General features: G+C 67.7%; 54 protein-coding genes and 1 riboswitch (2 of these 55 running past the window's edge). Of the genes, 28 read left to right on the forward strand and 26 right to left on the reverse strand.

Going from position 1 to position 55,611, the window contains the following annotated elements; all coding sequences use genetic code 11:
• From dmpE to BX604_RS18075, 4 genes are all read right to left on the reverse strand, one after another.
• Window positions 1–448, reverse strand: partial view of a 2-oxopent-4-enoate hydratase gene (gene dmpE, locus BX604_RS18060; protein ID WP_098551985.1) — the 5' portion only. The gene continues 335 nt to the left of window position 1, outside the view; 448 of the gene's 783 nt are visible here — the first part of the coding sequence; its start codon is at window positions 446–448; its stop codon lies off the left edge, out of view.
• Between the two features lie 100 nt (window positions 449–548).
• Complete coding sequence (locus BX604_RS18065) at window positions 549–1,931, reverse strand: DUF1329 domain-containing protein (RefSeq protein WP_098551986.1); 1,383 nt, start codon at window positions 1,929–1,931, stop codon at window positions 549–551.
• A gap of 41 nt (window positions 1,932–1,972) precedes the next feature.
• A complete protein-coding gene (locus BX604_RS18070) occupies window positions 1,973–3,538 on the reverse strand; it encodes a DUF1302 domain-containing protein (protein WP_098551987.1) in 1,566 nt (521 codons plus the stop codon).
• A 160-nt stretch (window positions 3,539–3,698) separates the two neighbouring features.
• A complete protein-coding gene (locus BX604_RS18075; RefSeq protein ID WP_098551988.1) occupies window positions 3,699–4,478 on the reverse strand; it encodes an SDR family oxidoreductase in 780 nt (259 codons plus the stop codon).
• A gap of 138 nt (window positions 4,479–4,616) precedes the next feature.
• Between BX604_RS18075 and BX604_RS18080 the strand changes: the two genes are divergently transcribed.
• The 5 genes from BX604_RS18080 (at window position 4,617) to BX604_RS18100 (ending at window position 8,605) form a co-directional block, all read left to right on the forward strand.
• A complete protein-coding gene (locus tag BX604_RS18080; RefSeq protein ID WP_098551989.1) occupies window positions 4,617–5,453 on the forward strand; it encodes an alpha/beta fold hydrolase in 837 nt (278 codons plus the stop codon).
• Window positions 5,454–5,515: 62 nt separating this feature from the next.
• The gene (locus BX604_RS18085) at window positions 5,516–6,304 is read left to right on the forward strand and encodes an SDR family NAD(P)-dependent oxidoreductase (protein ID WP_098552950.1); all 789 of its coding nucleotides are present in this window, start codon (window positions 5,516–5,518) and stop codon (window positions 6,302–6,304) included.
• Window positions 6,305–6,342: 38 nt separating this feature from the next.
• Window positions 6,343–7,092, forward strand: coding sequence for an electron transfer flavoprotein subunit beta/FixA family protein (locus BX604_RS18090; protein WP_098551990.1), 750 nt, complete (start codon window positions 6,343–6,345; stop codon window positions 7,090–7,092).
• A 17-nt stretch (window positions 7,093–7,109) separates the two neighbouring features.
• Window positions 7,110–8,072, forward strand: coding sequence for an electron transfer flavoprotein subunit alpha/FixB family protein (locus BX604_RS18095; RefSeq protein ID WP_098551991.1), 963 nt, complete (start codon window positions 7,110–7,112; stop codon window positions 8,070–8,072).
• A 2-nt stretch (window positions 8,073–8,074) separates the two neighbouring features.
• Window positions 8,075–8,605, forward strand: a complete 531-nt coding sequence (locus BX604_RS18100) for an acyltransferase (protein ID WP_098551992.1) — start codon at window positions 8,075–8,077, stop codon at window positions 8,603–8,605.
• Window positions 8,606–8,619: 14 nt separating this feature from the next.
• Here BX604_RS18100 and BX604_RS18105 read toward each other — a convergent pair whose 3' ends face one another.
• Entirely contained in the window at window positions 8,620–9,015 is a 396-nt protein-coding gene (locus tag BX604_RS18105; RefSeq protein WP_098551993.1) for a hypothetical protein, read from the reverse strand.
• 137 nt (window positions 9,016–9,152) lie between these two features.
• Here BX604_RS18105 and BX604_RS18110 point away from each other — a divergent pair, with 137 nt between their 5' ends.
• Window positions 9,153–9,401 (forward strand): hypothetical protein, encoded by a 249-nt coding sequence (locus BX604_RS18110; protein ID WP_098551994.1) that lies wholly within the window; start codon window positions 9,153–9,155, stop codon window positions 9,399–9,401.
• Window positions 9,402–9,409: 8 nt separating this feature from the next.
• On the opposite strand, the gene BX604_RS18115 is transcribed toward BX604_RS18110, so the two are convergent.
• Window positions 9,410–10,573, reverse strand: coding sequence for an MFS transporter (locus tag BX604_RS18115; RefSeq protein ID WP_098552951.1), 1,164 nt, complete (start codon window positions 10,571–10,573; stop codon window positions 9,410–9,412).
• A gap of 274 nt (window positions 10,574–10,847) precedes the next feature.
• Between BX604_RS18115 and BX604_RS18120 the strand changes: the two genes are divergently transcribed.
• From BX604_RS18120 to BX604_RS18130, 3 genes are read left to right on the forward strand one after another with little or no spacing between them, the layout of a single operon-like run.
• Window positions 10,848–11,492, forward strand: a complete 645-nt coding sequence (locus tag BX604_RS18120) for a DUF1326 domain-containing protein (RefSeq protein WP_098551995.1) — start codon at window positions 10,848–10,850, stop codon at window positions 11,490–11,492.
• On the forward strand, window positions 11,489–12,280 hold the full coding sequence (locus tag BX604_RS18125; protein WP_098551996.1) for a DUF2182 domain-containing protein: 792 nt from the start codon (window positions 11,489–11,491) through the stop codon (window positions 12,278–12,280). Before BX604_RS18120 ends, BX604_RS18125 begins: the two co-directional genes overlap by 4 nt.
• A 57-nt stretch (window positions 12,281–12,337) precedes the next feature.
• Entirely contained in the window at window positions 12,338–12,685 is a 348-nt protein-coding gene (locus tag BX604_RS18130) for a copper-binding protein (RefSeq protein ID WP_098551997.1), read from the forward strand.
• Between the two features lie 24 nt (window positions 12,686–12,709).
• Here BX604_RS18130 and BX604_RS18135 read toward each other — a convergent pair whose 3' ends face one another.
• Window positions 12,710–15,025 (reverse strand): molybdopterin-dependent oxidoreductase, encoded by a 2,316-nt coding sequence (locus BX604_RS18135; protein WP_098551998.1) that lies wholly within the window; start codon window positions 15,023–15,025, stop codon window positions 12,710–12,712.
• 11 nt (window positions 15,026–15,036) lie between these two features.
• On the opposite strand from BX604_RS18135, the gene BX604_RS18140 reads away from it, so the two are divergent.
• Together BX604_RS18140 and BX604_RS18145 are read left to right on the forward strand one after the other, a co-directional pair.
• Window positions 15,037–16,056 (forward strand): helix-turn-helix domain-containing protein, encoded by a 1,020-nt coding sequence (locus BX604_RS18140; RefSeq protein ID WP_257146355.1) that lies wholly within the window; start codon window positions 15,037–15,039, stop codon window positions 16,054–16,056.
• 145 nt (window positions 16,057–16,201) lie between these two features.
• Window positions 16,202–17,092 carry a DMT family transporter gene (locus BX604_RS18145; RefSeq protein ID WP_098551999.1) on the forward strand — a complete coding sequence of 297 codons (891 nt, stop codon included), beginning with the start codon at window positions 16,202–16,204 and terminating at the stop codon, window positions 17,090–17,092.
• Window positions 17,093–17,124: 32 nt separating this feature from the next.
• Here BX604_RS18145 and BX604_RS18150 read toward each other — a convergent pair whose 3' ends face one another.
• Both BX604_RS18150 and BX604_RS18155 read right to left on the reverse strand, forming a co-directional pair.
• The gene (locus BX604_RS18150) at window positions 17,125–17,535 is read right to left on the reverse strand and encodes a VOC family protein (protein WP_098552000.1); all 411 of its coding nucleotides are present in this window, start codon (window positions 17,533–17,535) and stop codon (window positions 17,125–17,127) included.
• Between the two features lie 62 nt (window positions 17,536–17,597).
• Window positions 17,598–18,059, reverse strand: a complete 462-nt coding sequence (locus BX604_RS18155) for an Lrp/AsnC family transcriptional regulator (protein WP_098552001.1) — start codon at window positions 18,057–18,059, stop codon at window positions 17,598–17,600.
• Window positions 18,060–18,175: 116 nt separating this feature from the next.
• Here BX604_RS18155 and BX604_RS18160 point away from each other — a divergent pair, with 116 nt between their 5' ends.
• Window positions 18,176–18,814, forward strand: coding sequence for a LysE family translocator (locus BX604_RS18160; RefSeq protein WP_098552002.1), 639 nt, complete (start codon window positions 18,176–18,178; stop codon window positions 18,812–18,814).
• Window positions 18,815–18,911: 97 nt separating this feature from the next.
• On the opposite strand, the gene BX604_RS18165 is transcribed toward BX604_RS18160, so the two are convergent.
• Entirely contained in the window at window positions 18,912–20,840 is a 1,929-nt protein-coding gene (locus BX604_RS18165; RefSeq protein WP_098552003.1) for a TonB-dependent receptor domain-containing protein, read from the reverse strand.
• A gap of 303 nt (window positions 20,841–21,143) precedes the next feature.
• Window positions 21,144–21,336, reverse strand: a riboswitch (cobalamin riboswitch).
• Window positions 21,337–21,445: 109 nt separating this feature from the next.
• Window positions 21,446–22,489 carry a helix-turn-helix transcriptional regulator gene (locus tag BX604_RS18170; protein WP_098552004.1) on the reverse strand — a complete coding sequence of 348 codons (1,044 nt, stop codon included), beginning with the start codon at window positions 22,487–22,489 and terminating at the stop codon, window positions 21,446–21,448.
• Between the two features lie 169 nt (window positions 22,490–22,658).
• On the opposite strand from BX604_RS18170, the gene BX604_RS18175 reads away from it, so the two are divergent.
• The 5 genes from BX604_RS18175 to BX604_RS18195 are packed head-to-tail and all read left to right on the forward strand — an operon-like array spanning window position 22,659 to window position 26,422.
• Window positions 22,659–23,012 carry a hypothetical protein gene (locus BX604_RS18175; protein WP_098552005.1) on the forward strand — a complete coding sequence of 118 codons (354 nt, stop codon included), beginning with the start codon at window positions 22,659–22,661 and terminating at the stop codon, window positions 23,010–23,012.
• On the forward strand, window positions 23,002–23,634 hold the full coding sequence (locus tag BX604_RS18180) for a Dabb family protein (protein ID WP_098552006.1): 633 nt from the start codon (window positions 23,002–23,004) through the stop codon (window positions 23,632–23,634). Before BX604_RS18175 ends, BX604_RS18180 begins: the two co-directional genes overlap by 11 nt.
• A gap of 51 nt (window positions 23,635–23,685) precedes the next feature.
• The gene (locus tag BX604_RS18185) at window positions 23,686–24,678 is read left to right on the forward strand and encodes an NADP-dependent oxidoreductase (protein WP_098552007.1); all 993 of its coding nucleotides are present in this window, start codon (window positions 23,686–23,688) and stop codon (window positions 24,676–24,678) included.
• Window positions 24,679–24,720: 42 nt separating this feature from the next.
• Window positions 24,721–25,596 (forward strand): SDR family NAD(P)-dependent oxidoreductase, encoded by an 876-nt coding sequence (locus tag BX604_RS18190; RefSeq protein ID WP_098552008.1) that lies wholly within the window; start codon window positions 24,721–24,723, stop codon window positions 25,594–25,596.
• Window position 25,597: 1 nt separating this feature from the next.
• Complete coding sequence (locus tag BX604_RS18195; RefSeq protein ID WP_098552009.1) at window positions 25,598–26,422, forward strand: SDR family NAD(P)-dependent oxidoreductase; 825 nt, start codon at window positions 25,598–25,600, stop codon at window positions 26,420–26,422.
• 46 nt (window positions 26,423–26,468) lie between these two features.
• Here the strand turns inward: BX604_RS18195 and BX604_RS18200 are convergent, their stop codons facing one another.
• From BX604_RS18200 to BX604_RS18215, 4 genes are all read right to left on the reverse strand, one after another.
• Complete coding sequence (locus BX604_RS18200; RefSeq protein WP_098552010.1) at window positions 26,469–26,717, reverse strand: hypothetical protein; 249 nt, start codon at window positions 26,715–26,717, stop codon at window positions 26,469–26,471.
• A 130-nt stretch (window positions 26,718–26,847) separates the two neighbouring features.
• The gene (locus BX604_RS18205; RefSeq protein ID WP_098552011.1) at window positions 26,848–27,822 is read right to left on the reverse strand and encodes a threo-3-hydroxy-L-aspartate ammonia-lyase; all 975 of its coding nucleotides are present in this window, start codon (window positions 27,820–27,822) and stop codon (window positions 26,848–26,850) included.
• Between the two features lie 57 nt (window positions 27,823–27,879).
• The gene (locus BX604_RS18210; protein ID WP_098552012.1) at window positions 27,880–28,518 is read right to left on the reverse strand and encodes a helix-turn-helix transcriptional regulator; all 639 of its coding nucleotides are present in this window, start codon (window positions 28,516–28,518) and stop codon (window positions 27,880–27,882) included.
• Entirely contained in the window at window positions 28,515–29,036 is a 522-nt protein-coding gene (locus BX604_RS18215; protein WP_098552013.1) for a YbaK/prolyl-tRNA synthetase associated domain-containing protein, read from the reverse strand. The genes BX604_RS18210 and BX604_RS18215 overlap by 4 nt, the downstream gene beginning before the upstream one ends.
• Before the next feature lie 412 nt (window positions 29,037–29,448).
• On the opposite strand from BX604_RS18215, the gene BX604_RS18220 reads away from it, so the two are divergent.
• The gene (locus tag BX604_RS18220; protein WP_098552014.1) at window positions 29,449–31,032 is read left to right on the forward strand and encodes an isocitrate lyase; all 1,584 of its coding nucleotides are present in this window, start codon (window positions 29,449–29,451) and stop codon (window positions 31,030–31,032) included.
• Between the two features lie 263 nt (window positions 31,033–31,295).
• A complete protein-coding gene (locus BX604_RS18225) occupies window positions 31,296–31,580 on the forward strand; it encodes an antitoxin Xre/MbcA/ParS toxin-binding domain-containing protein (protein WP_098552015.1) in 285 nt (94 codons plus the stop codon).
• Window positions 31,581–31,704: 124 nt separating this feature from the next.
• Here the strand turns inward: BX604_RS18225 and BX604_RS18230 are convergent, their stop codons facing one another.
• Both BX604_RS18230 and BX604_RS18235 read right to left on the reverse strand, forming a co-directional pair.
• Window positions 31,705–32,421 (reverse strand): EthD domain-containing protein, encoded by a 717-nt coding sequence (locus tag BX604_RS18230; RefSeq protein WP_098552016.1) that lies wholly within the window; start codon window positions 32,419–32,421, stop codon window positions 31,705–31,707.
• 50 nt (window positions 32,422–32,471) lie between these two features.
• Window positions 32,472–33,011, reverse strand: coding sequence for a nuclear transport factor 2 family protein (locus BX604_RS18235; RefSeq protein ID WP_098552017.1), 540 nt, complete (start codon window positions 33,009–33,011; stop codon window positions 32,472–32,474).
• A gap of 211 nt (window positions 33,012–33,222) precedes the next feature.
• Between BX604_RS18235 and BX604_RS18240 the strand changes: the two genes are divergently transcribed.
• The 5 genes from BX604_RS18240 (at window position 33,223) to BX604_RS18265 (ending at window position 38,675) form a co-directional block, all read left to right on the forward strand.
• Window positions 33,223–33,723 carry a nuclear transport factor 2 family protein gene (locus tag BX604_RS18240; protein ID WP_098552018.1) on the forward strand — a complete coding sequence of 167 codons (501 nt, stop codon included), beginning with the start codon at window positions 33,223–33,225 and terminating at the stop codon, window positions 33,721–33,723.
• A gap of 51 nt (window positions 33,724–33,774) precedes the next feature.
• Window positions 33,775–34,641: an SDR family NAD(P)-dependent oxidoreductase gene (locus tag BX604_RS18245; protein WP_098552019.1), complete on the forward strand. Its 867-nt coding sequence runs from the start codon at window positions 33,775–33,777 to the stop codon at window positions 34,639–34,641.
• Window positions 34,642–34,650: 9 nt separating this feature from the next.
• Window positions 34,651–35,406, forward strand: coding sequence for an SDR family NAD(P)-dependent oxidoreductase (locus tag BX604_RS18250; protein WP_098552020.1), 756 nt, complete (start codon window positions 34,651–34,653; stop codon window positions 35,404–35,406).
• A 102-nt stretch (window positions 35,407–35,508) separates the two neighbouring features.
• Window positions 35,509–36,285: a glucose 1-dehydrogenase gene (locus BX604_RS18255; protein WP_098552021.1), complete on the forward strand. Its 777-nt coding sequence runs from the start codon at window positions 35,509–35,511 to the stop codon at window positions 36,283–36,285.
• 524 nt (window positions 36,286–36,809) lie between these two features.
• Complete coding sequence (locus tag BX604_RS18265) at window positions 36,810–38,675, forward strand: phosphoenolpyruvate carboxykinase (GTP) (RefSeq protein WP_098552022.1); 1,866 nt, start codon at window positions 36,810–36,812, stop codon at window positions 38,673–38,675.
• 128 nt (window positions 38,676–38,803) lie between these two features.
• On the opposite strand, the gene BX604_RS18270 is transcribed toward BX604_RS18265, so the two are convergent.
• From BX604_RS18270 to BX604_RS18290, 5 genes are read right to left on the reverse strand one after another with little or no spacing between them, the layout of a single operon-like run.
• Window positions 38,804–39,709, reverse strand: coding sequence for an NAD-dependent epimerase/dehydratase family protein (locus tag BX604_RS18270; RefSeq protein ID WP_098552023.1), 906 nt, complete (start codon window positions 39,707–39,709; stop codon window positions 38,804–38,806).
• Between the two features lie 51 nt (window positions 39,710–39,760).
• The gene (locus tag BX604_RS18275) at window positions 39,761–40,597 is read right to left on the reverse strand and encodes an SDR family NAD(P)-dependent oxidoreductase (RefSeq protein WP_098552024.1); all 837 of its coding nucleotides are present in this window, start codon (window positions 40,595–40,597) and stop codon (window positions 39,761–39,763) included.
• 43 nt (window positions 40,598–40,640) lie between these two features.
• Window positions 40,641–41,399 (reverse strand): SDR family oxidoreductase, encoded by a 759-nt coding sequence (locus BX604_RS18280; protein ID WP_098552025.1) that lies wholly within the window; start codon window positions 41,397–41,399, stop codon window positions 40,641–40,643.
• 40 nt (window positions 41,400–41,439) lie between these two features.
• On the reverse strand, window positions 41,440–42,297 hold the full coding sequence (locus BX604_RS18285; RefSeq protein WP_098552026.1) for an SDR family NAD(P)-dependent oxidoreductase: 858 nt from the start codon (window positions 42,295–42,297) through the stop codon (window positions 41,440–41,442).
• A gap of 3 nt (window positions 42,298–42,300) precedes the next feature.
• Window positions 42,301–42,717, reverse strand: a complete 417-nt coding sequence (locus BX604_RS18290; RefSeq protein ID WP_098552027.1) for a nuclear transport factor 2 family protein — start codon at window positions 42,715–42,717, stop codon at window positions 42,301–42,303.
• Window positions 42,718–43,162: 445 nt separating this feature from the next.
• Here BX604_RS18290 and BX604_RS18295 point away from each other — a divergent pair, with 445 nt between their 5' ends.
• Window positions 43,163–43,372 carry a hypothetical protein gene (locus tag BX604_RS18295; RefSeq protein WP_098552953.1) on the forward strand — a complete coding sequence of 70 codons (210 nt, stop codon included), beginning with the start codon at window positions 43,163–43,165 and terminating at the stop codon, window positions 43,370–43,372.
• Between the two features lie 280 nt (window positions 43,373–43,652).
• On the forward strand, window positions 43,653–45,149 hold the full coding sequence (locus BX604_RS18300) for an FAD-dependent oxidoreductase (protein WP_098552028.1): 1,497 nt from the start codon (window positions 43,653–43,655) through the stop codon (window positions 45,147–45,149).
• 101 nt (window positions 45,150–45,250) lie between these two features.
• On the opposite strand, the gene BX604_RS18305 is transcribed toward BX604_RS18300, so the two are convergent.
• Entirely contained in the window at window positions 45,251–46,915 is a 1,665-nt protein-coding gene (locus BX604_RS18305) for an acid phosphatase (protein ID WP_098552029.1), read from the reverse strand.
• A gap of 428 nt (window positions 46,916–47,343) precedes the next feature.
• On the opposite strand from BX604_RS18305, the gene ftsH reads away from it, so the two are divergent.
• Entirely contained in the window at window positions 47,344–49,314 is a 1,971-nt protein-coding gene (ftsH, locus tag BX604_RS18310) for an ATP-dependent zinc metalloprotease FtsH (RefSeq protein ID WP_098552030.1), read from the forward strand.
• Between the two features lie 114 nt (window positions 49,315–49,428).
• Window positions 49,429–49,896: an OsmC family protein gene (locus BX604_RS18315; RefSeq protein WP_098552031.1), complete on the forward strand. Its 468-nt coding sequence runs from the start codon at window positions 49,429–49,431 to the stop codon at window positions 49,894–49,896.
• A 22-nt stretch (window positions 49,897–49,918) separates the two neighbouring features.
• Here the strand turns inward: BX604_RS18315 and otsA are convergent, their stop codons facing one another.
• The 3 genes from otsA to BX604_RS18330 all read right to left on the reverse strand — a co-directional run.
• Window positions 49,919–51,325 carry an alpha,alpha-trehalose-phosphate synthase (UDP-forming) gene (gene otsA / locus BX604_RS18320; RefSeq protein WP_098552032.1) on the reverse strand — a complete coding sequence of 469 codons (1,407 nt, stop codon included), beginning with the start codon at window positions 51,323–51,325 and terminating at the stop codon, window positions 49,919–49,921.
• Window positions 51,326–51,914: 589 nt separating this feature from the next.
• Window positions 51,915–53,552 carry a methyl-accepting chemotaxis protein gene (locus tag BX604_RS18325; RefSeq protein ID WP_098552033.1) on the reverse strand — a complete coding sequence of 546 codons (1,638 nt, stop codon included), beginning with the start codon at window positions 53,550–53,552 and terminating at the stop codon, window positions 51,915–51,917.
• 451 nt (window positions 53,553–54,003) lie between these two features.
• Window positions 54,004–55,611, reverse strand: partial view of a TonB-dependent receptor gene (locus tag BX604_RS18330; protein WP_098552034.1) — the 3' portion only. It continues 420 nt past the right edge of the window; 1,608 of the gene's 2,028 nt are visible here — the last part of the coding sequence; its start codon lies beyond the right edge, outside the window — the gene reads right to left on this strand; its stop codon occupies window positions 54,004–54,006.

Raw genomic sequence — 55,611 nt, forward strand, 5'->3', positions numbered from 1 at the left:
GGATCGCCCAGTCGCGGATGCGCGAATCGACGATCTCGAAGCAGGGCGCGACGGCGGCGGTCGCGGCGATCACGTCGGTGCGGTCGATGCCGGGGCCGCGCAGGTCGCGCGACAGGATGAATGCGATCTCGCCTTCGGCGCGCGGCGCGATCAGCGACTCGGTGGAGATGGCCTCGCCGGCCGCGTAGTGCATGCCGGACAGCAGGATGCCGAAATCGGGCTGGCGCACGTTCAGCATGTCCTGCACGGCCTGGCTCGTCACGCCGATCTTCTTGCCGACCACCGATTCGCCGCACTCGACGCGGCGTTCGATGAAGCGTTGCTGGATCCGGTACGCATCGTCGAGGGACAGCCGGCGCGGCCGCGCCGACAGCGGCGCGACCGGCGCGCGGGAATGCCACGCGGCGTACAGCTCGTCGCCGAGCGTCGCGTGCAAGCGGTTGGACATGGTAGGGCCCTCGAATGGAAAAAGGCCGCCGTACCGGGCGGCGTCGTGCGCCGGAGCGAGGCTCCGGCGCATTGCGGCGCGGGCGTGCCGCGCCGCTCGCTTAGTTACCCGAACTGCGGATCGCGTCCGGCGAGAAGTACGCTTCGGAGAATTGCGGGCTGCTGTCGAGCTTCGGCATCGGCCCTTCGTTGGTCAGGCGGTCGGCCATGTACGCGCCGGAGATCAGGTCGTGGAAGAACACGGCGCCCGGGTAGAACGTCTTCGCGTCATACGCGTACAGCGTCGTCGCGACGTTGGTCCGCCACAGCTGGCCGCGTGCGTCGTAGTTGTCGGCGAGCAGCGTCATCCACGAGTCCTCGTCGATGTACAGCACGCGCTTCGCGTACTGGTGGCGATAGCCGCTCTTCAGCGTCGCCTGCAGCACCCACACGCGATGCAGCTCGTAGCGGATGTACGCCGGGTTCTCGTGACCCTTGGTCAGCAGGTCCGCGTACTTCACCGAGCTGTCCATCGCCTTGTAGTCGTCGTACGGCACGTAGATCTCGCGCTTGCCGACGATCTTCCAGTCGTAGCGGTCGCCGGGGCCGTTGTACAGGCGGTCGTCGTCGACGGTGCGGAAGCCGCCCGGGCCCTGCGGCTGGTCATAGCCGTATTCCGGCGCCTGGCGCACGCGCCGCGTGCCGGGGTTGTACATCCACGTGCGCGACGAGTTGTCCGCGCCGGCCTTGTCCCAGTTCGTGAAGCCGACGATCAGCGAGCCGCGGTCGGACAACGGCAGCTCGGTCGCGTTGCGATAGAACGTGCGGTTGTTCAGGTCGCTCTTCACGTCGTACTTGCCGACGTTGCGCGGCGAGTAGATGTCGTAGCGCACCTTGCCCCATGCAATGTTGCCGTCGGAGTACACGACTGCCTGGTCGTAGGTCGCCTGCTCGGCGCCGATCGCCGACGAGAAGCGCTGGTTCCACAGCAGCTCGGCGGCCGTCTTCGGAATCGGGTAGGGCACCTGCGGCGGCGCGTTGGTCAGCCCGTTCGCATCGGGCGTCATCGTCGAGTCGGGCGCGTACGTGCGGATGTCCTTGTAGACCGAATCCGCGTAGCGGAAGTCGCGATGGCTCGGGTAGACGTTGATCTTGAACGTCGCCGGATAGCGCTTGAACATCGCTTTCTGACCGTCGGTCAGGTGCTCGGCATACTGCGCCATGTTCTCCGCGGTGATCGTCGCGACCGGCTTCTCGTTCGCGAACGGATCGGGGTAGCGGCCGCCGCGCTTGTACTGCACGTCGGGCGGCGTGCCGAGCCATTTTCCCGACCACTCCGGCACGCCGCTGTCCTTGCTCGCGGCGCGCACCGCGCCCATCGGCGTGAGCGGGCCGTCGAGCGCCTTCAGGTCGTCCGGCGTGACCTTCGGGAACGCAGCCGTCGCGACGAGCGCGCATGTGGCGATCACGGTCGCGCGCAGGAGGGGGAGACGAGTTCGTTTCATGACAAATCCTCTTCTTGCTGAGTGACGAGCGGCCGGGCCGCTCAGAAGTGGTAGGTCGCCGTGGCGAGCACGTAGTCGCGATCCGACAGCGGACGCGTGACCGGGTTGGGCGAACCGAGGAACTTGGCGTAGACGAGCGACAACTGCAGGTTGCTCAGTCGCGTGAAGGTCACGCCGGCCGTCACGCGGTGATCGCCCTGACCCGTCAGCGAGCCGAGCGCGCCCGCGAGCGGCGAGGTGCCGGTCAGGTCGTGCGTGTAGGTCAGCGGCACGTCGAGATCCCAGCCGTTGAACACGTTCTTGTAGCTGAGCGTCCACGCGATCTCCATCGCGAGCGCGTTGCGCGAGTTGGCGAGCGTCGTCGAGCCGTCGAGCTCGGAGATGCTGCCCGCATGCACGTACGTCAGCTCGCCGATCAGCGACTGCGAGTTCGCGAGGAAGCTCGGCCCGATCGAGTAGATGCCGGACAGGTTGGTCTGCAGCACGTTCGCGCGCGTCGACTGCGGGCCGGTCGGCGTGTTGACCAGCACGGCCGCGCCCTGGCGGTACGACACTTCGCCCGCGACGTTCACCGGGCCGACCTGCGTCGAGAAGCTCGCGCCGGTCAGCTTGATGTTGCTGAAATAGGTTTGCTGGTACTGGAGCGTCGGGAAGTACGTCGTGACGACGCTCGGGTTCATGTCGTTGTAGTGCAGGTAGTACAGGCCGAGCTCGGTGTCGCCGAGCACGCGAAAGCGTGCGCCGATCCCCCACTGGTTGCTCGCGCTCGGCTTCTCGTCGGGGCCGCGCGGAATCAGCATGCCGCCCGGGCCGATGATGAATTGCGCACCCGGACCCGTCACGTCGGAGTAGCTCCAGTACGTGCCGGGCGCGGTCAGCCTGTTCTGCTGGAACGAGAACTGGTAGTAGCCGAGCACGCTGAAGTTCGGCGTGATCTGCCATTGCGTCGAGATCTGCGGCACCGGCAGCAGGATGTCCTTCACCTCGGCGCCCGCCATGTACGACTTGGTCGCGTCGGACGGCCCCTGCGCGCCCGCGATGTTCGGGAAGAACAGGCTCTCGCCCCATGCGACCACCTGGTCGCCGACCTTCACGTTCAGGCTCGTCGCGCCGATCCGGAAGGTGTTGTATGCATACGCGGCGAGCAGCGTCGTGTGGCCGCCCGACCAGTAGCGCGCATCGCTCGTGAAGTTGTTGTACTGGCCCGACTGGTTCACGGTGCCCGGTGCGTCGTTGTAGTTCGGGCGGTGATAGGCCTGGTCGTAGAACGTGTCCGCGCGGACGAACACGCCCCAGTCGTCGTGCTTCAGGTTCACTTCGCCGAGCAGGCTGACCTGGTTCTCGATCAGCTTGTTCTTCGCGAAGTTGCGGTCGCCGTCGTCGCCGTTGATGTTCGCGGGCGTCAGCAGATTGCCGCTCGGCGCGCGCGTGCGCATGCCGAGCCCGTAGCTGAGCGTGAACGTGTAGTCCAGCGTCGTGTCGGCGCCTAGGTCGATCGTGCTGCCGGCGTGCGCGCTGGGAACGGCGCACGTCAGCAACGCGGCGGCCAGCGTCGACAGCGTGACGGGGGCCAGCTTGTCGGTACGGCGCGAAATCCGTTGATGCATGGTGTCTCCTCTGGGGTATCGACGACGGTCGACTGTGGTTGTCGTGAGAGGCAGAGTAGGGAGATCGCGGTAGCAGGGAATCGTCAAAATGAACTAGATGACTTCCCTAGGACTGGAAACGATTCGCGTGACGTCGCTTGTGCCGCTCGCGCCGCGCGTGTTATCGCGCGTCCGTCTGCGCCGCCGACAGGAACGCGGGCCGTTCGCCGCCGCCGTCGAGCCGCAGGTTCGCGCCGGATGCGTACGACGCGTCGGGCGACGCGAGGAACAGGCACGCCGACGCGACGTCGTCGGGCGTGGCGAGCCGTCCGGCCGGAATCGTTGCGCGGATCGCATCGAGCGCATCGTCGTCGCCGTAGTGGCCTTCGGTCGCGGATTCCGTTTGCACGAGACTCGGGCTGATCGCGCACACGCGCACGCGCGGCGCCCACTCGACGGCAAGCGACGTGACCGCGTTGACGAGACCGGCCTTCGCCGCGCCGTAGGCCGCGGTGCCGGGTGACGGCCGCGATGCGCTGACGCTCGCGATGAACAGCAGCACGCCGCCTTGCGGCTGCGGCTGCATGATCGCGTTCACGCGCTGCGCAAGCTGCAGCGGCGCGATCAGGTTCAGCCGCACGATCGATTCCGTGAAGCGTGGCGACGCATCGGCCGCGAGTGCGAACGGCGAGCCGCCCGCGTTGTTGACGAGCACGTCGAGGCCGTCGGCCGCCGCGCGGATCGTCGCGAGCATCGCATCGACCTGTTCGATGTCGCGCAGGTCGGCGGCGACGAAGGTCGCCGTGCGGTCGCCGGCCGAAGGCGGCGTGGCGGGCGCGCTGCGCCCGCAGACGAACACGCGTGCGCCCGCCATGAGAAACCGTTCGGCGATGCGCCGCCCGATGCCCTTGGTGCCGCCCGTCACGAGCACCGTCTTGCCGCTGTAGTCGAATCCGTTCATCGTCTGCCTCCGTTTCGGTGGCCCGATGATAGGAAGAAGCGCGCGCGGCTTCGTAGTCTGAAAGGATGATGCCGGCCGGCGCCGGCGGCGCAATCATCGTGGCAGGCATCCATCGACCGACGAAGGAGACAATCCGCGATGACGACCCCCACGACGCCGCCGGCCGGCATCTTCACCGACGTACCGGGCGGCCTGCGCCTGCACCATTTCGAGGCGGGCGAAGGCCGCCCGGTCGTGTTCATCCACGGCAGCGGCCCGGGCGCCAGCGGCTTCAGCAATTTCAAGCACAACTACGCCGCGTTCGCGGCCGCCGGCCATCGTGCGATCGTCGTCGACCTGCCGGGTTACGGGCAGTCGTCGAAGCCGTCCGACGTCGCCTATACGCTCGATTTCTTCGTCGCCGCGCTGCACGCACAGCTCACCGCGCTCGGCATCGGGCCGGCCGTGCTGCTCGGCAACTCGCTCGGCGGCGCGATCGCGCTGAAATACGCACTCGATCATCCCGACGACGTCGACGGGCTGATCATGATGGCGCCGGGCGGCGTCGAGGATCGCGAGACGTACTTCCAGATGGAAGGGATCCAGCGGATGGTGAAGCTCTTCACCCATCGCCAGATGAATGACGACACCATGCGCGAACTGCTGACGCTGCTGGTGCACGACCCGGCGATCGTCACCGACGCGCTCGTCGCCGAACGGATGAAGGTGTGCGTCGAGCAGCCGACCGAAGTGCTGTCGACGATGAGCGTGCCGAACCTGACCGGCGCGCTCGCCGACCTGCGCTGCCCGGTGCTAGGCTTCTGGGGCACGGACGACCGCTTCAATCCGGTCGGCGGCGCACTGAAGTTCGTCGAACGCTGCCGCGACGCGCGCGTCGTGCTGATGAACCGCTGCGGCCACTGGGTCATGGTGGAGCACGCGGCCTATTTCAATCGCGAATGCGTCGATTTCCTCGCGACGAAAATCGTCCGATAACGCGAGACGCCCCTGAAGGCCGGCCCGAACGCGGCCGGCCCGTCTGAATCCACGGAGACATGATGAAACTCATCGAAGAACTGTTCGACCTGCGCGGCAAGGTGGCCGCGATCACCGGCGGCGCGCGCGGCATCGGCGCCGAAACGGCACGCACGCTGGCCGCGGCCGGCGCGAGCGTCGCGATCCTCGACGTGCTGTCGCAACCGGCGGAAACGCTCGTCGGGGAGATTCGCGCACAGGGTGGGCAGGCCGCGTTCTGGCCGCTCGACGTCACGCACGAGGCCGATGTGTCGCGCGTGTTCGGCGAGATCGTCGCGCGCTTCGGGCGCCTCGACGTGCTCGTGAACAACGCGGGTATCGAAGGACACAACGTGCCGACGCACGAGCTCACGCTCGCGCAATGGCAGCGCGTGCAGGACGTGAACGTCAACGGCGTGTTCCTGTGCACGCGCGCGGCGATTCCGCACATCGAAGCGGCCGGCGGCGGCTCGATCGTGAACCTGTCGTCGATGTACGGGATCGTCGGCGGCCCCGACGTGCCCGCGTATCACGCATCGAAAGCCGCAGTGCGAATGATGGCGAAAGTCGACGCGATGCTGTATGCGGCGAAGAACATCCGTGCGAACTCGGTGCATCCCGGCTACATCCGCACGCCGATGCTTGAGGACGCGTTCCGCCAGATGGGCCAGGATCCGGACCGCGCGTTCGAGTACATGCAGACCCACGTACCGATGGCGAAGATCGGCAGCCCGCGCGACATCGCGGCCGGCATCCTGTATCTCGTGTCGCCGGCAGGCCGCTACGTGACGGGTGCGGAACTGGTGATCGACGGCGGGTATACCGCGCGCTGACGCGGCGCGGCCGTTGCAACGAAACAGGAGACAGGCAGTTGAAAGCGCTCGTGGCAGTGAAGCGCGTGGTCGATGCGAACGTGAAGGTCGGCGTGAAATCCGACCGCACGGGCGTCGACATCGCGAACGTGAAGATGTCGATGAACCCGTTCGACGAAATCGCGGTGGAAGAGGCCGTGCGGCTGAAGGAGGCCGGCGTCGTGACGGAGGTGGTGGCCGTGTCGGTCGGTGTCGCGCAGGCGCAGGAAACGCTGCGCACGGCGCTGGCGATCGGGACGGATCGCGCGATCCTCGTCGAGTCGAACGACGGCGTGGAGCCGCTCGGCGTCGCGAAGGTGCTGAAGGCGCTGGTCGACAAGGAGCAGCCGCAACTGGTGATTCTCGGCAAGCAGGCGATCGACGACGATTCGAACCAGACCGGGCAGATGCTGGCCGCGCTGGCGGGCCTGCCGCAGGCGACGTTCGCGTCGAAAGTGACGATCGCCGACGGTAAGGCAACCGTTGCACGGGAAGTCGACGGGGGTGCGGAAACGCTGTCGCTGACGCTGCCGGCCGTGGTCACCACCGATCTGCGCCTGAACGAGCCGCGCTACGTGACGCTGCCGAACATCATGAAGGCGAAGAAGAAGCCGCTGGAAATCGTCAAACCCGATGCGCTCGGCGTGGACGTGACGCCGCGTCTGAAGGTGCTCAAGGTGAACGAGCCGCCGAAGCGCGCGGCCGGCGTGAAGGTGCCGGACGTGAAGACGCTGGTCGAGAAGCTGAAGACCGAAGCCAAGGTGCTGTAACAGGGGAGCGGAAGGACATGACGATTCTGGTAATTGCCGAGCACGACGCAGCATCGGCAGGCGGCGCTTCGCCGATCAAGGCCGCGACGTTGAACACGGTGGCGGCGGCGGCCGAAGTGGGCACATTCGGCGGCGGGGACATTCACGTGCTGGTGGCCGGCCATCACGCGCAGGCGGCAGCCGATGCGGCAGCGAAGATCGCAGGTGTCGCCAAGGTGCTGCTCGCCGATGCGCCGCAGCTCGCGGACGGCCTCGCCGAGAACGTCGAAGCGACGGTGCTGACCATCGCGGCAAACTACTCGCACATCGTTGTGCCTGCGACGGCCTACGGCAAGAACATCGCGCCGCGCATCGCCGCGAAGCTGGATGTCGCGCAGATCTCCGAGATCACGGCGGTCGTGTCGGCCGATACGTTCGAGCGCCCGATTTACGCGGGCAATGCGATCGCGACGGTGCAGTCGACCGATCCGGTCAAGGTCGTCACGGTGCGCGCGACGGGTTTCGATCCGGTTTCGGCGGACGGTGGCAGCGCCGCCGTCGAGAAGATCGAAGCGGCAGCCGATGCGCGCGTATCGCAGTTCATCAGCCGGGAAGTGACGAAGCTCGACCGCCCGGAACTCACCAGCGCGAACGTCATCGTGTCGGGCGGCCGGGGCCTCGGCAGCGGCGAGAACTACACGAAGGTGCTGGAGCCGCTGGCGGACAAGCTGTCGGCGGCACTCGGCGCCTCGCGCGCGGCAGTCGATGCGGGCTACGTGCCGAACGATTATCAGGTCGGCCAGACCGGCAAGATCGTCGCGCCGCAGCTTTACATCGCGGTCGGCATTTCAGGCGCGATTCAGCACCTGGCCGGCATGAAGGATTCGAAGGTGATCGTCGCGATCAACAAGGATCCGGACGCGCCGATCTTCAGCGTGGCCGATTATGGAGTGGTCGGCGACCTGTTCACGCTCGTGCCCGAAGCGGCCGCGGTGCTGTGACGATGCCGCTGTTCGAATTCAACGGGATGCGTCCGCGCGTCGATCCGTCCGCGTACGTTCATCCGAGCGCGGTCGTGATCGGCGACGTGACGATCGGCGCGGGCTGCTACATCGGCCCGCATGCGAGCCTGCGCGGCGATTTCGGCGCGATCGTCGTCGAGGCGGGCAGCAACGTGCAGGACGGCTGCGTGCTGCACGTCGGCATCGGCGAGACATGCCGGCTCGGCGTGAACAGCCACATCGGCCACGGCGCGATCGTGCATGGCGCGACGCTCGAACCGGACACGATGATCGGGATGAACGCGGTCGTGATGGATGGCGCGACGATCGGTGCGACGACGATCGTCGCCGCATGCGCGTTCGTGAAGGCCGGCTACGACGTGCCGGCCGGCGTGCTGCTCGCGGGTGTGCCGGGGCGCGTGGTGCGACGGCTGGGCGACGCGGAGATCGCCGCGAAGGCGAACGGCACGCGGGTGTATCAGCAACTGGCGGTGGATTGCCTGAAGACGCTCAGGCGGATCGACGAAGCGTAGGCGCCGGCGAGTCGTCACTTGCCGGCGACGAAGCCCTCGTTCGTCGGCGTGGCGACGGCAAAGCCGCATTCGACGAGCGCCGCACGAAGCCGGGCCGAAAGCGCGACGCCGTACACGTGGAGCGCCGTGTAGCCGTGCGGCTGAGTATGGCTACCGTGGTGGTCCTCGATCGCATCGAGTATCGAATCGCACCAGCTTTCCCGGTCGTTGCCGTGACGCTCGAATCTCGTGACACCGCCTTCAGCGCCGGACGTGCGCGCAATGCGCGATTCACGCCAGATCTGTGCGACGACCGCATCGTTCACGTCGCTCGTCACGACCCACGTATGCCGAGCTTCAGCGGCGATCGTGCGGATCCGCTCGCCGCATTCCGGATCGACGATCAGCGCGATCGTGCGGGGTTCGGTCATCGGTTCTCTCGGGGTTTATGCCAATGGCGATTCGATGTCGCGCATGCCGGCCGCCGCATGCGTGTGCGAACGATTGCCTGATCCGGCATCGTTGTCATAAGATCGGCGTCAGACCAGCCTACCGCCTCCGGCGCCGAATGAAAACGAATATACGCCTGCGCGTCGCCATCATCATGTCGGCTATTGCCGTCTATCACGTATTCATGCACGTCCAGTGGGTCATGAGCGGCTGCATCGAATTCCTCGGCCGTCGACATTGCAGCTTCGAGAACAGCGCGAATTTCGAAGGGATGATGAACTTCGACCTGTTGCTGACCTGCGCGTGGGTGGCGGGTGCGGTCATGGGATGGTTCACCATCGCGCGTACGCCGAAAAAAACCGGGTAACGGCGCGCCTATTGCGTCCGCACCGGCGCCGGCCTGTCATGCACGATCGCGAGCGACAGCGCCGCGAGACCGCACGCGGCGATCAGCATCAGCAGCGCGCCCTTGCCCGCGTGCACCATCACCCAGCCGCCGAGCGACGGGAAGCCGAACGCGCCGATGAAATACGACGCGACGAACCAGGTCAGCACGCCGTGCCGTTGCGCGTCCGCGCAATCGTTGACCGCCTGCGCCTGGATGACCGGGTACACGAGACCGTAGCCGGCGCCGAGCAGCACGGCCGCCGCTGACTGGAACGACGCATGCACGGACGCGCCGAACATCGCGAGCGTGCCGAGCAGCATCATCGCGAGCAAGCTCTTGATCGCGGTTTCCGGGCGCGCCATTCTGACCCACCGGCCGAGCAGCCAGCGCGCGATCACCACCGTCATCGTGTACAGGCTGAAGAACGTGCCGGGGTGCGCTTGCGTGCCTTGCACGAACGACATCTGGAACGTCATCAGCCCGGAGAACACGCAGGTGCCGAGCGCGATCATCGCGATCGGCACGGCCGCGCGCGTGCGCGAGATGGCGCCGATATCGCGCAGCCATCGGCCACCGGCCGCGGACGCGGGCGGGCATGGACACACGCGGCCGAAGATCTCCAGCATCAGCGACGCGAGCGCGCACAGCGCGCCGACCGCATAAAGCGTGTCGGCGATCGACCAGTGGAGCAGGCGCATGGCATAGGCCGCGAACGCTGGTGCCGCACCGATCCCGGTCATCTGGAAGGTCGCCGACCGAAAGAACCAGGTGCCACGGTCGGCGCCGCGGGTCCGTTCGGCCAGCGACATCGGTGCGGCGAGATGGAACGCGCCCCAGCCGAAACCGACCAGGAAGCCGGACGGCAGATCGGCGAACGGTGCATGACCGACGAGCGCGAAGCCGGCGATGCCGGCGCCGATGCACAGCGACGACAGTGCGGCGATCCGCGCGGCACCGACCTGCTGCGAGAACCAGCCGACGACCGACAGGCCGACGAAGGTGCCGACCGTCGCGGCGGCCAGCGCGGCGCCGGTATCGAGGTCGCTGCCGCCGATCGCACGAAAGCGCATCGACAACAGGAAAGTTGCCCCGTACCCGCCCGCGGTAAGCAGGGTGCCGACGAGGAACAGCAACGCACTGTGAACGCGCATGACGGGCATCCGGGCAGCGGTGACGGTCGGAGAATCGTCGATTGCGAAACAGTATGAACCAGGACCGGTGCGGGATTCCCGCATTTACGCGGCGCGGCAGGGCCATCGGCATTCGTCGGATCACGGTCGTGTCAGGCAACGCGGCCAGCGCATGCTTCGCGCGTCATGGCGAGATGCCGGCGGCCCGGTTTCGCCGCGCGCGCGCCTTGCTTTCCCCGCGCGGTGCACTAGATTCGAAGCGTGATACGTATCGCCGACCGCGCGAGGTGACGCCATGACGCCGTGGGAGATTCAGGGAGTCGAGCTGATCAATTGCAATTGCTCATACGGTTGCCCGTGTCAGTTCAATGCGCTGCCGACGAACGGCCATTGCCAGGCGATGGGGGCGATTTCGATCGACAGCGGTCACTATGGCGACGTGGTGCTCGACGGCGTCAGGATCGCGGTCTTGTTCAAGTGGCCGGGCGCGGTGCACGAGGGTCGCGGCAAGTGCCAGCCGATCGTCGACGAGCGCGCCGATCCGGCGCAGTGCGACGCCGTGCTGAAGATCATGACGGGCCAGGATACCGATCCGTTCGCGACGATGTTCTCGGTGTTCGCGTCGACGCTCGAACAGGCGTTCGACCCGATCTTCGCGCAGATCGACTTCGACGTGGATGTCGATGCGCGACGCGGCCGGATTCACGTCGACGGCGTGCTCGACGTGGTCGGCGAACCGATCGTCAATCCGGTGACGGGCGCCGAACATCGCGTGCGGATCGATCTGCCGGACGGTTTCGAATACGAGCTGGCCGAGATCGGCTCGGGCACCGGCCACTCGCACGGCCACATCGAACTGGACTTCGAGCGGACCTATGCGCAGTTCGCACGGCTGCACCTGAACAATCACGGGGTGGTCCGGCATCGCGCGATGGCATGAACCCTGTCGGCGGTTTTCTCGGACGAGAGCGCGTCGTCACGCTGCTCGGCATGGCAGCGCTCGTCGGCGCGTGCTGGGCCTATCTGTGGACGGGCGCCGGGACCGGCATGTCGGCGCTGGACATGACGACGGTCGCGCTGTTCCCGCATCGGCTCGCCGACGACATGGGCGCCATGGATCCGTCGCTGCCGACCGTGATCCTGATGTGGTGGGTGATGATGATCGCGATGATGACGCCCGGTGCCGCGCCGCTCGTGCTGCTGTACCGGCGCGTGCTGCGGCATCACGGTGCGCAGGGCGCGGGTTCGGCGCTCACGTCGACGTTTCTGCTGGCCGGCTATCTGGTCGCCTGGCTCGCGTTCTCGGTCGGCGCGGCCGTGCTTCAGATGCTGCTGCAGCCCGCCGGCCTGATCTCGGGGATGATGCTGTGGTCGAAGAGCGCCGTGCTGTCCGCGTGCGTCCTCGCGCTGGCCGGCATCTATCAGTTCTCGCCGCTGAAACAGGCGTGCCTGCGGCAATGCCGGTCGCCGGTGCGTTTTCTCACCACGTACTGGCGCCCCGGCGTATCGGGCAGTTTCCTGCTCGGCGCGCGCCACGGCGCGTATTGCGTCGGATGTTGCTGGCTGTTGATGGCGCTGCTGTTCGTCGGCGGCGTGATGAACCTCGTGTGGATCGTCGCGTTGTCGCTGTTCGTGCTCGCCGAAAAGGGGCTGCCGGGCGGCGAGCGTATCGGTCGCGCGCTGGGTGTCGTGCTGATGGCGTGGGCCGTCGCGACGCTGCTCGTGTAATGCGACGCCGGCTCCGGTAGACACGAAGGCATCCGCTGCGCGTCCGGGAGCGTGTCGATGAAGATCCGATGCGTTGCCGCCGCGACCGTTGCCGCAATGACGGTCGTTGCGATGCCGGCCTGCGCGGCCGGCAGCATGTCGGACATGAACATGGGCGACATGAAGATGTCGGCGCCGGATTCGGCGCTGACCGATGCCGAAGTGAAGCGCATCGACGCCGCGCACGGAATGGTGACGCTGAAGCACGGCGCGCTCCGGAACGTCGGGATGGCGCCGATGACGATGACGTTCAGGGCCGGCGATCCGGCGATGATCGAATCGCTGCACGTGGGCGACAAGGTCAAGGTCCGGGTCGAGCGCGTGAACGGCACGCTCACGATCGTGAAGCTCGTGAAACGGCCGTGACGCTCGCGGACTTGCACGATCCCGTCAGCCGGCGCCCGTTTCGGCGATCGCCGGCGGCTCGAATGCCGTGACGGGCGGCGGGTTGGTAAAGATCTCGACTTCCACCAGCGCCGTTTGCGCGACGGATCCCTGCGTCAGTTCCGACGTTCCCTTGTCCAGGGTGACGACATTGGGGTTGCCGTGTTTTTCGAGCGTTCCCGGCTGCCCGCCGTGCAGCGGGTCGTACCACGCACCGGTGGCGATCTGCACGACTCCTGGCACGAGGAAGTCGGCGAGCACGACACCCGCGAGGAACGCGCCGCGATCGTTGAACACGCGCACGACGTGTCCGTCCCGCAGACCGCGCGCCGCCGCATCGCGTGGATGCATGTAGAGCGGCTCGCGCCCGGCGACCTTGCTCGCCCGGCTGGCCGACGCCGGGTCGAGCTGACTGTGCAGCCGGGTCGCCGGCTGGTTGGACAGCAGATGCAGCGGATGGCGGGCAGCGTCGGCGGCGCCCAACCATTCCTGCGGCTCGAGCCACACCGGATGCGCCGGGCAATCGTCGTAGCCGAACTGTTCGATCACGCTCGAATGGATTTCGATCTTCCCGGACGCGGTCGCCAGCGCGTGAGCGATCGGATCGCGGCGGAACGCGTCCAGCAACACGGTGCGCGTGTTGGGCTGCGGAAACCGGTACTGGCCGTCGGCCCAGAACGTCGCAAAGTCAGGAAGGGCGAACCCGTTCTTCTGCGCGGTGTTTCGGGCGACGTCGTACATGTGACGCAGCCAGCCCGATTCGTCGCGCCCTTCGTCGTACGCCGACCGGAAGCCGAGCGCGTCGGCCACGTCGGCCAGGATGTCGAAATCGTTCCGAGCGAGGCCGACGGGTTCGATCACCTGTCGCATGGCGAGCCAGTACGGCGAATGCTCGTGCGCGAGGATGTCGTTGCGTTCCATCGTGGTCGTCGCCGGCAGCACGATGTCCGCGTGTCGTGCCGCGGGATTCCACCACGGTTCGTGGACGATCACGGTCTCCGGTTGCTGCCACGCGCGCAGAAAGCGATTCAGGTTCGCATTGTGGTGGAACGGATTGCCGCCGATCGAATAGACGAGCCGGATATCCGGAAACGTGATCGTCTCGCCGAAACACCGGATCTGCTGACCAGGATGCAGCAGCATGTCGGCCACGCGCCCGACCGGCACGTAGGTTTTCACGGGATTTGGCCCGAGCGGCAGCGTCGGCCGCGGCATCCCGTCGACGCGCGGCGCCAGGATGCCGTTGACCGCGCCGAAGCCGAGGCTGAAGCCGCCGCCGGGCAGGCCGATCTGGCCCAGCATCGCGGCCAGCGTCACCAGCATCCACACGGGTTGCTCGCCGTGATCGGCGCGCTGGATCGACCAGCTCAGGTTGATCAGGGTTCGATGCGCCGCCATCGACCGCGCGAGCTCGCGGATGCGCGAGCTCGGGATACCGGTGATCTCCGCCGCCCATTCGGGGCTGCGCGGCGTACCGCGGTCGCGGCCGAGCAGATACGCTTCGAACCGTTCGAACCCCTCGCAGTAGCGGGACAGAAAGCCGGTGTCGTGCAGTCCTTCGACGACGAGCGTGTGCGCGATGCCCAGCATCAACGCCGTGTCGGTATGCGGCCGGATCGGGATCCATTCCGTGCGGGGGCCGGCGGGCACGTCCGCGCGCGACGGACTGATCACGATGAACGGCGGACCCTGTTCGCCCGCCCGGGCGTACCAGTCGACGTTGTCGTGGATCACGGCGCCGCCGGCGTCGAGCTGCGTGTTCTTCGTCGCGGCCCCGCCGAACATCACCACCAGTCCGGTCGATTCGATCACGTCCGGCCAGGACGGCACGAGGTTCGTGATATCGGCCCGCCCGAGGATGTACGGCATCACGCCGAGTGCCGCGCCGAAGCTGTGATTCCCGCGCTTGTCGACGTAGCCGCCGTGCAGCCCGAGGAGCCGCTTGAGCACGCTCGGCCCGTGATGGAAGCGCCCGGCGCTGGCCCAGCCGTAGGAGCCGCCGTAAATCGCTTCGTTACCGTGCTCGGCCTTGACCCGCGCAAGCTCGTCGGCGACGAGGCGCAGCGCGTCGTCCCAGCTCACGGGCACGAAGGAGTCGCCGCCGCGGCGGCGGTCGCGGTTGCGCGAGCGCAGGTAGCCGGCGCGCACATAGGGCCGGTCGATGCGCAGTTGTCCGCGCACGATCTCCGGCAGCCCGCCGACGAAGGTCGCGGGATGGCGGTCGGCATCAAACGGGGTCATGCCCGTGATGGCGCCGTTGTCGTCGGTCAGCACGTTGTAGACACCCCAGTGCGAAGCGGTTTGGGTGGATCGTGTCGCCATGTTCGTCTTCTTTGTCGGAGCGGGACTGCGGTTGGGAGGGCTGCCGATCAGTCGTGCGTCGGCAACAATGGCAGCGGGTTCATTCGATCGCGCCGCCAGTGCTATCCTCGGCCCAAGGCCGGGAGGGCCGGCGGCACATCGTCGGTACTCGCGATATGCCGGCCCGGTGCCAATGTACTGCCGGCTTTTTTCCCGCACAGCATGGAAACAGTCAGTTTTCGATTCGAATGCGACAGATGAAATCCGTGACGGCCGGTCCGGCCGTGCGGTTGCGCGCGGCGGCGGATGGCGAGCAACTGGTGTCGGTCGTGCGCGAAGGCACGACCGCCGAAGCGCCGCGCCATGTGCATGGCTGCGGTCAGTTGCTCTATCCGGAGCGCGGCGCGGCGTTGCTGGAAACGGAGCACCACCTCGTGCGGCTCGGGCCGGGGCAGGCCGCGTGGATTCCGCCCGACGTGCCGCATTCGGTTCTGATGGGCCGGCCGTATCGTTACCACAGCGTCTATATCGGCGCGGGCCTGTATGCGGAGCCGACCTTCTCGGTGTCGCATGTGAGTCCGCTGCTGAAGGAGCTGATCCTCGACGCGGAGCGTTGGGACGATGCCGACGCATCGTCGGACCTGCGGTTCTGGAAAGCGCGGGTCATCGTCGAAGAAATCCGCCGCGCGCCGCGCGTTGCGGCCGGCATGCCGATTCCCGACGATCCGCGCATTGCCGTCATCTGTCGCGCGCTGGAAACCGATCCGGCGGATGCGCGCATGCTGGGCGACTGGGCCCGTCAGGTCGGCGCCAGCGAAAAGACGCTGCAGCGGGCCTTCGTCAGGACGACCGGGCTGTCGTTTCAGCAATGGCGCACCCATGCACGCATGACGAAGGCGCTCGAGATGCATCGCTGCGGGGGGCGGTTGATCGATGTCGCGGTCGCCGTCGGCTATTCCAGCGAAGGCGCGTATGCGCATGCGTTCCGGCAGTTCTACGGTTATTCGCCGGGGCGAATGAAGCCGCGTTCGACGGTGGACCGGTCGGATTGACCTCACGGGTTTCCGGGCAGCCGCCCCGGCCGCATCATCCACATTTCGCGCCGCACTGAAGCATCGCCCGCGCGGCACCGGGATAATCCGCGCATAGGCTCCGCCACAGCGCGGATTATCCCGACTCCATTGCGACGCAAACGAATTGGCCTCCACTTCCTCGACGCCAACCGGCGGACACGTCACCGCGTCCGACCTCGTGCTGCTGCTGACGCTGTCGACGTTGTGGGGCGCGTCCTATACGTTCATCAGAATCGGCGTCGCCACGATCCCGCCGCTGACGCTGATCGCCGCGCGAACGCTGATCGCCGGCACGGGCCTGCTGGTCTGGATGCGCATCCGCCGGATCCCGATGCCGCGCGATATCGCGGTGTGGCGCCGCTTCCTCGTCCAGGCGCTGCTCAACAGCGTCGTCCCGTTTACGCTGATCGCATGGGCCGAGCGGTCGGTCGAAGCGGGGCTTGCGACGATCCTCAATTCCGCGTCGCCCGTGCTCGCGTTTCTCGGCACGTGGCTGATCACGCGCCACGAGCGGCTGACGGCGCGCAAGCTGTTCGGCGTCGTCGCGGGGCTGGTGGGGATCGGGCTAGTGGTCGGCGTCAGCGCGCTCGACGGCCTGGGACGGCAATGGGTGCCGCAACTGGCGATCTACGGCCGGTCGTTCAACGGATTGTCGCCGGCCGCGCCGGCCGCCGGCTCGCTCGTGGTCGGCGCGATGCTGCTGGTGCCGGCAAGCATCGTGGTCGACCGGCCGTGGACGCTCGCGCCGTCGTGGCAATCGCTCGCCGCGCTCGTGGCGCTTGCCGTACTGTCGACGGCGGTCGCATTCGTCATCTATTTCCGGCTCGTCCGCACGCTTGGCCCGGTCGGCACCACGGCGCAGGCGTATCTGCGCGTGCCGATCGGCGTGGCGATCAGCATCGCGCTGCTGGGCGAATCGCTGTCCGCGTCGGCGTGGCTGGGGCTCGGATGTGTCGTGGCCGGCGTGGCCGCGATGACGCTGCCGTCACGCGGCGCGAGGAAGCAGGGCGCTTGACGACGGGCGCACGAACGGCGCGGTCGGCCGCGCTAACCCGCAGCGTTGCCGGCCATGTCGTCCGGTTGCGCGAAGTTCAATTCGACGCCGTTGCCGGCCGGATCGCTGAAAAAGATCTGGAGCTGGCGTGTGAGCGGCACGTACCGGCGCGCGTACCGGACCTGCGCGTCGGTGAGGCGCCGTTCCATGTCGGCGGCGTTCGCGCAGGAAAACGCCATATGGTCGAACGTATTGACGACGTGCGCCGGCCGCACTTCGCCGGGCCGTGCTTCCGACAGGTGGAGAATCGCTTGCGCTCCCGCGTAGAGCCAGTAGCCGTCGCTCTGGAACGGCGGCCGATAGCCGGGTTCGAGTCCCACGACGCTCACGTAGAAATCGCGCAGCGTGTCGAGCGTTGCCCGATCGGCGCGCAGGTTGTAATGATCGAGTCCGATGACTGGCATGGCAGGTTGTCCGGTTCGTGCAAGGGGCGATTGCACAGCATCGCGCAGCGCGGGGTGTCCTGTCACGCCCGAATCCCTTTGATCCCTGCAGCCGGGCGGGCGAGCCCGCGGGCCGGTAGCGGCGTCGACATCACGATCGACGTGCGGGTTTCGCCATACAGGTTGATGCGTTCGATCAGCTGTTCGAGGTGCGCCATGCTCGTGGCCACGAACCGAATCACGTAGGAATCCGCGCCGGTCACGTGATGGCACTCGATCACTTCGGGAATCGTCTCCAGCAGCTTCAGGAATTTCGCCTTCGCCGGCTGTTGCACCGTGATGCCGATCAGCGCGCTCACCGGGTAGCCGGCCGCGGCCGGATTGACCCGCGCCGTGTAGCCGTCGATCACGCCGGCCGATTCGAGGCGCTTCACGCGCTCCGTCACCGCCGGCACCGACAGGTGAACCTGGCGGGCCAGCTCCGTGTAGCTGATGCGGCCGTTGGCCTGCAGCAGCGTGAGTACTTTCCAGTCGAGATCGTCCATCGCGGCGGCGTTTTTAAGGTGGAACAGCCATTTTTCCTTAAAAACCGCCTTCAGCGGCGACCGGACTTTCCCTACGATGCCGAGACATCCCCACTGCCTGACGCGAGGCGCCGGCCATGCTGTTCATCAAATCCGTCGTGATCGGCTTGTCGATCGCGGTGCCGGTCGGCCCGATCGGCATGCTGTGCATCCAGCGCAGCCTGACCCGTGGTTTTCGGGCGGGGTTCGCCACCGGCATCGGAGCCGCGTGCGCGGATGCGATCTACGGGCTGCTCGGCGCGCTGGGCGTCGCGGGCATCGCCACGGCGTTCCCGATGCTGACCGTCGCGCTGAAGATCGGCGGCGGCGCGTTCCTCGTGTGGCTGGCGTGGTCGATCGCGCGTCAGGCGCCGGCCGCGGCGGCCGTGCAGCGCGACGGGCCGCGTACGACCGTCCTGCGCGACTTCCTGACGACGTTCGGCCTGACGCTGTCGAACCCGATGACGATCGTGTCGTTCATCGGGATTTTCGCGGCGCTGGGGCCGCTGTCGGCGGCGCAGGACGGCGCGATGCGGATGACCGTCGCGCCGATGGTCGCGGGTGTGTTCGCGGGGTCCGCGGTGTGGTGGCTGTGCCTGAGCGGTGCGACCGCCGCGTTGCGCACGAAGATGTCCGGCGCGTTCATGCACGGGCTGTCGCGCGTGTCGGCCGTCGTGATCGCGGGGTTCGGCGCGATCCAGTTGATCGCGGGTGTGCGCGGCGTCGTTTGGTCGTGACGAGGCGCTGCGGTTTGCTGCCGACGCATGCGATCCATGCGAACGGATCCGCGTCGACGCCCGCGGTCGCGGGCGCCGACGCGGGAGCAGCCGGGCGTCAGAACGTGTAGCTGACCTTGCCGAACGCGGTGCGGCCGAGCGTGTTGTAGCCGTACGCGGTCATGTACTGGCGGTCGAACAGGTTCGACAGCGTCGCCGACACCGTCAGGTGCGCGTTGATCTTGTACGACGCGCGCAGGTTTACCGTCAGGTACGACGGCAGGTAGGTCGTGTTCGCCGGGTCGTCGAACGTCGTGCCGCCGTAGTTCAGCGACGCGCCGGTGCTCAGCGCGTGCAGGTGCAGCTCGTCCCACGTGTGATCGACGTTCACGCTGACCGTCTGGCGCGGCCGGCGGTTGAGCCAGCTGTCGTTGGTCTCGTCCTGCGGATCCAGCAGCCCGATCGCGACGCTGACCGGCGTGTAGCGGCCAATCGTCCCCTTGTACGACAGGTCGATCCCGCGGATATGCGCGCGGCCGATGTTCATCGGCGAGAACGTCGCGGGGTTGTACGCGATCAGGTTGCTCACCCGCGTGTCGTAGATCGCGGCCGTGAACGTGCCGTACGACGTGTTCGCGTCGAGCGCGGCTTCGATCGAATCGCTGCGCTCCGGACGCAGGTCCGGATTGCCGTAGCCGGGGTAGTACAGGTCGTTGAAGCTCGGCAGGCGGAACGCGTTGCCGTACGACACACGCGCCGTGTACACCGGCGTGATCGCCCACGACAGCGCCGCGTTGCCGGTGTTCACCGCTTGGCCGGCGATGATTTCATGACGGCCCGCGACGAACATCGTCACGCTGCCGAGCGTCGCCGACTGATGCAGCGAGAACGCGGAATCGTTGCGCGTCGGCACGCCGTCCGGAACGTCGACCGGCAGGAACGCCTGTTCGCGCGTGAAGTCGTACGCGAGCTTCGTTTCGCCCGACAGCGGCAGGCCGAACAGGCGGAACCCGTGTTCCTGATGGGTGAGCGACGTCGACGAACTGATGCGCTGCGAGTTGATCTGGTCGGTCGGGATGGCCGGATCGCTCGCATACAGGAACTGGCGGTCGTTCGCATAACCGAACGACTGGTCGAACTGCGTATCGGGCGTGATGTCGAGATGGAACGCGAGGCCGGTCGTCAGTTGATGATCGAGCTGGCGGTTCGCATAACCGGCGTTGTCATAGGACAGATCGGAGCGGTGATACAGCGCGAACGTCGAGATCGACCAGTTGTCGCGCGCGTAGCCGAGGCGCGCATCGAGGTCCTGCGCGTGATACGGATTGCGGCCGTCCTCGTGGTACGGCAACACGGGCCGCGTCGCGTCGATGCCGGCCGTGTTGTAGTCGTGCAGCCCGAGCGAGTAGGTGAGGCCGCCGAGCGCGGCGAGCGGGCCGGTCGACGGCACGGTGCCCGACGTGCGCAACTGCGTGTCGAACGTCTTGTTCGAGCCGCCGCCGACCGACACGGTGGTCTGGTTCGGCTGGTTGGCGGCACGGCGCGTGAACAGCTGCACGACGCCCCCCATCGCGTTCGCGCCGAACGACGCCGCCGCCGGCCCCGAAATCACTTCGACACGCTCGAACGCTTCGGTCGGCAGGTCCGCCCACGGCGCGATGCCGGTGGTCGGCGAGCCGATCCGGATCCCGTCGATGAACACCGCGACCTGGCTGGCCGACGAGCCGCGGATGCTGACCGACGCGGACGAGCCCGGGCCGCCGTTCTGCGAGACGGTGACGCCGGGCAGCGTCGCGAGCGCCTGCGTGATGCTCGGATCGCTCGGCGACAGCCGGTCGAGGTCGGTGCGCGTGAGCACCTGCGTCGACGCGTAGCGCTGGTCGAACGACTCGGGCAGGTGCCGCGTGTCGGTCACGGTGATCGTCGGCAGGTCGGCGCCGTCCGTGGCCTGCGGCGGCTGCGTGATCGCCGTGTCGCCGGCGGCGTGGGCGATCGGGGAGAGCAGCGCCGTGGCGGCGGACGTGGCAAGGAGGTGGCGAAGGTTCATAAGGCAGCGAGCGTGAGGGTGTTGCGTACGGCGAGCATCAGCGGGGCGCGGTGAATACCGCGTTCGTTCTTGTGGGTTTATCGCGCGACCGGACAGCGTGGCTGGTCGTCGCGCAGGGCGGCGCGGCAGACGTGCGCGGACACGCCGCGCATGCCGGCGGCATGTCGGCGCGACGCTTCCGGCGTGGAAGCGGCTTCGGAAAGATGGGACATCGGATGGGTCCTGAGGTCGGGCCGTCCATGCAACGGGCGACCGCCAAAGGCGGTGCCTGGCGCATCGGGACACCCCGCCCGGTGCGGCTGCTTGGACCTCGGGTCGATGGCAGGTCTCCTGGCTCGCGGGTCGTGATTCGCGCCGGCCTTCCCGGTTTCCCAGTGGCATGCGGTAGCGCGGATTCGCCGCTTACAGTTGCGGGGGCAGCCGCAGATTCGAGGCGCTGCCTCTCCTGCGTTCCCTTTTGATCCCGTCTCCGGGAACCATCAGCGCGCAAGCGTAATGGCGAGCGCTCCGGCGCGTCAATTGCCGGTGCGAACGGGATGCGAAAAAACGTCACTCTCCGCCGGATTCTTTCGAAATTCTTGCTTTACGAGCGTTCGAAGCGGGCTTCACGTCTGATGAAACGGCATGCCGGCGGCCGTGCAAGTGCGCCGGAACCGGCTCGGCGCCATACCCGTCCACCGCACGAATGCACGCCGGAACGCTTCCTCGCCGCCGAAACCGAGATGCGCCGCAATCCGCGTGATCGGCCAGTCCGACTCGCGCAGGCAGCGTCGCGCGACCTCAGCCAGGCATTGCTCGCGCAACACGTGGTAGCCGCTGCCTTCGGCCGCCAGCCGCCGTCGTAACGTGGCGTCGCTGACGCCGAGCCATGCCGCCAGCTCCGCGAGCGCCGGCAGCGCCTGCTCGCGCGCGAGGGCCGCGTCGAGAAAGCCGCGCACCTGCTGCGCCCATGACACGACGGCCGGTGCAGCATCGATCAGACGAAACGGAAAGTCGACGAGAAACGCGTCGAGCTCGCCCGGCTGCCGGATCACGCGCGCATCGAGCCGTGCTGCGTCGAACGCGAAGCCGTAGGTTTTGCGACCGACGTCGACCGGCGCATTGAACAGCCCGAGCAGCGGCATCGCATCGTCGCGGCGCGGATGGCCGAGCCACACTTCGTCCGGCCGCAGCGGCTGCCCGGTGAGCCAGCCGAACAGCTGCAGGTAGCAGAACAGGCCGGTCAGGTCGACGAGACACGCGGCCGGGCTGCGGGTGCGACGCAGCGAATCCATCCGGAACGTCGCGCGGCCGTCGCGCACCGCGAGCGACAGCACGCCGGCACGCGGCGTCAGCATCTCGCAGAACTCGGCCGCGCAGCGGATCGCATCGGCGAGCGTCGCGCAGCTGAGCAGGCATCGGCACATCAGGTCGACTTCCTGCTTGCGCATCGGCGGATGACCGTTGCCGCGCGCGACCTGCGCCTCGAGCCGTTCGATCGCGTCGCGATACAGCGCGACGAAGCCGCCGGGTGTCGTCGCGCCAATCGCGACGGCCGGCATCGCGTGCGGTTGCGCCGACGGCGCGCCGCTGCGCGTCAGTTCGTCGAGCAGGCGTGCGCCGAGGCCCGGCAGCACGCGGCCGCTTGCCGGCAATGCGCGCTGTTTCATGTGTCTCCCGTTCTGATCGCGACGATAGGGGCCGGTGATCGGCCCGGTAGGGGTTCATCCAACGTCGCCACGCAAGAATGCTATCCACGCCGGCCGCTTCCGGCCTCGCCGGAACGGCGTAGGCGGCCGGCATCGCATCCCGCCACGAACTTCCCGAGACGACACGCGAATGATCCAGATCGTAGACGAAATCACGCTCGCGCCCGAGCGCATTCCCGACGTGCTTGCACTGCTGCGCGACCGCTATTTGCCAGGCCACGCGGCGCGTGGGCTGACGGCGGCCGGCCGCTGGGTGTCGCCGCCCGTCGCGGTGCCGGGGCAGCCGAGCACGCTGTGGCTGACCTGGCAGGTTGCCGATGCGCCCGCGTACTACCGGATGCGCGCGCTGACCGATGTCGACGTGGTCGGATTCTGGATGGCCGTCGATGCGCTGTGCGACGCCCGCCGCCGCCATGTGATGACGGACGCCGACGCACCGTTGGCGATGCTGCCCACGCTGACGGAGGTCGACCATGCGGCATGACACGGCCCAGGTATTCGTGTCGGCGACCGCCGATGCCGGCGCAACCGAACGTGCGCTGAGCGATGCGGCGCGCGCGCTGCCCGGCGCCACCCGCGTGACGCTCGAGCGCAATCTCGACGGATGCTGGGGCGCGGGCGACTACACGCTCGACGTGCTGCGCGACGAACGCGCAACCGGTCACGCGACGGATTTCACCGCACTGGCCGGGCTGCCGGGTGTCGTGCGGGTCGACGGCGCCGTGTGCCAGGCGATCGGCGGCGGCCTGCGCGCACCGGCGCTGCGCGACGGCGTGTGGCGCACGCTGATGCTGCGCGTGCGGCCGCAGGCCGACGCCACGCAGGTTGCCGCGCTCGAACGCGAACTGCTGCGCATGCCCGCGTTCATGCCCGGCATTCGCAACTGGCGGCTGAGCCGGATCGCAACGCCGGGCGCGTGGACGCACGTGTGGCAACAGGAATTCGCGCGCGTCGACGACCTGCTCTGCGAATACCTGCTGCATCCATACCACTGGGGCTGGGTCGATCGCCGGTTCGACGCGGAAAGCCCCGACTGGACCGTCGATGCGATCTCGCACGCGTTCTGTCCGCTCGCGTCGAGCTTGCTGGCCGACACGGCGGCGTGACGCGGCGGCCGATCCCGATCCATACGACATATCAATAGAGGAGACACCACCATGCGAGCCTTGCTGATCGACCGCGTCGGCCATTCCGACGCGTTGCGGCTGGCCGACGTTCCCGCACCGACGCCGGGCCCCGGCGACGTGCTGATCCGCGTCGCGTACGCGGGCGTCAATCCCGCCGACTGGAAATGCCGCGAAGGCTATCTCGGCGCGTTCATGCAGATCGCGTTCCCGTTCGTGATCGGCTTCGATGCCGCCGGCGTGGTCGAGGCGGTCGGCGACGGCGTCGAAGGCTTCGCCCCCGGGATGCGCGTGTTCGCGCAGACCGACGTCGGCGCCGGGCGCTGGGGTGCCTATGCGGAATACGTCGCGGTGCGCCACGACTCGGTCGTGCGCCTGCCCGACACGGTCGGCTTCGCGGAAGCGGCCGCCACGCCGACGCCCGCGCTGGCCGCGTGGGCCGGCCTGTTCGACGACGGCGGGCTGCGCGCCGGGCAGACGGTGCTCGTGCATGGCGGCGCGGGCGCGGTCGGCACGTTCGCGATCCAGCTTGCCGCCCAGGCCGGCGCGCGCGTCGCGGCGACGTGCTCGGCGCGCAATCGCGAGACGGTCGAATCGCTCGGCGCGGCGTTGAGCATCGACTATCGCGCCGAGGACATCGCCGCGGCCGTGCGGGCGTGGGCGCCGGGCGGCGTCGACCTCGTGCTCGACGCGGTCGGTGGCGACACGCTGCCCGCCGCGCTCGACCTGCTCGCGCCGGGCGGCACGCTCGTCAACATCATGACGCTCGCGGCCGGCGATGCGGAACGGCTCGCCGCGACGGCGGCCGAGGCCGGCCAGCGCGGCCTGCGCACCGCGATGACCTACAGCCGGATGCCGAGCGGCGCGACGCTCGGCCTGATCGCCGAACGGCTCGGCCGGCGCGCGTTGCGCGTGCCGCGCTTCGACCGTTTTCCGCTCGAACAGGCCGCGCGGGCGCTCGACCTCGTTCAAACGGGCGACGCGAAAACCAAGTTCGTGCTGCACGTTGCGGATATCGCGGGCTGAAACCGGACGCCTCGCGCCGAATCCCCCTTCACCGGAGACACCATGACCGACACCAGAACCGCCCGACTCGCGGGCAAATGCGCACTCGTGACGGGCGCGAGCCGCGGCATCGGCCGCGCGATCGCGCAGCGCCTCGCATCCGAAGGCGCGACCGTCGTCGTGACGGCGCGCAGCCTCACGCAATCCGCAACGACCGCCGGCACGCTCGCCGAAACGATTGCGCTGATCGAACAGGCGGGCGGCCGCGCGATCGCGCTGGCCGCCGACCTGTCGAACGCCGCCGAGCGCGACGCGCTCGTCGCGCGCGCGGCCCAGGCAGCCGGCGGCCTCGACATCCTCGTGAACAACGCGGGCGTGGCCGACTACGCGTGCGTCGACGCGATGCCGATGGCGATGTTCGACACGACGATCGAACACTATCTGCGCATCCCGTTCGCGCTGGCCCAGGCCGCGATTCCGCTGATGCGCGCACGCGGCGCCGGCTGGATCGTCAACGTCGGGTCGGTCACGGCGCTCCCGCCGCTGCGGCCGTTCGACGATTTCTCGCGCGTGGGCGGCGCGACCGTCTATGCGGCGGTCAAGGCCGCGCTGTCGCGCTTCACGCAGGGGCTCGCGGCCGAGCTCGAAGCCGACGGCATCGCGGTGAACCTGGTCGCGCCGAGCACCGCGATCCGCACGCCGGGCGCGGCGCGCTATATCCCCGAAGGCTATCCGACCGAGGACGTCGCGTATCTCGCGGAAACCGCGCTGGCGCTGTGCAGCCTGCCGGCGCGCGAACGCACGGGCCTCGTCACGCACAGCCTGCATTTCCCGCTGTCGCAGGGGCTCGCGGTGCGTTCGCTCGACGGCCGCACGCCGTTGCCCCCGCCCGCGATTCCCGCGTATGCCCATCCCCACATCGACCCGACAGGACTCTGACATGACGCATTCGATTCGCTTCGACGGCGGCACCGCCGTGATCACCGGCGCGGCCAGCGGCATCGGCAGCGGGCTCGCGCGTCACGCGGCCGCGCTCGGCATGCGTGTCGTGCTGGCCGACCTCGATCCGGAGAAGCTCGACGCCTTTGCCGCGACGCTCGACACCGACGTGCTGTGCGTGCCGACCGACGTCAGCCGGCCGCAAGCCGTCGACGCGCTGGCCGACGCCGCGTGGCGGCGCTTCGGCGGCGTCGACCTGCTGTTCAACAACGCGGGCGTGATGGCGACCGGCTTCAGTTGGGAAATCACGCCGGAACGGTTCGAGCGCAGCTTCGCGATCAACGTGCACGGCGTGATGAACGGAATCCGCAGCTTCGTGCCGCGGATGCTGGCGCGCAACGTGCCGGCGCGCATCGTGAATACCGCGTCGGTGGGCGGCTTCCTGCCGAGCCCGCTGATGTCGCCGTACTCGGCGACGAAGTTCGCGGTGGTCGCGCTGACCGAATCGCTGTACGGCGAGCTGAAGATGCTCGGCGCGCCGGTCGGCGTGTCGCTGCTCGCGCCGGGGCCGGTGCAGACCGGCATCTTCAACGACCCGTTCGGCGCCGCGCACGACCGGCCGGAAGTGCAGGGTTTCGTCGATACGATGCGCTCAATGCTGAACGCGCACGGGATCACGCCCGACGCGTTTGCGGCGCGGGTGTTCGACGGCATTCGCGACGGGCGCTACTGGCTGATTCCGCAGCCGGAGACGATCGACGACGCGCTGCAGCGGCGCACCGACGACATCCTCGCGGCCCGCGATCCGTCGCTGCCGTCGTTGTGATGGCGTGACGCGGGCCGGCCGCCCGATGCGGCCGGCTCGTGCGGCATTACATATGCGAGCCGGCGTGCGTGCGGCCGGATGGATCGCTGCCGCGGTCGGGCGGCGTATTGTTCTGATCGATCTTCGCGAGCACGAAGCCGGCGCGCGGCAGCGCGGCGGGTGCACGGTGGACGGGCTGCGCGACGTCGTCGCGCGGCGGGACAGCGGGAAAACCGGATGACGTAACGCCCGGTTGAGCGAACGCCGAGAGGGATGCGGCCGCAAGGGCGGCAGCGACGATCGCGTGCGTGTTCATGGTGACTCCTTCTTCACGACTGACTGCGGGACCACGCAATGAGTCTAGGTCGCGAAACTTAACGCGACGTGAAGGAGCGGCGGCGCACGGATGACGGATGCTTCATGGCGTCATCCGTGCGCCGCGGCCGTCATGCGGCTGCGGATACCAGCGCGCAGAATGTCTCGAGATCGACGTTGCCGCCGCTGATCACGATGCCCACGCGTTTGCCTTGCAGTTCGTCCTTCATCCGGCGTGCGGCCGCGAACGACAGGCAGCCGGTCGGCTCCACGACAATCTTCATACGGGTCGCGAAAAAGCGCATGCAGTCGACCAGTTCCGCATCGGTCGCGGTCAGGATGTCGTCGACGTCGCGCCGCAGGATCGGGAACGTCAGGTTGCCGAGATGCTGCGTCTGCGCGCCGTCGGCGATCGTGCGCGGCGTGTCGATATGCACGATCGACCCGGCGCGGAACGACTGCTGGCCGTCGTTGCCGGCTTCCGGCTCGACGCCGTACAGCTTCGCGTGCGGCGACAGCGCGCGCGTCGCGAGCGCCGTGCCCGACAGCAGGCCGCCGCCGCCGAGCGGCGTGAACACCGCATCGAGCGGCCCGACCTCGTCGAACAGTTCCTTCGCCGCCGTGCCCTGGCCCGCGATGACGTCCGCGTGGTCGTAGGGCGGGATCAGCGTGAGCCCGTGCCGCTCCGCGAGTTCGCGGCCGATCTGCTCGCGGTCCTCGGTGTAGCGATCGTAGGTCACGACGTTGCCGCCGTAGCCGCGCGTGGCGGCCATCTTCGCCGCCGGCGCGTCCTGCGGCATCACGATCGTCGCCGGAATGCCGAGCATGCGCGCCGACAGCGCAATCGCCTGCGCATGGTTGCCCGACGAGAACGCGACGACGCCGTTGCGGCGCTGCGTCGCGTCGAAGCGCGACAGCGCGTTGAACGCGCCGCGGAACTTGAACGCACCCATGCGCTGCAGGTTCTCGCACTTGAAGAACACCTGCGCGCCGAGCGCTTCGTCGATCGTGCGCGACGTCATCACGGGCGTGCGGTGCGCGTGGCCTTCGAGCCGCGTCGCGGCGGCCGCGACGTCGTCGTAGGTGGGGAGGGTCGGAGTGGTCATGAGTCGCTCGTCGGAAGGGTCGGTCAACAGGTAAGCGGGGCGCGCATGCGCATCGCGTCATTTCGCATCGTTGTAGACGGTGGCGCGCGAGACGCCGAGATGCTGCGACACGATTTCCATCGCGCGGCGCACCTCGAGGAAACCGTCGGTCTTCAGCGCCTGCATCAGCTCGCGGCGCTGGTCGGTCTTCAGTTCGCGCGGCGTGGTCGCGAGGCGCGTCGCGAACGCGTCGATGCGCTGCCGGATCGCGTCCGCGCCGGCCGGGTCGAGCGTTTCGGCGACCGGTTCGCCTTCCGTGCTGCAGAACTGGTTCAGCATTCCCTGGAAACCGCGGAACAGCGTGACGTCGGCGTTCAGGCACAGCGCAGCGACGTAGCGGCCGCGCGAATCCTTGATCCCGATCGACGTGCTCTTCGCGGTGCGGCCGTCGGCGAAACGGTTCGCGTAGTTCGCGAGCACCTGCGGGAAGTCGTCGTCGGCGATGCGCGCCAGGCCGAGCTCGGTCGCCGGATCGCCGACCGCGCGGCCGGACAGGTTGTTGTGGATCGCGAGAATCGCGTGCTCGGGCGTGCGCAGGTCGTGCACGACCACCTCGGTGAACGGCGCGAACATCGCGCCGAGCCCTTCGGCGATGCGCTGCACCTGTTCGATCAGGGACGCCTGTTCCGACTGCGGTGTGGTGCGGGGCGTGGTCATGCGCTGGCCTGGAGCGTGGGCGCGTCGGCGGTTTCCGGGCGCGTGATGTCGGCCAGCAGCGGGCGCGCGATGCGCACGTAGTCGGACGCGTCGAGCACGATGGAGCGGTCGAGGCGGCCCGCGTTGAATGCAATCTCGTCGTTGCGCTCGATCAGCGCGGGATCGACGACGAGCGTCACGTTCGCGTCGAACACGAACGGCGGCACCGCGCCCATCACGCAGCGCGTGACGGTGGCCGCGAGTTCGGGCGGCGCCAGCGTCGCCTTGCGACGGCCGAGCGCGTCGGCGACTTTCCGGAAATCAATCTTCAGATGGCCGGGGATCACGGCGAGCGCGGTGGCGTCGCCGCCGTCCTTGAACGTGCAGAGCATCGCCTTCGCGCCCTGTTCGGGGCGTGTGCCGCGAATCGCGGCGATCACGTCGGATTTGCCTTCGGCCGGATGCGCCAGCACGCGGAACCGCGCGTCGGACGTATTCAGCAGGTCGCACAGGGCATCGAAAACGGGGGAGTCGCTCATGTCGTTGCGGGCAGGAGGGTGCGCATTGCGGTACGCGGGGACGGCGCATCGTGTTGCGCCGTCGATGGATTGTCCAAGTATAGACGTTTTGTCATGTCGATGGCAAAAGCCGCAAGCATGGATCGCGATACGTGTCCTCCCACCAACTGCCGAAAGATCGTTTCATATCGCGAAATGCGCGTCGAATTCCCGCCGCGCGGCCTTCCCGCCGCTTGAAAACCTGTTTTGCATCGCAAAATGTCGTTCTTATCTCATTGAAAAACAAGCGAAATTTATATCTTATGTCTTATATAAGAGTTGGTGGACGGCGCGCCGGGCGGCGTTACTATTGAGTCCATGCAGTTCGCTTCGTCACACGGGGCGGGCAAGCTGAACCCTTTACTCAAATGCGCTTCGTTCCCAGGAGATAGACATGTCCCAATATCAAGACGACATCAAGGCAGTGGCTGGTTTGAAGGAGAAGCAAGGCAGCGCGTGGAATGCCATCAATCCGGAATCCGCTGCCCGCATGCGCGCCCAGAACAAGTTCAAGACGGGCCTGGACATCGCCAGGTACACCGCGAAGATCATGCGCGCCGACATGGCTGCGTACGATGCCGACCCGGCCAAGTACACGCAGTCGCTGGGTTGCTGGCACGGTTTCATCGGCCAGCAGAAGATGATCTCCATCAAGAAGCACTTCAACAGCACCGACCGCCGCTACCTGTACCTGTCGGGCTGGATGGTCGCTGCGCTGCGCTCGGAGTTCGGCCCGCTGCCGGACCAGTCGATGCACGAAAAGACCTCGGTCAGCGCGCTGATCCGCGAGCTGTACACGTTCCTGCGCCAGGCCGACGCCCGTGAACTGGGCGGCCTGTTCCGCGAGCTGGATGCCGCCAAGGATGCCGCTGCCAAGGCCGCGATCCAGGAAAAGATCGACAACCACGTGACGCACGTCGTGCCGATCATCGCCGACATCGACGCCGGCTTCGGCAACGCGGAAGCGACGTACCTGCTGGCCAAGCAGTTCATCGAAGCAGGCGCATGCTGCATCCAGATCGAGAACCAGGTGTCGGACGAGAAGCAGTGCGGCCACCAGGACGGCAAGGTCACGGTGCCGCACGAGGACTTCCTCGCGAAGATCCGCGCGATCCGCTACGCGTTCCTCGAACTGGGCGTGGACGACGGCATCATCGTCGCCCGTACCGACTCGCTCGGCGCCGGCCTGACCAAGCAGATCGCCGTGACCAGCACGCCGGGCGACCTGGGCGACCAGTACAACGCGTTCCTCGACTGCGAAGAACTGTCGGCCGACCAACTGGGCAACGGTGACGTCGTCATCAAGCGCGACGGCAAGCTGCTGCGTCCGAAGCGCCTGGCGAGCAACCTGTTCCAGTTCCGCTCGGGCACGGGTGAAGCGCGTTGCGTGCTGGATTGCATCACGTCGCTGCAGAACGGCGCCGACCTGCTGTGGATCGAAACCGAAAAACCGCACATCGCGCAGATCGGCGGCATGGTCAACGAGATCCGCAAGGTGATCCCGAACGCGAAGCTGGTGTACAACAACAGCCCGTCGTTCAACTGGACGCTGAACTTCCGTCAGCAGGCTTACGATGCGCTGAAGGCCGAAGGCAAGGACGTGTCGGCGTACGACCGTGCGCGCCTGATGAGCGTGGAATACGACGAAACCGAACTGGCCAGGATCGCCGACGAGAAGATCCGCACGTTCCAGGCCGATGCAGCGCGTGAAGCAGGCATCTTCCACCACCTGATCACGCTGCCGACGTACCACACGGCTGCGCTGTCGACCGACAACCTGGCCAAGGAATACTTCGGCGACCAGGGCATGCTCGGCTACGTGGCCGGCGTGCAGCGCAAGGAAATCCGTCAGGGCATCGCGTGCGTCAAGCACCAGAACATGTCCGGCTCGGATATCGGCGACGACCACAAGGAATACTTCAGCGGCGAAGCAGCGCTGAAGGCGGCGGGCAAGGACAACACGATGAACCAGTTCTGAGCGTCGTCGGACCCGAAGCAAAAAAAGCCAACCCGTTGCGTGACTCCGCAGACTATGGGTACATAGCCAGGGTTGGATAGGTTGGTTCCTTCGCAACACCCCTCGCAGAGGGGTGTTTTTTTTCGTCCGCGCCCGTACTGGAACACCGGTGACGCACCCGCAAGCGGGGGATAGGGCCGGTGAGAACGACTATGATGGAATCTCGATACCGTCGGCGCGACATCCGGCCGGCGTCCATCCGGTTTCGTCAGGAGGGTGCAGACTTGCATCGGCTCGAACAGTACTACGCGGGAGACGATAGCTGGAACGCGTTCTCGGCTCTCTTCGCGAAATACCAGGATTTACCGGAAGTTCAGCGCCTCGCCAGGGATCTCGACGGGCAACTCGATCTTGCTTGTACGATCTACTGGGTTGCCGGTCCGGAGTCTGCCCGGAAATGGATCAACTCGCGTGTCCCGGCACTCGACGATATTCGCCCCGTCGATTGTGTTGGCAACCCGGACGGGGTCAAGCGCCTGCGCGTATGCCTCATGCGCATGCCGTCGTAACGACGAGCGCTGGCGAGCCGTGATCGAGCCAGGGGTTTTGCGCACGATTTGCCGGGCGCCACGCGACTGACCACGTCGACAAAGAAACGCCGGCATGGCTGCCGGCGTCGGTGACGGACGCCTTTTACCCCCGCACCGCCTTCACGACATACTGGCTCGTCGGCACCACGTCGATCTTGTCGAAATCGATGAAGCGTCCGCAGCTGTCCATCATCTCCGCCACGTTGCGCTGGAATTTCTCCTCGTCGCCGACCGCATCGAAGAACGCGTGCGGGTCGGTCATCGCCGCAGCCGGAAAGCATTCCTCTACGATCGCATCGTAGCCGGGCGCCGCATGCGTGAGCGCACGCACGACCACGTTCTGCACGTACAGGAAATTGTCCTGCGTGTCGATCGCGACGCGCGTGTGATGACCGTGCCACACGTCGAGCCACGCTTCGTGCGTGAGCCGCGGCGGGCGCTTCAGAAAGGCGAGCTGCGAGAAGCCGCTCGTGCGCTCGCCCGGCCGCGCGGGAAAGCGCGTGTTCGGAATCGGTTGCGATTCGGTGACGAGATACGCGGCCATGTGCGGGACGACCGCACGTACCGCGTCGTCGAATGGCTGGCGGAACATCGGGTTCGCGCTGTCGAGCCACACCGCGACGATGCCGTCGATGCCCGGGTGCGTATTGGTCTGCTTCAGCGCGGCGGCCGGCGCGACGTCGGCATCGGCGACGTTCGCCTGCACGCCGTGCGCGCCGAGCGACAACAGCTTGTCCGCGAGTTGCGCGCGCACGCTGCGGCTCCACTGATCGGGCGCGACCTGCGCATCGCGCCACAACACGTAAATGACTTTCTCCATTGCTCCGGCTCCAGAGGGAATGACGGGATCGGCGGCGCTGCCGCCGGGTTTCAGGAAGCGTTGAGGGTGGAATCGGCCGATTCGGCCGAAGCCGTTGAAGCGGCCGCGTCGCGCGCACCGGGTGCGAAGCGGTTCGCGGTCAGCGTGAACGACGGCGGAATCGGCGACGTGACGGTTTCGAACAGCCGCTCGTGGCGCGTCGCGTGAATGCGCCACACACCGTCGCGCTTCACGTACTGGTCGTCGTAGAACGCGGTGCCGTGCACCAGGTAGTTGTCCTCGAGATTGATCGCGTGATCCTCGAGAAACCACACGCCGCACGCGTGATCGGCGGACACCAGCGTGAGCTCCGGGTGATGGCCGTGATGCATCGTCAGGAAGGTCGGCTTGCCGATCAGCGCGCGCAGGCTCGACACGAACGCGTCGCGGCCGTCGTATGCATAGCGGCCGCCTTGCAGCCGCACTTCGCAGTCCTCGGTCACGCATTGTTCGAGCAGCGACCAGTCGTGCGTGTCGATCGCGCGGAAATACCGGTACTTCAACTGTCGGATCTGCTCGTATTCGAAGAGCGTGCGGGTCGTGTCGTCCATCGCCGTATCTCGTGGTGGTGTCGTTCGATGGTAGGAACGAAGCCGCCCGCGTCACATCGTCTGTTCGGACGAACGTCGTGACAGCGTCGTCGGCGCCCGCGGATGCGAACCGCCGGATTCATCCAAACAGGTGATGGCCGCGCTTTCGTGCGCCTGTAACGTGGCGTCGACGCGGCTTCGATCCGCGCACACGAGACCAAGGAGAGACGGCATGACCCCGATCGAACGAATGGAAGTGCGCGTGCGCAGGCTCGAGGACGCCGATGCGATACGCCGCCTGAAGGCCCGCTACTTCACGTGCTGCGACCGGAAGGATCCGCAGGGCATGCGCGATTGTTTCGCGCCCGGCGCCGTGCACATCGACTACGGCCGGATCGGCACGTTCGAGCACCGCGACGCGCTGGTCGACGTGTTCGAGCGGCTCGGCTGCCACCCGCACATCGTCGAGATGCACCACGGCGTGAACCCCGACATCACCGTGCTCGACGACACGCATGCACGCGGCACGTGGGGGCTGCATTACCAGATGCTCGATACGAACGCGCACACGCTCACGCAGCTCGGCGCGACCTACGACGACGAATACCGGAAGATCGACGGCGAATGGAAGATCGCGGCCACACGCTGCGTCGTCACGTCGACGCTGTCGGCCCGCTACGAAGGCGATGCGCCCGGCGTGCTGTTCGCCGGCGCGCAGCCGCCTTCGATGTGACGACGCGCACCGCTCGCGCCGGTTGAGAACATTTCCCAGGAGACATCGAACATGACACAGAACCACGCGGCGCCGGTCGCCGTCGTGACGGGCGCGTCACGCGGCGCGGGCAAGGGCATCGCGCTCGCGCTCGGCGCGGCCGGCATGACCGTCTACGTGACGGGCCGCTCGCAACACGAAGGCGATGCGCCACTGCCCGGCACGATCCACGAGACGGCGCGCGAGATCGACGCGCTCGGCGGCCGCGGGATCGCGGTCGCGTGCGACCACGCGGACGACGCGCAAGTGAAGGCGCTGTTCGAGCGTGTCGAACGCGAAAGCGGGCGGCTCGACATCCTCGTCAACAACGCGACCTATCTGCACGATCAGCTGATCCTGCCGGGCCCGTTCTGGGAGAAGTCGCTCGACCTCGTGAACATCCTCGACGTCGGGCTGCGCTCGGCCTACGTCGCGAGCTGGCACGCGGCGCCGCTGATGGCGAAGCGCCGCAGCGGACTGATCGCGTTCACGTCGTCGTTCGGCGCGAGCTGCTACATGCACGGCGCGGCATACGGCGCGCAGAAGTCCGGCGTCGACAAGTTCGCGAAGGACATGGCGGTCGACCTGAAGCCGTTCGACGTCGCGGCCGTGTCGATCTGGATGGGCCCGCTGCGCACCGAGCGCACGACGCGCGTGTGGGACGAGCATCCCGATCTGTACAAGGAATTCTCGCTCGTCGCCGAAAGCCCGGAGTTCACCGGCCGCGTGATTCAGGCGATCCACGCCGATCCGCAACGCATGGCGCTGTCGGGGCAAGTGCTGGTCGGCGCGGAAGCCGCGCTCAAGTACGGCATTGCGGATCTCGACGGCAAGCAGCCGCCGTCGTATCGCGACATGCTCGGCGGCCCGGTGCAGGCGCATCCGGCGATCGTGGCCTAAGGCGCGCGCATGGGCATTCTCGAAGGCAAGGTCGCGCTCGTGACGGGCGCGGGGCAGGGTGTCGGGCAAGGCGTCGCGCAAGCGCTCGCGGCCGAAGGCGCGGCGGTGGCCGTGGTCGGCCGCACGCGCGACAAGCTGGTCGCGACATGCGAGGCGATCCGCGCACGCGGCGGGGTTGCGGAGCCGTTCGTCTGCGACGTGATGGATGCCGAACAGATCGTGCAGTGCGTCGATGCCGTCGTCGAGCGTTTTCGCGGCGTGCAGATCCTGATCAACAACGCGCAAGTCGTGCCGCTCGGCCGCCTGCTCGACGTGACGGACGCGGATTTTCACGCGGGCCTCGAATCGGGACCGATCGCGACGCTGCGGATGATGCGCGCCTGTCATCCGCATCTGAAGGGCGATGGCGTGATCGTCAATTTCGCGTCGTCGGCCGCGGTGCGCTGGGATACGTCCGGTTACGGCGCATACGCGGCGACCAAGGAAGCGATTCGCGCGCTCACGCGTGCGGCCGCCTGCGAATGGGGCGCCGACGGCATCCGCGTGAACGCGGTCGCGCCGCATGCGCTGTCGCCGGGCCTGAAGGGCTGGGTCGATGCGAACCCCGACGAAGCCGCCGCGTTCTTCCGCACGATCCCGCTCGGCCGCGTCGGCGACTGCGAGCAGGACATCGGGCGCGCGATCGTGTTTCTCGCGAGCCGCGACGCCGCGTATCTGACGGGTGCGACGTTGCCGCTCGACGGCGGGCAGGCGTACTGGGGCTGACCGCGAGCGCGGCGCAGCCGCATCGCCAGGCATGGACCGGCCCGCGTGCGCAGGTGAGCGCGCCGCGGCCGGCAAACCGGAATGAATCAGGCAGAGGACGACATGGGTCGACTGGAAGGGAAGGTAGCGATCGTCACGGGCGGTGCGCGTGGCATGGGCGCGGCGACGTGCCGGCTGTTCGTCGAGGAAGGCGCGCGCGTCGTGATCGGCGACGTGCTCGATGCGGAAGGCGAAGCGCTCGCGCGCGAACTCGGCGACGCGGCGCGCTTCATGCGGCTCGACGTGGCCGACGAAGCGAACTGGCAACGCGTGGCCGACGCGACCGTCGAGCAGTTCGGCCGCATCGACGTGCTCGTCAACAACGCGGCGGTGCTGATGTTCGGCGCGATCACCGAACTGTCGAAACGCGATTTCGAGCGCGCGGTGTCGATCAATCTCGTCGGCACGTTCGTCGGCATTCACACGATCGCACCGCGGATGATCGCGCAGAAGCACGGGTCGATCGTCAACATCTCGTCGGTGGACGGGCTGCGCGGCGTGAACGCGCTGGCCGCGTACGTATCGAGCAAGTGGGGCGTGCGCGGGTTGACGAAGGTCGCGGCGCTCGAACTCGGGCACCAGGGCGTGCGCGTGAATTCGATCCATCCGGGCGGCGTGAACACCGCGATGTCGAATCCGACCGGCGCGCCGCTCGACGAGGTCAACAAGCATTACACGCACGTGCCGCTGCAGCGCGTCGGCCTGCCCGACGAAATCGCACGCGCGACGCTGTTTCTCGCGAGTGACGAAGCGTCGTACTGCAACGGCGCCGAACTGTCCGTCGACGGCGGGATGGCGGCGGGCGCGTATTACCCCGGATTGCCCGGCGCGCCGTTTTGAGCGGTAGCGTACACAACGCCTTCGCGACGGATGTTTGTGTACGCAACCTAATTCAGGGTTTGCCTGAGTAGCGAAAACGCTAACTCGGGTCGCACGGGTTCGCGTGCGCGCGCGCGAATGCGTCGCGCCGTTTTTTCCGTCCTCGCGAAACCCTTGCCGGACGGACGTTCCAACGGTTTCGTCCCCAAAGCGACCGCGTGTGCGCAGTAAAAAGGACCTGCCGGCAAGCGTCATGCCGGCAGGTCGTCACAGTTGTTTCTTGTTGCAACGCAACGCCCGCCCAATAACGGCGATGGTATGCTGGCCGGCATGGAGTTGTACGGCAGGTTGCTTGCATGGCGAAACTCGCGTTCGCACGCTCATACGAGACATCACATTCTCTCGCCCGCATCGCGGCATCGACACGCGCTCCGCTCGCGTGTTCCGCCTTGCGCGTCGCTGCATCCTGCGCTCCGATCGCATTCCTCATCTCGCGGGCTCGTCCCGCACCCCCCATCCCCGCCCAATAATCTGGAGACATCCCCATGTCGCAAAACACCATGGCCGAAGCAACACACGGCTCGCTGATCGCTCCCCCGGCATTCGTCAAACATCGCAAGCTGATCGACTGGGTATCGCGCATCGCCGCGCTCACGGAACCGGACCGCGTCGTGTGGTGCGACGGTTCGCAGGAAGAAAACGACGCGTTCTGCCAGGCAATGGTCGACCAGGGCACGCTCACGCGCCTGAACCCGGCGAAGCGCCCGAACTCGTATCTCGCGCAATCCGATCCGTCGGACGTCGCGCGCGTCGAGGACCGCACCTTCATCTGCACGCAATCGGCCGACGACGTCGGTCCGACCAACAACTGGATTGCGCCGGAAGAAATGCGCGAGACGCTGAACGGGCTGTTCCGCGGCTCGATGCGCGGCCGCACGCTGTACGTCGTGCCGTTCTCGATGGGCCCGCTCGGCTCGCCGATCGCGCACGTCGGCGTCGAGCTGTCCGACAGCCCGTACGTGGCCGTGAACATGCGGATCATGACGCGCATGGGCCGCGAGGTGTACGACGTGCTCGGCGAAGACGGCGAGTTCGTGCCGTGCGTGCACAGCGTCGGCCATCCGCTCGAAGCAGGGCAGAAGGACGTGCCGTGGCCGTGCAACCCGGTGAAGTACATCGTGCACTTCCCCGAGACGCGCGAGATCTGGAGCTTCGGCTCGGGCTACGGCGGCAACGCGCTGCTCGGCAAGAAGTGCTTCGCGCTGCGCATCGCATCGACGATGGGCCGCGACCAGGGCTGGCTCGCCGAACACATGCTGATCCTCGGCGTGACGTCGCCGGCCGGCAAGAAGTATCACGTCGCGGCGGCGTTCCCGTCCGCGTGCGGCAAGACCAACTTCGCGATGCTGATCCCGCCGCAGGGTTTCGACGGCTGGAAGGTCACGACGATCGGCGACGACATCGCATGGCTGAAGCCGGGCCGCGACGGCCGCCTGTACGCGATCAACCCGGAAGCCGGCTTCTTCGGCGTCGCGCCGGGCACCGGCGTGAAGACCAACCCGAACGCGATCTCGACGCTGAAGGAAAACGTGATCTTCACGAACGTCGCGCTGACGGAAGACGGCGACGTGTGGTGGGAAGGCCTGACCGACACGCCGCCCGCGAAGCTGACCGACTGGCAGGGCAACCCGTGGACGCCGGAAATAGCCAAGGAAACCGGCCGCAAGGCCGCGCATCCGAACTCGCGCTTCACCGCGCCGGCGTCGCAATGCCCGTCGATCGACGGTGACTGGGAGAACCCGGCCGGCGTGCCGATCGACGCATTCATCTTCGGCGGCCGCCGCTCGACGACCGTGCCGCTCGTGACCGAAGCGCGCGACTGGGTCGAAGGCGTGTACATGGCCGCGACGATGGGCTCGGAGACGACCGCCGCGGCCGTCGGCCAGCAAGGCATCGTGCGCCGCGACCCGTTCGCGATGCTGCCGTTCTGCGGCTACAACGTCAGCGACTATTTCGCGCACTGGCTGAAGCTCGGCAAGCAGCTCGAAGGCGCGGGCGCGACGCTGCCGAAGATCTACTGCGTGAACTGGTTCCGCAAGGACGCGAACGGCAAGTTCGTGTGGCCGGGCTTCGGCGAGAACATGCGCGTGCTGAAGTGGATGCTCGATCGCCTCGAAGGCAACGGTGGCGGCGGCGAGCATGCGTTCGGCGTGTCGCCGGCGTATGACGACCTGCATTGGGACGGGCTCGACTTCACGCGCGAGCAGTTCGATTCGGTGACGTCGATGAACGCGGACGAATGGCGCGAGGAACTGAAGCTGCATGCGAAGCTGTTCGACACGCTGAAGCTGCGCCTGCCCGCCGAGCTGACCGACACGATGAACAGGATCGAGCAGCGCATCGGCGGCTGACGGCACACATCGGCATAGAGAAGTCGTGAAGTAAAAACCTGAACGTCCCGCCGCCGGCATGCATCGCCGGCGGCGGGACGTCGTCGTTTACGCGTCGCGCTTCGTTTCGGATGCGTTGCGCCGGGCGCTTACGCGCCGCACTGCGCGACCACTTCGTTCACCGCGCGCTGCACGTCGCCGCGCCGGTAGCCCAGCAGCGCGGCATCAGCGGGATCGGGCTCGTACGACACGACGTTGCCGCGCCCCGTGTAGATCGCGAGGTCCGGCAGCAGCGGATGCGCCTGGTCGAGCGACGGTACCGTCTGCGGATTGCCGGCCGCGCGGAAGAACGCCGCGAAGTAGTCGGCGAAACTCAGGTTCTCGTCGCCGACGAGATAGGCCTTGCCGGTTTCGCCGCGTTGCAGCGCGCCCCAGATCGCTTCCGACAGCGATTGCGTCGAGATGAAGTTGCTGCCGCCGGCCGGCCCGTAGACCGGCAGCCCGGCGAGCTTGCCTTGCGCATAGCCGGTGTACGCGGCGAACATCTCGTTGCGCAGCCCCGGGACCGACCCGACCACGAACGGCGCATTGACGCTGCACACCGCGAACGACGGCGACGCGAGCGCGCGCACGCGTTCGTCGGCGAGGTGGCGCGAGCGTACGTACGGCACGCTGTCGACCAACTCCGGCGCGACCTGCGGATAGAAGCTGCCGACCAGCACCGCACGCTTCACGCCGGCCTCGCGTGCGAGCGCGAAGAAGCGCGGCACCGCTTCGACGTTGGCGCGTTCCCAGTGCGCGGCTTCGTCGGTGCCCGGCGGCAGGTGACGAATGTCGTTGCCGGCCGCGAACACGATCGCATCGAACGGCGCGAGATCGTCGCGCGTGAAGTTGCCGGCCACGTAGTCGCGCTGCAGCACGTCGAATTGCGCGAGCGCGCTGCCCGGTGCGGGCGGTTTGCGCGCGGCGAGCGTCACGTGGTTGCCCTGCGCGTGCAGGTGCAGCGCCGCGTGGCCGCCGATGAGGCCGGTGCCGCCGATGATCAGGATTTTCATGGTGTCTCCGGTGACGGCGCGGGCGCGCCGTATCAAATGAACGAATGCCGCTCAGAAATTGAAGCCGTTGCCGGTGACCACCGGCATGTTGGTCCAGAAGCCGTTCGGGTCGCGATACCAGCCGGCCGCGGCGAGGGCGCCGCCGTCCACGTGCAGCGTCGTGCCGGTGACCCATGCGGCGAGCGGGCTCGCGAGGAATAGCGCGGCGCCCGCGATGTCGCCGGCCGCGCCGAAGCGCCCGAGCGGAATCCAGCGCGGGATGTGATCGTGATGCTCGGCCGCGACCATCGCGCTCACGGGCACCTGCGGCGTTTCGGTGGTCTCCGGCGCGATCTGGTTCACGCGAATGCCGCTCGGCCCGAGTTCGAGCGCGAGGCTTTTCGTGAAGCCGGTCAGCGCGGCCTTGAACGACGCGTACACGGTGCAGTTCGGAATCGCGCGAAAGCCCTCGATCGACGACACGCCGACGATGCTGCTGCCTGCGCCGCGCTTGCGCAGCAACGGCAGCATCGCGCGCGTGACGACGAACACCTGCCGCAGGTTCACGTCGAACAGCCGCGCGATGTCGTCGTCGGTGCAGTCGTCGAACGGCTTCGCGATCTGCAGGAAATCGCCGACGTTGTTGACGAGCACGTCGAGGCCGCCGAAGCGCGCGTCGATCGTCCGCGCGAACGCATCGACTTCGTCGCGACGCGTTACGTCGACGGTGCCGACCAGCGCATCGACGCCCGCGGCTTCGAGCGCCCGGCGCACGTCCTGCGCGCGGGCCGGATCGATCTCGGCGATTGCGACGCGCGCGCCTGCCGCGCCGAATGCCTCCGCACATGCGCGGCCGATGCCGGCGCCGCCGCCGGTGACCAGCACGGTCTTGCCGGTGAATGAAATCATCAGAACCCTCCTGGGGTCGGGGTCGGGGTAGCCGTGAGCCGCCTCACAGCGACGAAACGAGTTGCGCGTTGTCGATCCGCAGCTCCGCGCCGTTCACGAAACGCGATTCGTCGGACGCAAGGAACAGCACGAGATTCGCGACGTCCTGCGGATCGCACATGCGCGCCATCGGATCGTGGCCGATGCCGAGTTCGGCCGGATCGAGGCCGGGCATCAGCGCCTGCGTCATCGGCGTCCAGATGCCGTCCGGATGGATCGAGTTGCAGCGGATCCGGTAGCCGCTGCGCTTGCAATGCACGGCCACGCTGCGCGCGAGGGCTGTCACCGCGCCTTTCGAGCCGGTGTACGCGCACATCATCGGCAGGCCGCCGAGCGCGGCGACCGACGACATCATCACGATCGAGCCCGGCGTGTCGTTGCCCTTCATCGCGCCGATCGCGTACTTGCAGCCGAGGAAGTAGCCGTCCGCGTTGGTGCGCATCACGCGGCGCCACGTATCGAGGCTCGTGTCCTCGATCGAGCCGACCGGGCAGATCGCCGCGTTGTTGACGAGCACGTCGAGGCGGCCGAAGCGCTCGAGCGTCGCCGCGATCGCGTGCCGCCAGCCGTCTTCGTCGGCGATGTCGTGACGTACGAACAGCGCCGCATCGCCGATCTCGCGCGCGAGTGCGAGGCCCGCGTCCTCGTCGATGTCGGTCAGCACCACACGCGCGCCTTCGGCGGCGAGCAGCAGCGCATCCGCGCGGCCGACGCCGCTTGCCGCGCCGGTGATCAGCGCGACTTTGTTTGCGACTCGATTCATGTCCTGTCGAATTCCTGTGATGTTGAAAGAAGGCGGGCGCTCATGCGGCGCCCGGTGCGCGACCGGCCTTGACCGCGTCGAGTGCGGCCGCGCCGTAAATTTGCGCGATCGTGTCGTCGACGCGCGGGTTGGTGCGCAATTCATGGCCGCCGTCGACCGCGAAGCTCTGGCCCGTGACCCAGCCCGATTCGGGGCCGGCGAGATAGCGCACCGCATGCGCGATCGCTTCGGGTTCACCGAGCGTGCCGAGCGGAATCTGTTCGAGAAAGCTGTCGACGAGCGGCTGGTTGTCGAACATTGGCGCGGTCGCTTCCGAGCGCGTGAGGCCGGGGCGCACGGCGTTCACGCGGATCTTCGCGCCGGCCAGCTCCTCGGCCGCGCCGCGCACCAGTGCTTCGAGCGCGGCCTTCGCGGTGCAGTACGCGGACAGCCAGCGGAAATTGATGTGCGCGGCGGTCGACGAGATGCAGACGATCGCGCCGCCGCCGCTGTCGGCGAGCCGCGGCGCGGCATGCCGGATCGCGACGAATGCGCTTTGCAGGTTCAGGTCGATTTCCGCACGGAAGCTCGCGGCGTCGTGCATCAGCAGCGGCCGGAACCCGGCGCCGCCGACCGTCGGCACGACGATGTCGAGACGGCCGTCGAGCGCCCACGCGACGTCGAGCGCCGCCTGCAGATCGGTTTCGTCGCAAGCGTCGCCGGCGTGGATCGCGACGCGGCTACCGGGCACCGCCCCGGTCAGTTGCTGCTGCGCGCGTTCGAGCGCGTCGCGGCGGCGGCCCATCAGCACGACGGCTGCGCCGTCGGCGACGAGCGCGTGCGCGCAGGCCGCGCCGATGCCGCCTGCGCCGCCGGTGACGAGCGCGGTGCGGCCGGTCAAGGGGCGTGACGAGCGCATCGTTCAGCCCTCCAGCGGCAGATCTTGCGACCAGTCCACGTGCAGCGTGCGCGCGGCGAAGCGCCACGCCGCGCCGTCGAACACGCAGCGATCGCGATAGCGCAGCCCCCAGTCGAGCTTGCGCTTCACGCCGTCGCGCACATAGACGTGGCACGCGACGCCGTACGTCTCGACGTCGGCCTCGCCGCCGTCGAGCGTGACGAGCTGGTTGTGCACGTGATGCTGGGTCGTCTCGTAGCGCTCGATCGCGCTCATGCCGGCGACGATCGCGTCGCGGTCGTCGAAGCGGAAGCCGGGGCCGTCGAGCTGCGCGTCGGCGGTGAAGAGGGCGGTGAGGCGCGGCCAGTCGCGCCGGTCGACGGCTTGCGCGTAACGGCACGCGAGCTCGTACAGCGCGTGGCGGGGATTCGAATCGGTCATGCAGTACTCCCGTGGATGGACGGAAAGCGCCAGCCAGGCCGCGCATGCGGACGCGGCGGCATTGCGACGTCGATGCGCAGGTTCGCATCGGACCGATCGCGCCTCATCATCCATACGGAGCAGGGCGCGGCTCGGGGAAAACACCGGGAGCGACGGTGGTGCATCGTCCGATGGTGCGATGCAGCGCGCGTGATTCGACCTGCGTCGAAAGATGACATGACCTGTCAGGCAAGGCAGTCGCCGATGTATTGCCCGATCGGCTCGACGACGCATCCCGCGCGATGTTGCGACGCGGAATTGCGCGCGAGGCCTGCCTCGCGTTTGCCCCTAGTCGAAATGGACGATGGCCGGCGGCCCGGCGCTGGCTACCGTGCAGTCATCCGGTGTGGTTGCCGCCGAGCCGGATTCGAACCGCGGAAGCGGTCAACCGAAGGGGACGACGATCATGAGACTGACGACTCGCAAGCTGTGCGTATTGGCGATGGGCACGTTCGCTGCGATGGCGATGGCGCGATACGGCGCCGATCGCGTCCCGTCGCCGCCGTATGCGGCCGGCATCCTGCAATGCCGCTCGGTCGACCAGAGCGGCCTGCCGACCGGTTGCGTGCCGATCGATCCGTCGCACTTCGGTTTCGCCGCGTTGCGCGGCATGTGACGTCGGCGCGGCCGCGCGCCGCGTCGGAAGGACGCCGCCGCCAAGGCGCGACGGCGTGCCCTCGGCTTGCGCGAAAGCCATTGCGCATTCGCGGCGCATCGGCCGGATCGCGTCGCCGATCCGGTTTCGCGTCATTCGACTCCCGGCCGCCGCGCGATGTCACGCCGTGCGCGGTGCGCATTCATGCCGCGGCACGCCCGTATCGCCATCCGCGACGCAGCCGGGCCAGCCCCCCCCAACCATCGTCTTTCACGTATTCCGTTCACGCCTATCCACGCCCATGTCATCCGAATACTCCCTGACCCGCCCCCTGAACGCCCGCGACGTGCATCGCTGGGACGCCGAACACGACGTCGTGATCGTCGGCTTCGGCGCAGCCGGCGCTTGCGCCGCGATCGAAGCCGCGAGCGCCGGCGCAGACACGCTGATCGTCGAACGCGCGTCGAGCTACGGCGGCACGAGCGCGCTGTCCGGCGGCGAGATCTACCTCGGCGGCAGCGGCGGCACGCCGGCGCAGCGTCAGGCCGGCTTCGTCGACGACACCGAGGACCTGTACCGCTACCTGATGCTCGCCGGCGGCCGCGACGCCGACGAAGCGAAGGTGCGCGTCTATGCGGACGAAAGCCTTGCGCACCACGACTGGCTGGTCGCGCAGGGCCTCACGTACAAGAACACGTTCGTCCCCGAGCGGATCGTCGAGCCGGAAACCGACGACTGCCTGATCTGGTCGGGCAGCGAGGAAGCGTGGCCGTTCAGCGACGCCGCGAAACCGTGCCCGCGCGGCCACACGCCGCAATGGCCGGGCTGGGGCGGCGGCCAGATGCTGATGCGCGTGCTGGCCGAGCGCGTGCAGGCGCTCGGTGTCGCGACGCGCTACGACACCCGGGCGCTCGCGCTGATCGTCGACGATGCCGGCGTGGTGCGCGGCGTCGTGCTGCGTGCGTATGGCGAGACGGCATTCGTGCGCGCGCGCCGCGCGGTGATCCTGTGCGCCGGCGGCTTTGCGATGAACCGCGACATGGTGCGCCGGCACGCGCCGCAACTGCTGCGCTCGGACGAGCCGATCGGCAGCCCCGGCGACGACGGTTCGGGCATCCTGCTCGGCCAGAGCGCGGGCGGCGCGGCGATCCACATGGACCAGGGTTTCGTCAGCCTGCCGTTCTACGCGCCCGAATCGCTGATCCACGGGATCTTCGTGAACGCGCGCGGCCAGCGTTTCATCAACGAGGACGGCTATCACGGCCGCACCGGCCATCACGCGTTCCATCAGGCCGACGACCGGATCTACCTGCTGGTCGATCAGGCGACCTACCAGGCGCCGCCTGACATCGCGCGGATCGGCATCGCGGCGGCGGGCGAGACCTGGGAAGAAGTCGAGCGCGACCTGCAGATGCCGGCCGGCACGCTGACGGCGACCGTCGACGTGTACAACCGCCACGCGGCAGAAGGCGTCGATCCGCTGTTCCACAAGGCGAAGAAATGGCTGAAGCCGTTGATCGAGCCGCCGTTCGTCGCGCTCGATTGCCGGATCGACTACGCGTTCTACCCGCATTTCACGCTGGGCGGGCTCGATACGCTGCCGACCGGGCAGGTGCTCGACGCGACGCGCACGCCGGTGCCGGGCCTCTATGCGGCCGGCCGCACGAGCTGCGGGCTGCCGCGCTGGGGCGCCGGATACAGTTCGGGGCTGTCGCTGGCCGACGCGACGTTCTTCGGCCGGCAAGCCGGCCGCCATGCCGCGCACGGGGTGACCGGCGCGCTGCGCAGCGCGGCATGACGTAGCGTAGGGTTCATTCGAAAAACCCGACGCCCCGGGCAATGACGTTGCACCGGGGCGTTGTCGTTCGAGGCGGACGTCACGCAGACGTTAGCCGATCCTCACGCGAGATCGAGCGCGTTGGTCAGGTCGCCCGGCGGCGTTGCGTTGCGCGACGCGAACGCCTTGTCGCGCCCGGCGACGCCGTCGAGCGGCGCGAGCCCGTGCACACGGCTGATGAAGCGCAGGATCGAGTTCGTGTCGTACAGCGTGTGATCGACGTGGCCCTTCTTCGCGAACGGCGAGATCACCAGCGCCGGAATCCGCGAGCCCGGGCCCCAGCGATCGCCGACCGGCGGTGCGACGTGATCCCACCAGCCGCCGTTCTCGTCGTGCGTCATCACGATCACCGTGTTCGCCCACTGCGGGCCGCGCCGGATGTGCTCGATCACGTTCGCGATGTGGCGATCGCCCGATTCGACGTCCGCGTAGCCCGCGTGCATGTTCAGGTTGCCCTGCGGCTTGTAGAACGTGACGGCCGGCAGGCGGCCCGCGTCGATGTCGGCGATGAAGTGGTTGGTCGACGCCTCGTCGCCGAGGCCCGCGTCGCGCAGGTGCCGGCGGCGTGCGTCGGTGCCGGGCGCGAAGCTCGCGAAGTAGTTGAACGGCTGGTGGTGGTACTGGAAATCGGGCACGGTGCCCGTGTCGCGATGCTCGAGCGCGTACTGCCACGCGCCGCTGTACCACGCCCAGTCGACGTTCTTTTCCGACAGGCGATCGCCGATCGTCGCATGAGCCTGCGGCGGGATCACGCGGTGATCGGACGGGTCTGCATACGCGGCGTTGCCCGGGTCGGGCGGCGGCACGTAGCTCGGCTGATACGGCGGCGCCATCGTGTTGACGCCGTAGCCGTCGGGCGTCAGCGGGCCGTCGCTCGCGAACTTCGGCGGACCGTCGAGCGCGGACGGCGGCGAATCGGCGGCGAGCGTCAGGCGCGTGCCGGTAGGATCGTCGCCGTCGACCTTCGACAGCAGCTTTCCCGCATGCGGTTGCTTGTGCGCATCCGGGTAGATCGGCGGTTGCGCGGAAATCAGGAACATGTGGTTGAGCCACGAACCGCCGAAGGCCGCCATGAAGAAGTTGTCGCACAGCGTGTATTGCCGCGCGAGATTCCACAGCCGCAGCGTGTCGGCCGAATTGCGATAGTGGCCCATCACGAGGCCGCCCGAATCGGCCCACGCGGCGAACTGGTCGTTGCGGCCGCCCGCGATCTGCATCTGGTTCTGGTAGAAGCGGTGCCACAGGTCCCGCGTGATCACGCCGTTCGGCAGCGGCTTGCCTTGCGTGTCGGCGAGCCGGAACGGCGCGTTCGGCAGCTTGTCGATGTCGCGCTCGGCGATCGCGTAGCGCTTGCCGTCCACTTCCTGCGCCTGCGGCACGAGCCCGCCCCAGATCTTCGGCAGCACCGGCAGCGGCGTCTTGCCGTCGCGATCGAGCTGCTGCGCGTGCGCGGGCTGCACGTCGCTCAGCGGATAGCGCACGCCCGGGAAGTCGCCGTACAGGTTCGCGAAACTGCGGTTCTCCGCATAGATCACGACGATGTGGCGCACCTGCCGGCGCAGCGCTTCGTCGAGCCGGAGATCGGCGGCGGAGCGCGGCGCGCTGCCCGGCGCGGTCTCGCAGCCGCTGAGCGCGACGCCCGCGCCGAGCGCGGCGAGGCCGCCGAGTACGCGGCGGCGGTCGGGATCAACGGGAAGGTCGTCGGGGCGATCGGGGGTGTCGTTCACGTCGTGTGCTCCTCGAATGGGCGGTTGTCGTTCGATGCGCGGCAGCGTCGCACAGCCTGCCGCGACGCGAGACGGGACGCAACAACCGCATCGGCGATCGCGCCACGCCATGCAATTGTCACAAAAATGTCACGAATTCGACTATAACGCGGCCGGCCGCGCCGATGAAAGGTGTTTGTCGGACGCTGCGCGACGCGCGTGCGCGAACTAGACTTGAATGAGGGGCGGCGCGTCACATGGTGTTGCCCTGGAGAAGATCGCCCGGTGGCGTCGGCCGACGGTGCCGCTGCGGTGTCATTCATGCGACGAAACGAGGCGACGATGGCGCGGGTGCATGCCGTGCGCGCCGGGCTGCCGATGCCGTGCGCCGGCCGGGCGCGCGAGCACGCGCCGGCACGCCGCACGGTGCACGCAGCCGGCCCGATGCGATGGACAGGAAACTCGACTACGCAGGATTGCTGATCGCGGCAGGCTTCTTCGTGCTGTTCGCCGCGCAGTTGCTGATGCTGCGTCCGGCGTCGACGGTGATCGCGTACAGCGATTTCCACCGGCTCGTCGCGGCACGGCTCGTCGACGATCTGGAGATCGGCACGACCGCGATCTCGGGCACGTTGAAGATGCCGCAGGCCGGCCCGATGCTGCCGGCGTCCGAGGTCGAGGCCGTGAAATCCGCCGGCACGCCGTGGCGCTTCTCGACCAATCGCGTGACCGACCCGCAACTGATCGATGCGCTCACCGCTGCCGGCATCCGTTATCACGGTGCGTCCGACACCGGCTGGATCACGTCGCTCGCGTCGTGGCTGGTGCCGCTCGTCGCGTTCGTGTTCATCTGGAACCTGATGCTGCGCAAGCGCGGCGGGCTGCAGGACTTCACCGGGATGGGCAAGAGCCGCGCACGCGTGTACGTGCAGCAGGAAACCGGCATCACGTTCGACGACATCGCCGGTATCGACGAAGCGAAGGCCGAGTTGCAGCAGCTCGTCGCGTTCCTGCGCAACCCCGATCGCTACCAGCGGCTCGGCGGCAAGATCCCGAAGGGCGTGCTCGTCGTCGGCGCGCCGGGCACCGGCAAGACGCTGCTCGCGCGCGCGGTGGCCGGCGAGGCGGCCGTGCCGTTCTTCTCGATCAGCGGTTCTGCATTCGTCGAGATGTTCGTCGGCGTCGGCGCCGCACGCGTGCGCGACCTGTTCGAGCAGGCGCAGCAGAAGGCGCCGTGCATCGTGTTCGTCGACGAGCTCGATGCGCTCGGCAAGGTACGCGGCGTCGGCCCGATGTCGGGCAACGACGAGCGCGAGCAGACGCTCAACCAGTTGCTCGTCGAGATGGACGGCTTCCAGGCCGGCTCTGGCGTGATCATCATGGCCGCGACCAACCGGCCGGAAATTCTCGATCCGGCGCTGCTGCGCCCGGGCCGCTTCGATCGTCACATCGCGATCGACCGGCCCGATGTCAACGGCCGCCGCCAGATTCTCCGCGTGCACGTGAAGCGCGTGAAGCTCGCGGCCGACGTCGATCTCGGCGAGCTCGCATCGCGCACGCCGGGCTTCGTCGGCGCCGATCTCGCGAACGTCGTGAACGAAGCCGCGCTGCATGCGGCCGAACTCGGCAAGCCGGCGATCGCGATGGACGACTTCGACGAGGCGATCGACCGCGCGCTCACCGGCCTCGAGCGCAAGAGCCGCGTGATGAACGCGCAGGAGAAGCTGACGATCGCGTATCACGAAGCCGGTCACGCGCTCGTCGCGGAAAGCCGCGCGCATTGCGATCCGGTGAAGAAGGTGTCGATCATTCCGCGCGGTGTGGCGGCGCTCGGCTACACACAGCAGGTGCCGACCGAGGATCGTTATGTCCTGCGCCGCAGCGAACTGCTCGATCGCATCGATGCGCTGCTCGGCGGGCGCGGGGCAGAAGAACTCGTGTTCGGCGACGTATCGACGGGCGCGCAGAACGATCTCGAACGCGCGACCGCGATGGCGCGCCATATGGTCATGCAGTACGGCATGAGCGAGAAGATCGGGCTCGCCACGTTCGACGACGGCGAGACGCGTACCGGCATGCCGGGCGGGTGGCGGGCGGGCGACGGCCGGTGCAGCGAGCACACCGCGCGAATGATCGACGACGAAGTGCACACGCTGCTGACCGACGCGCATGCGCGGGTCGCGGCGACGCTGGGCGAGCGTCGCGATGTGCTGGAGCGCATCGCGCGACGGTTGCTCGAATGCGAGGTGCTCGAACGCGGTACGTTGCAGGCGTTGATCGAAGGGCGTGTCGAGCCCTCCGTACCTGCCCCTTCTGCCGCCGATTGCACGCCAACCACAGGCGCGAATGCGCCGGAGCAGGCAACGGCAGTCGAACGCGATTTCGTCGCGTACGGGACGCCGCGCGAACCTGAGCGCTGAAGCACGGATCGCACTCGGCGCGACGCGCGGTCAGTCACGGTCGCATCGCGTCGGCGCTGCGATGCGCATGTGCCGGTCTTTCTTTTCCTTTCTGTTGCCAGTCACGGAGTCGCCATGAGCGAGGCGCACGTATCGGTCGAGGTCGCGCAGCACGCGCGTTTCAGTTTCGAAGTCACGTTTGCCGGCACCGATCTGTCGCCGGTGCTCACCGACGAGCCGCCGCCGCTCGGCGAAGGGCGCGGGCCGAATCCGGTCCGCTTGCTCGCGGCAGCGGTTGCGAGTTGCCTTGCGGCGAGCCTGTTGTTCGCGCTGGAAAAACAGCGCGTCGATCCGCAGCCGGTCGGCGCGCATATCGACGTCGACATGGTGCAGAACGACGCGGGGCGGGTGCGCGTCGGCGCGATGGCCGTCACGTTGTCGGTCGGCAAGACGTGGGCCGATCTCGCGGCCGCAACGCGCGTGCTCGACCGCTTCGATGCGTATTGCGTGGTGACCGAAAGCATGCGCGACGGCATCCCGATCGCGGTGACGGTGCAGGACGTGAATGGTGTGGTGCTCGATCGCGAGACGACCGGCGTGTGAGCGTGCGGCAGGATGCGACGCGTCAGGACTCCGTTGCGGCGGCGACTTCGGCCGCTTCCGTGAGCGCGTCGAGAAAGCGCGTGCGCCACCAGTGCACGTCGGTCTTGCGCACGATCGCCATCAGCGCGTCATGACGCTGGCGCCGCTCTTCGAGCGGCATCGTGAGCGCGCGCTGGATCGCCTGCGCGGTGCCTTGCGTGTCGTACGGATTGACCAGCAGCGCGGGCTTCAGTTGTTCGGCCGCACCCGCGAAACGCGACAGCACGAGCACGCCCGGGTCGGTTTCGTCCTGCGCGGCGAGGAACTCCTTCGCGACCAGGTTCATCCCGTCGCGCAGCGGCGTGACGAGCGCGACGCGGCTCGCGCGATAGAGGCCCGGCAAGCGCTTGCGCGCCACCGTGCGGTGGATGTAGCGCATCGGCATCCATTCGAGCTCGCCGTAGTCGCCGTTGATCGCGCCGCACAGGCTGTCCATCTCGCGGCGCAGATCGTCGTACGCGCCGAGATCCTCGCGGCTCGGCGCGGCGATCTGGATCAGCGTCGCGCGATCGCGATTCTCCGGATACTGCTCGAGCAACTGGCGGAACGCATGCACCCGCTGCGGCAGCCCCTTCGTGTAGTCGAGCCGGTCGACGCCGACGAGCAACTGACGGCGCGAGTATTCGTCGCGCATCCGCTCGAACATGTCGATGCCGTCGCGATTCTCCGCGAGCGCCGCGAATTCGTCGACGTTGATGCCGATCGGAAACGCACCGGCCGACAGCGTGCGGCCGAACGCGCGCAGGCGGCCGTCGGGCAAGCGTGCCGCGCCGGCTTCCGCTTCGACGTAGTGCTCGAAGTGCAGCAGATCCGATTCGGTCTGGAAGCCGACGAGGTCGTACGCGAACAGCGAACGCATCAGCCATTCGTGCTCCGGAATCGCGGCCATGATCGGCGGCGGCGGCATCGGAATGTGCAGGAAGAAACCGATCGGATTCCGGCAACCCATCGCACGCAGTTCGGCCGCGAGCGGAATCAACTGGTAGTCGTGAACCCAGACGGTGTCGTCGGGGCGCAGCAGCGTGCTCAGCTTGCGCGCGAACAACTGGTTCACGCGCCGGTAGCCATCCGCGAAGCGCCGGTCGAACTGCGCGAGGTCGAGCCGGTAGTGGAACACCGGCCACAGCACGTTGTTCGAATAGCCGAGGTAATACGCGTCGTAATCCTGCGGATCGAGGTCGATCGTCGCGAGCTGAATGCCGCCGACGTTCTGGATCTGCACGTCGTCGCCTTGCGCGGGACGCTCGCCTTCGCCCCGTAGCCTGCCGCTCCATCCGAACCAGACGCCGCCTGATTCCTGCAGGCTGTCCTTCACGGCGACGGCGAGCCCGCCGGCTGCGGCTTTACGGGGATCTGCGATGCGATTGGATACGACGACGAGTCGGCTCACCAGTTCTCCTGCGAGGGTTGGGGAATTCATGCGGCCAGGGCGCGAAGCGGACGCCGCCATCGACGCTAAATGCGCGATGGGGTCGCGATACGATCGGACGGGAATCAGGGCGCGCGATTCGCCGTTCGAACGAGAGGTGCTTTTTAAGCATACTCGTCATTGGGCTGATTTAAAAGTGCATGACCTGGATCAACGGACATGCAAAAGTCATGTGCAGTGCGCGCCATGGCACGTTTTTCGGCCGGGACCGGAAATTGCACGGTGCTGCACATGCCGCGTGTGCATAGGGGTGCGGACGAAGGAGAAGGGGCGGTGCAGGCGGCGTGAAGGATCACGCTCGCGCCCATGTCGTGTCGGGCGCAATCGCCTCGGCATTGCGTCGAATGGATACGAATGCATCGTGCCGATCGACTGCAATGTGTCGAGCAGAAGCGGGGTGCGCGCGGATGCGTGGACAGTGCATGCGCGAAGTGCGTGACGCGTTCGATTCGGCGTTCACGGTGTTCCGTTTCATGCGCGTGTGATAAGCGCTCACGCGAGCGCGGCCGGGCGGTGTTCCGCGCGGCCGCGCTAGCCATCGTGTACGCCGTTACGCGGTCGCAGCCTGCCAGTGCGATGCGTCGCCTGCCGCATGCGCGCGTGCATGCGTGGACGGCGCGTGTTCGCCGGCCGGCATCCGGAACGCGGACACCGTCTCCGACAGCTCGCGGCCTTGCGCCTCGAGCGATTTCGACGCGGCCGCAGCCTGTTCGACGAGTGCCGCGTTCTGCTGCGTCGTCTCGTCCATCTGCGTGATCGTGAGGTTCACCTGATCGATGCCGCGACTCTGCTCGGCCGAGGCCGCGGCAATCTCGCCCATGATGTCGGTCACGCGCGCGACGGCCTGCGTCACGTCCGACATTGTCTTGCCGGCTTCGCCCGCGAGCGCGGAGCCGTCCTGGATCGTCCGCACCGACGCGGTGATCAGCTCCTTGATTTCCTTCGCGGCGGTCGACGAGCGCTGCGCGAGACTGCGCACCTCGCTCGCGACGACCGCGAAGCCGCGCCCCTGTTCGCCGGCACGCGCCGCTTCGACGGCCGCGTTCAGCGCGAGGATGTTGGTCTGGAACGCGATGCCTTCGATGATGCCGGTGATGTCGGCGATCTTCGACGAGCTGTGGCCGATCTCCGTCATCGTGTCGACGACGCGGCCGACCACGGCGCTGCCGCGCTGCGCGACATCCGACGCATTCGCGGCGAGCGAGCTCGCCTGCTGCGCGTTCTCGGCATTCAGGCGCACCGTCGACGTGAATTCCTCCATCGTCGCCGCGGTTTCCTGCAGCGACGCGGCCTGTTCCTCGGTGCGTTGGCTCAGGTCGAGGTTGCCCGATGCGATCTCGCCGACGGCATGCGCGATGCTGTTCGACGAATCGCGCACGTGACCGACGATGCCGATCAGCCGCGCGTTCATCGTGTGCAGCGCTTCGAGCAGATCGCGCGTCTCGTCGTTGCCGCTCACGCTGATGCGGCTGCCGAGATCGCCGTCGGCCACCGTGCGGGCGACGTCGACGGCCGCACCGATCGGTGCGGTGATCTTGCGCGTCAGCCACAGGCCGCCGCCCACCGCGACAACCATCGCGGTCAGGCAGATCGCCGACAGCAGATTGCGCTCGGTCGTGTAGCGATCCGAGAATTCCTGCGCGATCGCGACTTCGCGCTCGTGCGTATAGGTTGCGTACGCATCGGTTGCGCGAACCAGTTGCGCGAGCAACGGACGGCAGCGATTGTCGATATCCAGCGTCGCATCTTCCTTCTTGCCGGCCTGCGCGAGCCCGACGATGTTCAGCGCGACGGGCCCGTAGCTGGTTTCGACGCGGACGATCTCGGCGACCAGTTCGCGCGCGCGATCGGTCGTGTCGGTCGCCGTCGCGATCATGTCCTTCAGCTTCGCGAGGTTGTCCTGCACGTCCTTGTGCGCCTGTTGCACTTCGGCCAGTTCGAGCGCGATGTCGGACGGCGAGGTCACGAGCACCAGGTTGCGCGCGGCGATCGCGCGCCGGTCCACCGCCGTTCGGATGCGCGCCGACAGGTTCGCGCGCGCGTTGATGCCGTTCATGTACCGGGAAAACTCGTCGTTGGTATCGGACAGCGCCTTGAGCGCCATGCCGGACACGATCACGACGACTGCGGCGAGCAACCCGAAGCCGCCTAGCAGTTTTGCCTTGATGCTGATTCTGGCGATTTTCACGATGTGCCTCTGTGCGAGTGGTTGGCGATGGGGATTTATTGTTCGACCGGATACAGGGTCGTGCCGTCATTAACGGGTATTCCGGATATTTCTTTACCCGTCGAAAACCCTGATGCCGATTTTTTTGGATATCGCCGAAAGCCCCGCCGGACGGGCGTTTTTGATCTCGATTCAACATACGAAATCACCTGCGAGATAATCCGTTCATACGCGGATTTTCAGGCCGGTTTTATCGTTTGCGTTTAAAGCAATGGCGTTTAAAGCGGACCGTCTAATAACCGGCATCAGGGATTTTCCGATGCGTATTGCGGACGCCGAATCCGGCTCGAGAAGAAGCAGGGGCGGGCGTCGTCGCGCGGCAGCGCAACAGGCGGCGCCGGCACAACGAAAACCGGCGCCCGGTTTCCCGGGCGCCGGACAGGCCCGCGGCACGCGCCGCCGGGTTGGGAGATCAGAACGTCGTGCGCAGGCCGGCCATCACGCTGCGGCCGCCTTCCGGCGCGAAGCCGCGCACGACCGAGGTCGCGTAGCGGATGTCCTGGTTCGTCAGGTTGTCGCCGCGCAGGTACGCGAGCCAGTGCGTCGCGCGCACGCGGAACTTGTACGTCAGCATCACGCCGAGCGACGTGTAGCCGTCCGTCGAGAAGTCGTTGTCGGGCACGCGGTGCTGCGACCATGCATGCGTGACCTGCGCGCGTGCGCCGAACGGGCCGTATCCGTAGTCGGCCGCGAGCGTCGCGCGCAGCGGGGCGATGCGCGGCAGCGGCTGGCCGGTGTCGACGTTGCGCGCATGCGTGTAGTCGGCGGTCAGCTCCAGGTCGACCGTGTGGCCGCGTCGCGAGAACGCGCGCCATTTGCCGTCCAGCTCGACGCCGTAAAACTCGGCGCGCACGCCGCGATAGATCGCTTCGTTGAGCGCGCCGTCGGTGCCGGCGGCGACCGGTTCGCCATCGTCGACGACGACGCGGCCCGTGTTGTACTCGGTCAGGTAGTTCGAGAAGCGGTTGTAGAACACGCCGACGCTGCCGCGGTTCGGGCCGCTCGCATAGCGCAGCGACAGGTCGGTCGACACGGCCTTTTCCTTCGACGCGTTCGGGTTGCCGATCAGGAACTGGCCGGTCGCGTCGTGCGGGCCGTTCGAGTACAGCTCGTAGAAGGTCGGCGCGCGCTCCGTGTACGCGACGTTCGCCGCGACCGACCACACCGGCGTCAGCGAGAACAGCGCGCCGGCCGATACGCTGCCGGCGTTGAAGTCGCGCGGCTGCGCCCCTGCGAATTTCTCGACGCCGGCCGGATCGGGATTGACCGTCACGTGCTCGAAGCGCCCGCCGAGGCTCAGCTTCAGCGCGGAATTGACCTGCCATTCCTCGAGTCCGAACAACGCGACGCTGCTGGTGCGGGTGGACGGCACGAGCATTTCGTCGCCGAGCGCGGAGAACGTGTTCTGGCCGAACTGCACGCCGATCGCGCCTTCGAACGGGCCGATCTTGCGGTGCTGCGCCTCGATGCGTGCCTCGTAGCCGCGATTGCGGAAGGTGGTTGCCGTCTCGCCGTTGTCGACTTCCTTGTGCCGGTAGTCGGTGTACGCGAAGTCGAACTTCAGCTTCGTGAACGGCCCGCTCAGGTTGCGCACCTCGGACGCGAACGCGAGGCGCTCCTGACGCATCCGCAGCCGCACGTCGTCCTCGGCGACGGAACCGTAGTTCGATTCGTAGCCGCTGTACGACAGGCCCGCGAAGCCGTCCGTCCACGTGTACGACGCGCCCACCGCGCCACCGTGCACGCGGCCGTCGCTGTTCGGCACGTTGCCGTACGGCTGTGGCGTGTCGGGGCCGTCGATCGCGCGCTGTTCGCTGCTGCGCGCATAGCCGGGAATCCGCAGCTTGCTCGCCTCGCGATCGAACGCGTCGATGTGGAACGCGAAGCCGCCGCTGCCGCCTTCGACTTGCGCGGCGCCGGCGCGAACCGAATTCGCCCCGCCGTAGCGCGCGTCGAGCGCACCCGTCACGCCTTCGATCGCTTCGCGCGGAATCCGGTTGTCGATGGTGTTGACGACGCC

Origin of the sequence: Burkholderia sp. JKS000303, assembly GCF_002563755.1 — a bacterium.
Taxonomy (GTDB): domain Bacteria; phylum Pseudomonadota; class Gammaproteobacteria; order Burkholderiales; family Burkholderiaceae; genus Burkholderia; species Burkholderia anthina_B.

Excerpts from the sequence above, each read along its gene's own strand:
- BX604_RS18295 (WP_098552953.1), top strand. The coding sequence starts at position 43,163 with ATGAGACTGACGACTCGCAAGCTGTGCGTATTGGCGATGGGCACGTTC.
- BX604_RS18280 (WP_098552025.1), bottom strand. The coding sequence starts at position 41,399 with ATGAATCGAGTCGCAAACAAAGTCGCGCTGATCACCGGCGCGGCAAGC.
- BX604_RS18210 (WP_098552012.1), bottom strand. The coding sequence starts at position 28,518 with ATGACCACGCCCCGCACCACACCGCAGTCGGAACAGGCGTCCCTGATC.
- BX604_RS18105 (WP_098551993.1), bottom strand. The coding sequence starts at position 9,015 with ATGACCGAACCCCGCACGATCGCGCTGATCGTCGATCCGGAATGCGGC.
- BX604_RS18195 (WP_098552009.1), top strand. The coding sequence starts at position 25,598 with ATGACGCATTCGATTCGCTTCGACGGCGGCACCGCCGTGATCACCGGC.
- BX604_RS18080 (WP_098551989.1), top strand. The coding sequence starts at position 4,617 with ATGACGACCCCCACGACGCCGCCGGCCGGCATCTTCACCGACGTACCG.
- ftsH (WP_098552030.1), top strand. The coding sequence starts at position 47,344 with ATGGACAGGAAACTCGACTACGCAGGATTGCTGATCGCGGCAGGCTTC.
- BX604_RS18265 (WP_098552022.1), top strand. The coding sequence starts at position 36,810 with ATGTCGCAAAACACCATGGCCGAAGCAACACACGGCTCGCTGATCGCT.
- BX604_RS18200 (WP_098552010.1), bottom strand. The coding sequence starts at position 26,717 with ATGAACACGCACGCGATCGTCGCTGCCGCCCTTGCGGCCGCATCCCTC.
- BX604_RS18220 (WP_098552014.1), top strand. The coding sequence starts at position 29,449 with ATGTCCCAATATCAAGACGACATCAAGGCAGTGGCTGGTTTGAAGGAG.
- BX604_RS18135 (WP_098551998.1), bottom strand. The coding sequence starts at position 15,025 with ATGGCGACACGATCCACCCAAACCGCTTCGCACTGGGGTGTCTACAAC.
- BX604_RS18095 (WP_098551991.1), top strand. The coding sequence starts at position 7,110 with ATGACGATTCTGGTAATTGCCGAGCACGACGCAGCATCGGCAGGCGGC.
- BX604_RS18300 (WP_098552028.1), top strand. The coding sequence starts at position 43,653 with ATGTCATCCGAATACTCCCTGACCCGCCCCCTGAACGCCCGCGACGTG.
- BX604_RS18215 (WP_098552013.1), bottom strand. The coding sequence starts at position 29,036 with ATGAGCGACTCCCCCGTTTTCGATGCCCTGTGCGACCTGCTGAATACG.
- BX604_RS18100 (WP_098551992.1), top strand. The coding sequence starts at position 8,075 with ATGCCGCTGTTCGAATTCAACGGGATGCGTCCGCGCGTCGATCCGTCC.
- BX604_RS18315 (WP_098552031.1), top strand. The coding sequence starts at position 49,429 with ATGAGCGAGGCGCACGTATCGGTCGAGGTCGCGCAGCACGCGCGTTTC.
- BX604_RS18270 (WP_098552023.1), bottom strand. The coding sequence starts at position 39,709 with ATGAAAATCCTGATCATCGGCGGCACCGGCCTCATCGGCGGCCACGCG.
- BX604_RS18085 (WP_098552950.1), top strand. The coding sequence starts at position 5,516 with ATGAAACTCATCGAAGAACTGTTCGACCTGCGCGGCAAGGTGGCCGCG.
- BX604_RS18240 (WP_098552018.1), top strand. The coding sequence starts at position 33,223 with ATGACCCCGATCGAACGAATGGAAGTGCGCGTGCGCAGGCTCGAGGAC.
- BX604_RS18075 (WP_098551988.1), bottom strand. The coding sequence starts at position 4,478 with ATGAACGGATTCGACTACAGCGGCAAGACGGTGCTCGTGACGGGCGGC.
- BX604_RS18070 (WP_098551987.1), bottom strand. The coding sequence starts at position 3,538 with ATGCATCAACGGATTTCGCGCCGTACCGACAAGCTGGCCCCCGTCACG.
- BX604_RS18150 (WP_098552000.1), bottom strand. The coding sequence starts at position 17,535 with ATGCCAGTCATCGGACTCGATCATTACAACCTGCGCGCCGATCGGGCA.
- BX604_RS18245 (WP_098552019.1), top strand. The coding sequence starts at position 33,775 with ATGACACAGAACCACGCGGCGCCGGTCGCCGTCGTGACGGGCGCGTCA.
- BX604_RS18250 (WP_098552020.1), top strand. The coding sequence starts at position 34,651 with ATGGGCATTCTCGAAGGCAAGGTCGCGCTCGTGACGGGCGCGGGGCAG.
- BX604_RS18230 (WP_098552016.1), bottom strand. The coding sequence starts at position 32,421 with ATGGAGAAAGTCATTTACGTGTTGTGGCGCGATGCGCAGGTCGCGCCC.
- BX604_RS18290 (WP_098552027.1), bottom strand. The coding sequence starts at position 42,717 with ATGACCGATTCGAATCCCCGCCACGCGCTGTACGAGCTCGCGTGCCGT.
- BX604_RS18110 (WP_098551994.1), top strand. The coding sequence starts at position 9,153 with ATGAAAACGAATATACGCCTGCGCGTCGCCATCATCATGTCGGCTATT.
- BX604_RS18170 (WP_098552004.1), bottom strand. The coding sequence starts at position 22,489 with ATGAAACAGCGCGCATTGCCGGCAAGCGGCCGCGTGCTGCCGGGCCTC.
- BX604_RS18285 (WP_098552026.1), bottom strand. The coding sequence starts at position 42,297 with ATGCGCTCGTCACGCCCCTTGACCGGCCGCACCGCGCTCGTCACCGGC.
- BX604_RS18275 (WP_098552024.1), bottom strand. The coding sequence starts at position 40,597 with ATGATTTCATTCACCGGCAAGACCGTGCTGGTCACCGGCGGCGGCGCC.
- BX604_RS18160 (WP_098552002.1), top strand. The coding sequence starts at position 18,176 with ATGCTGTTCATCAAATCCGTCGTGATCGGCTTGTCGATCGCGGTGCCG.
- BX604_RS18180 (WP_098552006.1), top strand. The coding sequence starts at position 23,002 with ATGCGGCATGACACGGCCCAGGTATTCGTGTCGGCGACCGCCGATGCC.
- BX604_RS18190 (WP_098552008.1), top strand. The coding sequence starts at position 24,721 with ATGACCGACACCAGAACCGCCCGACTCGCGGGCAAATGCGCACTCGTG.
- BX604_RS18130 (WP_098551997.1), top strand. The coding sequence starts at position 12,338 with ATGAAGATCCGATGCGTTGCCGCCGCGACCGTTGCCGCAATGACGGTC.
- BX604_RS18255 (WP_098552021.1), top strand. The coding sequence starts at position 35,509 with ATGGGTCGACTGGAAGGGAAGGTAGCGATCGTCACGGGCGGTGCGCGT.
- BX604_RS18115 (WP_098552951.1), bottom strand. The coding sequence starts at position 10,573 with ATGCGCGTTCACAGTGCGTTGCTGTTCCTCGTCGGCACCCTGCTTACC.
- BX604_RS18065 (WP_098551986.1), bottom strand. The coding sequence starts at position 1,931 with ATGAAACGAACTCGTCTCCCCCTCCTGCGCGCGACCGTGATCGCCACA.
- BX604_RS18120 (WP_098551995.1), top strand. The coding sequence starts at position 10,848 with ATGACGCCGTGGGAGATTCAGGGAGTCGAGCTGATCAATTGCAATTGC.
- BX604_RS18165 (WP_098552003.1), bottom strand. The coding sequence starts at position 20,840 with ATGAACCTTCGCCACCTCCTTGCCACGTCCGCCGCCACGGCGCTGCTC.
- BX604_RS18235 (WP_098552017.1), bottom strand. The coding sequence starts at position 33,011 with ATGGACGACACGACCCGCACGCTCTTCGAATACGAGCAGATCCGACAG.
- BX604_RS18205 (WP_098552011.1), bottom strand. The coding sequence starts at position 27,822 with ATGACCACTCCGACCCTCCCCACCTACGACGACGTCGCGGCCGCCGCG.
- BX604_RS18185 (WP_098552007.1), top strand. The coding sequence starts at position 23,686 with ATGCGAGCCTTGCTGATCGACCGCGTCGGCCATTCCGACGCGTTGCGG.
- BX604_RS18155 (WP_098552001.1), bottom strand. The coding sequence starts at position 18,059 with ATGGACGATCTCGACTGGAAAGTACTCACGCTGCTGCAGGCCAACGGC.
- BX604_RS18125 (WP_098551996.1), top strand. The coding sequence starts at position 11,489 with ATGAACCCTGTCGGCGGTTTTCTCGGACGAGAGCGCGTCGTCACGCTG.
- BX604_RS18175 (WP_098552005.1), top strand. The coding sequence starts at position 22,659 with ATGATCCAGATCGTAGACGAAATCACGCTCGCGCCCGAGCGCATTCCC.